This is a genomic window from Saccharopolyspora sp. NPDC049357 (assembly GCF_040677225.1).
In the GTDB taxonomy this organism is placed as follows: Bacteria; Actinomycetota; Actinomycetes; order Mycobacteriales; family Pseudonocardiaceae; genus Saccharopolyspora.
In genome coordinates this window covers 115204-172209 of the sequence record NZ_JBFAQJ010000003.1, presented here as the reverse complement: position 1 = coordinate 172209, position 57006 = coordinate 115204, and the positions used below count along the sequence as shown (strand labels likewise).

The following is a 57006-nucleotide window of genomic DNA, read 5'->3' as shown; positions in this document are numbered from 1 at the left end:
GCCGGGCGAGGAACTCCCGGATCTTCGGGGTGTCGTCGCCCAGACCGGCCGCCGCGCACAGCTCCGCGCGGCGCTGGTGGCTGATCGCGTAGTCCTCGGCGATGTCCTGCGCGCTCACCCCGAGAGAGGCCAGCAGGACCAGGGTGATCAGCCCGGTGCGGTCCCGGCCGCCGCCGCAGTGCACCAGCACGCCACCGAGTTCGGCGTGGACCACCGCTCCAACGACCTCAGCCACGAGTAGCGGGTACCGGTCCAGGAACGGCTCGTAGTACAGGGGAGTGCACGAGAAGGCCCCTTCCCACCGGTCCCAGAACTCGGTGTCGGACGAGTCGTCCAGCGCGATCCGAACGGTGGTCAGGCCGGCCGGGCGCGGTGCGCGGTCGGTCTCGTCCTCGTCCAGGCCGGTCAGGTCGATGATCGTGCGCACGCCGTGCTGCCACAGATCTTCCCAGCCCGCTTCCGTCAACGCGGCGGGGTGCTCGGCGCGCACCACCGCTCCCCAGCGGATCCGCCCGCCCTCGGCGGGCAGGCCTCCCAGATCACGAGCGTTGAGAAGACCGTTGAAGTCCAGAACCCGTCGTCCGCTCATGCTTCAGGGGACGTGCGGACCCACCGCGGGGTTGAGGCGAAGGGCTCAGCTGTCGTACTTGGTGGTGCAGGGCGCCAGACCTTCTTGCACGCCGACGCGGAACGCCTCCACCCTGGCGAAACCGACCGGGACCTGGTCGCCGTTGGCGTTCGCCGCGATCAGGCTCTCCTCGCCGAGCAACGCGGACACGCCCTCGTCGATGTCGTCGGGCACGATCCGCAGCTTGCCCACGGGATTGCGCTGCCCGATCGGGTCTTCCACCAGCAGCCCGCTCCACGCACCGACCATGCACGCGGTCCGCAGCCCAGCGGCCTCGTCGTCGAGGGAGTAACCCGCGGCCTTCTGCACCGACAGCGCGTATCGGGAAGCGATCTGCGCGTAGGCGGCGAAATCGCCGTAGCCCGCGGATTGGCTCGCCTTGCTCGGCGGTGTGGCGATCTCGCGCAGCTCCGGAACGTTCAGCGAGATCGTGTTGGTCTCGGTGCAGAACGAAGCGGGCGAGGTCGGCTGCCGACCGGAGCAGGTCCTGGGCTCGGCGATGATCCTCGGCGGCTCGGCGCCGGTGTCCCGGAACACCGAGTGCAGGCTCTCCTCCACAGCCTTCAGGCTCTTGTCGTCGATGGGGAGCTCGGTCTCCTGCTGGGTGGGCTTCCAGTTCTGGAACAGCGTCGTGCGCTTCTTGACCTCGTCGTTGGTCATCTCCGCGCAGCGCTGGGGACCGTCGCTGAAGCCGAACTGGAAGGCGCTGACCCGGTCGAAGGCCGTGCCGTGCGCGTTGCTGCCGGTGAAGTCGGAGGTTCCCGGGGAGTCGCGGATGAAGTTGAGCACGCCCATGACCTCGTTGAGGCCCGAACCCGTGGAAACCTGGAAGTACTGCGAAGACCCCTCGGCGACGTGCCGGAAGTAGGCGCCGGTGAAGCAGTCGGCCTGCTGTTCGAGCACGATCACGGGATCGTTCTGCGCGACGGTGCCCGCCCGGTGCTGCACGGCGTGCCCCATCTCGTGGGCCAGCACGGTCACGACCGCCAGCGGCCCGAAGCTGTTGTTGAGCTCCGGCAGCAGCGTCCCGCGGTCCCAGGCGACGAGGTCCTCGGACGGGCAGTAGAAGGCGTTGACCATGCCCGCCGTGTTCTGCTTGCACAGCTGGCCGCCCGGAGCCCCCGAGTCGTAGGAGATCAGCCGCTTGACGGGCTCGAACTTCTTGCCGTCGAACGCCTGCGGGAAGGCTTCCGCCCAGTAGGCGTCGACGTCGGCGACGGCGTTGCGGGCGAGCTTGTCCATCTCGCCGTTGTCGGTGCCCTCAACCGGAAGCGGAGCCTGCGGAGCGCCGTCCTTCGGCCCGCTCGGGCCGTCGGCGGCGGGAAGCCCCGCCACGCTGGTGGTGGAATAGCCCCCCAACGTCGTGGGAACGCCGCTGATGACCTGTGCGCATCCGCTGACCAGGGACGCGCAGGCGATTACCGAGACCACGGCGCCGAGGATCCGTCCTCGCCGCCGGTTTGCCGTCGCCACCACTACACGCGCCCCATCTCGCTGCCGGTACCGAACTCGTTCGCCGTGGGCCGGTCGCGCGGCCCGGTCTTCGCGCAGCAGCCTATCGGGTGACCGATCTTCGTCACGGCCGATCTGGTCGGAGGCCGCTCGCGGGTGACAGGAAGGTTCCCATGCTCACTTCACGCACCCACCCCAGCCGGAGCGGACCCCGTCGTCGAAGGCCGCGATCCGATCGAAACCGCTCAGCGGTGGGCCGTCGCCGCCGCGGGACACCGCCTCGGATTCGAGGACGACCTGCACCGCCTCGTCCAGGTCGCCCGGTGACAGGCGCGGCTGCGCCGCGGTGAACGCGCCGGTCAGGCAGACGATGTTGGCGCCGCTCGCTCGGTGGCCGAGTTCGGTCAGGGCCGCCAGGGCGTAGCGGGAGGCCAGCAGCGTGGTGACCGCCTGGTCACCGATGTCGTCGTGGGTGCGGCGCAGCGCCGCCGGATCGGCGGTGACCGTCGGGGGTGACGGGCAGAAACCGACCGGCCCGCCGGCACCGGCGCAGCCGGTGGCACGCGCCGGAGGGACCCACCGCCCGCCCAGGTCTGCGACCGCGGTCCCGAAGTGCTCGGCGATCGGGGCCGTGTCCAGGACCGATTCCAAGGGAGCGCTCGGGTCGTCCTCGACCGGCTCGGCGACGTCGCTCTCGGTCACCTGGGTGCAACCGCGGGGGCCTCCGGTGAAGCCGTGCTGGAAGGCCGTCACCCGGTCGAAGGCGGTGCCGTGGCCGGAGGTGCCGATCGGATCGCGGAAGACGGTGATGGCGCGCAGGGCGTCGTCGAGCCGGCCCGGGTCGGTGCGCAGGTGCGGGGCGCGACCGTCGGAGACCCATCGCAGGAAGGATCCGGCGTAGCAGTCGGCCATCGATTCCAGCCGCAGCGGTTCTCCCTCGGCGAGCCCGGCTCGCTGCTGCACCGCGTGCCCGATCTCGTGGGCCAGCACCACCGCCACCGCGGTGTCCCCGTAGTGCTCGCGCAGCACCGGCAGCAGCGCGGCGCGGTCCCAGGCGATGGCGTCCACGGATTGGCAGTAGTACGCGTTGCCCTCGACCTCCCGCGGCTCGGAGGCGCAGGGCGGGGCGGTGCCGGTGCCGCCGGTGTCGACCGAGAAGAACCCTCCGTCGAGGTCCCTCCAGGGTGAGCCGAAGGTGTCGGGGTAGGCGTGCGCCCAGTAGCGCTGAACGTCGGTCACGACGGTGGCCGCCAAGCGGTCTGTCTCTCCGCGGTCCGTGCCGTGCACGAACGCCGGATCGACCGTGGGTTCCGACACATTCGGCGGTGGTTCGACGGGCGTCGTGCAGGCGCTGACGATCAGCCAGATGGTCATCGCGACAAGTCCGAATGCACGCACGCGCCCCAGCTTCCCACCCACCTCGGGGTTGGTGCGGGCGTCGGGTGCACATCGCACACGAGCGCGTCGAGCGAGATATGGTCCGCTCCCGTGAGAGCCGTCCACCGCTTTACCGTCCGGGCCCATCTGCCCGAACCGCTCAGCCCGCTGGGCAAGTTGGCGACGAACCTTCGCTGGGCGTGGCATCCGCCCACGCAGGACCTGTTCTCAGCGGTCGACCCGCAGGTGTGGGCGGCGGTGGGGGCCGATCCGCTGCGCCTGCTGTCGGAGGTCCCGGCTGAGCGGCTGCGGCAGTTGGCGGCCGACGAGGACTTCTTGGCGCGCACCCGCGCGGTGGGCGACGATCTTCGCCGCTACCTCACAGTGCCTCGCTGGTACCAGCAGCGTCAGGACGAGGGCGCGGGACTTCCCGCGTCGATCGCCTACTTCTCCATGGAGTTCGGCCTCACCGAGGCGCTGCCGAACTACTCGGGTGGGCTCGGCGTGCTCGCGGGCGACCACCTCAAGTCGGCCTCCGACCTGGGGGTCCCCCTGATCGGGGTCGGTCTGCTCTACCGCTCCGGCTACTTCCGGCAGGGGCTGTCGTCGGAGGGCTGGCAGGTCGAGCACTACCCGGTGATCGATCCGCGCGGGTTGCCGCTGGAGGTGCTCACCGACGAGGACGACCGCCCGGTGGTGGTCAAGGTCGCCATGCCCGCAGCCCGCACGTTGCACGCCAGGGTGTGGAAGGCGCAGGTCGGACGGGTTCCGCTGCTGCTGCTGGACAGCGATCTGCCGGACAACGACGACGAGCTCCGCGGCACCACCGACCGGCTCTACGGCGGCGACGCCGAGCACAAGATCCGTCAGCAGATCCTCGCCGGTGTCGGCGGGGTGCGGGCCGTGCGCGCCTACTGCCGGCTCACCGGGCATCCGCAGCCCGAGGTCTTCCACACCAACGAGGGTCACGCCGGTTTCCTGGGGCTGGAGCGCATCAGGGAGCTGCAGACCGACCCGGGGTTGGACTTCGACCAGGCGACGGCCGCTGTTCGGGCCGGGACGGTGTTCACCACGCACACCCCGGTCCCGGCCGGTATCGACCGGTTCCCGGTGGACCTGGTGCGGCACTACTTCGACGACGGGTCCCAGCAGCCGCTGCTGCCGGGGGTCCCCGCGGATCGCGTGCTGGCGCTGGGCGCCGAGGACAACCCGGGCATGTTCAACATGGCGCACATGGGGCTGCGGCTGGCGCAGCGCGCGAACGGGGTCTCGGAGCTGCACGGCGAAGTGATCCGCAAGATGTTCCGCAACCTCTGGCCGGGGTTCGGGGTCGAGGAGGTCCCGATCCGCTCGGTCACCAACGGGGTGCACGGGCCGACCTGGTCCGCCCGTGAACTGGGCAAGCTGCTCGGCGAATCCGAGATGGACAGCGGTGCCGGGTTGCGCGGCATGGAGCCGGTGAGCGATTCGCTGCTGTGGGAGCTTCGGTGCTCGCTGCGCCAGCGGCTGATCGACGAGGTGCGGCGCAGGTTGCGCGTCGCCTGGCAGCAGCGTGGTGCTTCGGACCTGGAACTGGGCTGGTGCGACTCGGTTTTCGACCCCGAGGTGCTCACCATCGGTTTTGCGCGAAGGGTTCCCACCTACAAGCGGGCGACGCTGATGCTGCGCGACACCGACCGGTTGCGGGAGCTGCTGCTGGATTCCGAACGCCCGGTGCAGATCGTGGTGGCGGGGAAGTCCCATCCGGCGGACGAGGGCGGCAAGGCGATGATCCAGCGGATCGTGCGCTTCGCCGACGGCGCCGACGTGCGGCACCGCATCGTGTTCCTGCCGGACTACGACATGTCGCTGGCCCGCTACCTGGTGTCGGGCTGCGATGTGTGGCTGAACAACCCGGTGCGACCGTTGGAGGCGTGCGGGACGTCGGGGATGAAGGCCGCGCTCAACGGCGTGCTGAACCTCTCGGTGCGCGACGGCTGGTGGGACGAGATGTACGACGGCCGCAACGGGTGGGCGATTCCCACGGCCGACGGCGTCAGCGACCCCAACCGGCGGGACGATCTGGAAGCCGCGGCGTTGTACGAGCTGATGTCCGAGCACGTGGCGCCGATGTACTACGAGCGCAACAGCGACGGCGTGCCGGGCAAGTGGATGTCGATGGTGCGCCACACCTTGGCGACCCTGGGGCCGCGGGTGCAGGCGTCGCGCATGATCCGCGAGTACGTCGACGGGCACTACACGCCCGCCGCGCAGTCGATGCGCGCGATGTTCGACGACGACTTCCGCGGTGCGCGGGAGCTGGCCGACTACCGGAGCCGGTTGCAGGCGGCGTGGAACCGGGTTCGGGTCGGTGACACCGAGATGTCGGTGGATCACGGGACGCCGCTGCTCGGCGGGCAGGTCACGGTGCGCGCCAGGGTGGACCTGGCCGGCCTCGATCCGTCCGATGTGGACGTCGAGGTCGTGGTGGGCCGGGTCGACGACAACGACGTGCTGCACGACTTCGTCACCGCGTCGATGAAGCCCATCGGGGATGACCGGTACGCGGCCGCGGTGACGCTGCCGCACGCGGGCCCGGCCGGCTACAACGTTCGGGTCCTGCCCCGGCACTCGTTGCTGTCGGAGCCGGCGGAACTCGGCAAGGTCGTTCTCGCGGGTTAGCGGTAGCGGATCCGGCGCACTCCGATCCCGCCGAGCGCCAGGAAGATCAGGGCGGTGACGCACACGCCCGGCCAGCCGTGGAGGCCGTAGGTGAGGCTGCCCGCGGCCGAGCCGATCGCGCCGGCGAGGAACGTCGAGAGCATGAAGATGGTGTTCAGGCGTCCACCGGCGGCGGGGTCGACCGACAGCGCGGCGTTCTGGTTGGCGGCTTGGCCGACCTGCAGGCCGATCGGCACGGCCGCGGTGCCGATGAGCAGGGCGATCAGCGAATTCGTGCCGAGGATCAGCACGAGGGCGGCGAAGGCGAGCACGGTCAGTCCGAGCGCGCCGACCAGCCGAGGACCGCGGCGGTCGACCATCTTCCCGGCCACCGGCGCCAAAGCGGCGCTGAGCAGTCCGAGCAGGCCGACGAGTCCCGCTTCGGCGACGGTGAAGCCGTGCGGTGGTGCGGTGAGCACCAGGGCGAGAGTGGTCCAGACGGCGTTGAACGCGGCGAAGCTTCCCGCCTGGCGGAGGCAGGCTCGGCGCAGGCCCGGCTCGCGGCGCAGGTAGCCGGGCAGGGAGCGCAGCAGCGCCCAGTAGCTCACCGAGTTCCGCGCGCCGTCGCTGGGCAGCACGTGAACCGTCCACAGGCCCACGACCAGCGTGAGCACGGCTGCCGCGGCGAAGACCCAGCGCCAGCCGAGCAGTCCGGCGAGCTGGCCGGACACGACTCGGGCGCCCATGATCCCGGTGATCAACCCGGCCTGCACCCAGGACATGGCGGTGCCGCGCTGCGCCGGGTCGGCCAGTTGCACGACCAGCGGGATGAGGATCTGCGGCACGACGGTGGTGACCGCGGCCAGTCCGGTCAGGGCCGCGAGGACCGGCAACGACGGTGCGAGGGAACTTCCCACGAGCAGGAGCGCGGTGAGGACGCTGAGCGCGCCGACCATCGTGCGCCGATCCCTGCTGTCGCCGAGGGGGATGACGAACAGCAGGCCTGCGGAGTAGCCGAGCATCCCGGCGGTCACCACGATGCCCGCGGTCTGCGGCGAGGTGCCGAAGGTGTCGGCGACGGGGCCGATGATCGGCTGCGCGAGGTAGATGTTGGCGACGGTGACGCCGGCGCACAGCGCGGCGGCGAACAGCAGTGCACGGCTCAGGCGGCCGGTGTCGGGGGCGACGGCGGTCATCCACTCTCCGCAGGCAAAACGATGTAACCAACTGGTTGGTTACAGTTTCTCCACGGCCGGAACTCGTGTCAACTGACTGGTTGGTCACAGCGGTACAGTGCGGCTGTGTCCCGCAACGCCGAAGCCACCAAGGCCCGGATCTTCCAGGCCGCGACGACCGAGTTCGCCGAACACGGCATCGCCGGCGCCCGCGTCGACCGCATCGCCAAGCAAGCCCAGGCCAACAAGCAGCTGATCTACGCCTACTTCGGCAACAAGGACGCCCTGTTCACCGCCGTCCTGGAAGCGGCCATGGCCGAACTCGCGGCAGAGGTGCCCATCGACGGCGAAGACCTCCCCGGCTACGTCGAACGGCTAGCCGCCTACCACTCGGCCAACCCGCACGTCCTGCGGCTGCTCATGTGGGAATCGCTGGAACGCGGCGACAGCGGCGTCGCCGCCGAATCCGAACGCGCCGAGCACTACCGCGACAAGGTCGACGCGGTCCGCCGGGCCCAGGACAACGGCAAGGTCACCGGAGCGATCGAACCGGGCATGCTCGTCCTGCTGGCCCTCGGCACGATCAGCTGGCCCCTGGCCGTTCCCCAGCTGCGCCGCCTGATCCTCGGCGAGACCAAGGTCGAAGACCTGCGCTCCGCTTCCCGCGAAGCCGTCCGCCGCCTCACCGACCCCGCCTGAACCGATCGGCGCAGGGGAACCTTTCGCGCACTCCGGTGACAGAAGGGTTCCCATCCTCACAACGCCCCATCGCCTGCACGCCGGTCCGCTTTCGATGCGGCAGGGTGGAGGGCATGAGTGAAACCATGCGTGCCATCACCCAGGACGTGTACGGCGGTCCGGAGGTGCTGCGCGAGGCACAGCTGGACAAGCCCGAGCCTGGGCCGAGCGAGGTCCTGATCCGCGTGCGCGCCGCCGGGGTCAACCCCACCGACTGGAAGCACCGCGGAGGCCAGGGATTCCTCGGTGAGCCTCCGCGCATCCTCGGCTGGGACGTCTCCGGCGTCGTCGAGGCCATCGGGACCGGCGTGACCCTGCACAAGCCGGGCGACGAGGTCTTCGGCATGCTGCCCTACCCGTTCGGGCTCGGTTCTCACGCCGAGTACGTGACCGGCCCGGCACGGGCCTTCGTCCCCAAGCCCGCCGAGGTGGACCACGTGCAGGCGGGAGCCATTCCGCTCGCCGCGCTGACCGCGTGGCAGGCGCTGAACGACACCGCGGATCTGCAGGCCGGCCAGCGAATCCTGATCCACGCGGCCGCAGGCGGCGTCGGGCACCTCGCCGTGCAGATCGCCAAGGCCAAGGGAGCTCACGTCATCGCCACCGCGAGCAAGAGCAAGCACGAGTTCCTGACCGGGCTGGGCGTCGACGAGCTCATCGACTACACCTCGGCCGACTTCGCCGAGGTCGTCAGCGATGTCGACGTCGTCCTCGACCCGATCGCCGCCGACTACCGCAGCCGCTCGCTGCGCGTGCTGCGCAAGGGCGGGATCCTCGTCTCGATCCTGCCGTACGACCGGGACGAACTCGTCGCGGAAGCCGATGAGCTGGGCGTGCGCGCCGAACTGATGCTCGTCGAAGCCGACCAGGCCGGAATGCGGGCCGTCCGCGAACTGGTCGAGGCGGGCAAGCTGCGCGCCGAGATCGCCGGGACGTTCCCGCTGGCCGATGCGGCCAAGGCCCACGCCCAAGGCGAGACCGGGCGCACCCAGGGCAAGCTCGTGCTGACCATCGACTGAAGCAGCGCGCGACACAGCAGCAGGGGAACCTCTCCGCCACTTCGGGTGGCAGGAAGGTTCCCCTGCTCCTAGTTCACGGACAGGCGCTGGCGGGTTTCGGTGACCCGCGGAGACCACGGCGCCAGTTCCTCCGCGCGTGCCAAGGCCGTTCGGGCCGACGCGTTGTCGTGGAGGGCCATGTGCGCGCGGGCGAGGGTGGCGAAGTCGTCTGCGCGCGAGAGCGGTGAGTGGTTGTAGTCCGCGCCGCTGGTCGCCAACCGGACGGCGTTGTCGGCGTCGCCCTCGATCAGGGCCAGCAGCCCGTTGGTGCCGTTGAGCTCGAACTCGGGATAGCCCAGCTGCACCGCGTCCTGAAGGGCCTTCTTCGCCGTCGGGAGCAAGCTGTCGGCGGGCATCTGCCCGGACTCGACCGCCTTGAAACCCAGTCCCGCCAGGCCCGCCAGCAGGTACGCCATCTTGCGCGGTGGAACGTCGTTGTCGGACAGGAACTTCAACAGCAGCAGCACGCCCGGCGCGTAGAGCCCGCGCGATTCCAGCACTGCGATCTGGCACGACACCGTCGCGTTGATGCCGGGAAAGCGCTCCGCGAGTTCGTCGGCGCGGGCCTGCGCCGCGTCGAGGTCGCCGACGCGCAGCGCCTCGTAGGCGCGCGCCGCCAACGGGGCGGCGAGGAAGTCGGAGCGTTCCGGCTCGCCCATCCGCGGAAGCGAGAACAGCAGCCAGCCGGTCGAAGTCGTCAGCGGCACGCGCTTGGGCCACAGCTTGACGAGCATGAACGCGCTCATCGCCAGCGCGAGACCGCGCCCGAACGCCCCCGGCACCCACAGCCACGCCGCAACCACCGAGGCCGAGCCGACCAGCGCCGAAACCAGGCCGGCCAGCCAGCAGCGCAGGATCACCGGCGAACGCCACGGCCCGATCTGCGCCCGCAACGTCACCGGCAAGGCGCGGAACGTGAAGGTCACGCTGCCGCGCTTGAAGGACGCGACCTCGCGCATCGCACCGAACACGACCTGCCGAACGCGCAGCCCGAAGATCACCGACCCGAGCAGCAGCCCGACCTGCGTCGCAACCGGCAGCAGGATCGCTCCCGCCACGCCGCCGGACCAACCGGCCACGACACCCGCGAAACCGGTGCGGAGGACCAGTTCGACCGTTGCTAGGACAACCGCGCCCACCACGGTGACCAGCACCCATGGGCGGAACAAGAGGCTCTGCGTTCGCACAAGGCCCGGAGCCTACGGGACCAGCACCCGCCGAGGAGGCGCTTTGCCCGCCCTCGCCGCCGTGCGGGGTGGTGACGTGAGCAAGGGAACCTTCCTGCCACGTGCCGTGCAGGCGATGACAGGAAGGTTCCCTTGCTCAGATCAGGCGACGGAGGCGGTGGTGGGAAGGCCCGCTTCCTTCCACGCTCGGAATCCGCCTGCCAGATCGGTGGCCTTGGTGAGGCCGAGCTCCTGGGCTTGGGCGGCGGCGAGGCTGGAGGCGTAGCCCTCGTTGCAGACGAGGACGATCGGGCGTTCCGGGTGCAGGCCGTCGAGGCGGTGGCTGCCGGCCGGGTCGAGGCGCCATTCCAGGACGATTCGTTCCACGGTGAGGGCACCGGGGATCTCACCGTGGGTGAGGCGGTCGGATCCCGGCCGGATGTCGATGATCAGTCCACCGGTTCGCTGGAGGTCGAAAGCTTCCTGCGGGGTGACCCTGGCGAGTTTCTCCCGGGATTCGGCCAGCAGGTGTTCGATCCCGTAGGGGCCGTGGCCGATCAGTTCTTCGCGGGGCTCGGGGATGTGCGGCATTACGCGGCCTCGCTTCGTTGCGGAGGGACAGCGGGGATCTCGGCCAGGTCGGCGTAGTAGCGGACCGGCAGCAGCGGCGGCGAGTAGGCGTGCACGCTGGCGGAGTTGACGGAGCTGACGTTGGTGACCTGGTGCGCGCGACCGGCGCCGAACCCGATGCCGTCACCGAGGTCGTGGTGCTTGGTGCGGACCGGGCCGTCCGCGTAGCGGTAGTCCTCGCGCAGCCCTCCGAACAGGACTGAGAACGATCCCGAGGCGCCGCCGTGGTCGTGGGCCGGTGTGCCCTGGCCGGGTGCCCAGGACAGCAGCCAGAGTTCGACGCCCGCGGTCAGGCCGAGCTTGGCCCACCACCGCTGCTGCTCGTCGATGCGCACGATGTTCATCAGCTGCGTGGTCAGCTCGCTGGTCACCAGGCCGGTGAGCTCGCGGAGTTCGCGCGGGGTCCAGTTGAGGTGGTCGGGTCGGATCAGGTCATGCAGCAGCGGCAGGTCGAAAGCGGGATGCACCTCTGCTTCGCCGAGCGCGGGCACGGGTGCGGTCGGGGTGTATTCGGATTGCGGGGACGTCGGCCGTTCCGGCTGCGTGATGCTCATGGGGTGTCTCCAGGTGTCTTGCGGTGTGCACCGGCACGACACGGCGCACCCCTGCTGCGAGAGGTGCTGGGGTGGCTGGATGATTCGTCGTGCCGCGATGAAGTCGCGTGAAGCGGGAGGTCTCTCGGACCGCTTTCAGCGACAGGCGGAGGCGACGACCCGGAACAGGTCGATCACGCGATCGCGGGTGAGCAACGAATCGGACACGCCACAGATCGTGGCACCGGATCGTCGCCGGTGCCAGTGGTTGAGCCGGGTTCCCGGTATGTGGACCGGCGCGCGGCGTGGCGACGTTCACCGAACGCGCGGGAGTGGCATCCCGCCCGCAGGGGGTACGGCGACGGCGGGAACAATGGGCTCAGAGGGGACCGGCCGGAGCCTGTGGCGGTCCCGGACGGAGACGAACGCCGAGTGCGCGCCCGGGGCGCCGCCGCGGTCAGTCACGGCTGGGAGGTAGACGTGGACGACCTGGTCATCCAGATGGATGGCGTCGGTGTCCGGCGAGGCAAGACGACGCTGTTGGCCGACGTGAACTGGTCTGTGGAGCTCGACGAGCGCTGGGTCGTGCTGGGACCCAACGGCGCGGGCAAGACCACGCTGCTGAAGATGGCCAGCACGGAGATGCACCCGAGCACCGGCACCGTCGACGTCCTCGGCGAGCGGCTCGGCAAGACCAACGTTTTCGACATCCGCCCGTTGATCGGGCTGTGCTCGGGTGCGCTGGTCAACCGCGTCCCCGGCGAGGAGTTAGTCCGCGACGTCGTGGTCAGCGCCGGGTATTCGGTGTTCGGCCGCTGGCGCGAGGAGTACGACGCGCTGGACACCGATCGCGCCGTTGAGCTGCTCGAACTGCTCGGTGTCGCGCACCTCGCCGACCGCGAGTTCGGGACGCTGTCCGAGGGCGAGCGCAAGCGGGTCATGATCTCCCGCGCGCTGATGACCGATCCCGAGCTGCTGCTGTTCGACGAGCCCGCAGCAGGGCTCGACCTCGGTGGCCGCGAGGACCTCGTCGCCCGCCTGTCGACCCTCGCCATGGACCCGGACGCACCCGCATCGGTGCTGGTCACGCACCACGTCGAAGAGATTCCTCCGGGCTTCACCCACTGCCTGCTCCTGCGCGACGGCGGCATCGTCGCCCAGGGGCTGCTCGACGACGTGCTCACCGAGGACAACCTCTCGAAGACCTTCGACCAGAACCTCGAACTGCAGCGAGCGGGTGACCGGTACTTCGCTCGTCGCCGGGCCTGAACCGAGCCCAGGCGCAGGAGGTGCCGTTCCGCATCACCGGCGAGGCCTTCGGCGATGTTGAGATCGGTGACACAGCAGATGTGGCGCGGGGCGCGATAGCCTCGCCTGCGTCACGAGCGGTGGTTCGACGAGGAGGTTGCTGCGTGGGCGAGTTCGTCAGGCTTGAGGTCGAAGGCGCGATCGGCACGATCCGGCTGGATCGACCGAAGATGAACGCGCTGAACAGGCAGATCGAGACCGAGCTGCGGGAAGTGGCGATCGAGGCCGCTGAGCGCGACGACATCCGCGCGGTGATCGTCTACGGCGGTGAGAAGGTCTTCGCGGCAGGCGCGGACATCAAGGAGATGGCCGACATGTCCTACGCGGACATGGCCGCCAAGGAGCAGCGCGGACTGTCGGATGCGATGAGCCAGGTCGCGGCCATCCCGAAGCCCACGGTCGCGGCGCTGACCGGTTACGCCCTCGGTGGCGGTTTCGAGCTGGCGCTGTCGTGCGACCGCCGGGTCGCGGCGGACGACATCAAGGTCGGCCAGCCGGAGATCCTGCTCGGCGTCATCCCCGGTGCCGGTGGCACGCAGCGGCTGGCGCGGCTGATCGGCCCGAGCAAGGCCAAGGACATCATCTACAGCGGCCGGTTCGTCGAGGCCGACGAGGCGCTCGCGCTGGGCATGGTCGACGAGATCGTGCCGTCCGCCGACGTCTACGCGACGGCGAAGCGCTGGGCGGAGCAGTTCACCGGTGGCGCGGCGCGGGCCCTGGCGGCGGCGAAGGCCGCGATCGACGGCGGCCTGGACGTCGACCTGGACAACGGTCTGAAGCTCGAAACTCACCTGTTCGCGGGGACGTTCGCGACCGAGGACCAGAAGATCGGCATGAAGTCGTTCATCGAGAACGGCCCCGGCAAGGCGAAGTTCACCGGGCGCTGACCCGGCACTCATCAGCGGAAGCAGTCGTGACGAGCACACCCCGCCTCTCGGTCCCCGGTTCGTGCCGGCCGTTCGCGGTCGGCACGTTCTAGGGGGCGAGGGTGGGGTACTCGTTCGACGTCGAGGACGTCCTGTTCCTGCGCTCGACCGCGGGCCGTGAGGCTGTCGCCGAGCTCTCCGGCCTGCCGCTGACCGGCACATCGCGGCTGACCGACGTCTCCGCGGCACGTCGGCAGGTCGGTGACCGGTTCGCCGCCGCCGCGCTGGAAACCGCGGTGTTGCGGCGCAAAGCCGAGTCCAAGCTGGATGACAGCGGTGGCTGGCTGTTCACCGATTCCGCGTTGCAGCAGGCCACCGCGAGCGTCGTCGCCCGGCACCGCGCGCAGCGCCTGGCGGGTCGCGACGTGCACGACGTGACCTGCTCGATCGGTGCCGACCTGACCGCCGTGGCCGCTGTCGCCAACCGCAGCGTGGGCTCCGACCTGGACCGGGTCCGGCTGCTCATGGCTCAGCACAACCTGGCCGCCGCCGGTCGCGAGGCGCTGCTGGTGGAGGCCGACGCGCTGCACCCCGTCACCCGGGATGCCGTCGTGGTCGCCGATCCCGCGCGCCGGGACGAAGGCGGCAGGCGCCGCTGGAACCCCGCCGACCTGGTGCCGCCGCTGGACGAGCTCATGGCCGTCCACGCCGGGCGCGACCTGGTCGTCAAGTGCGCCCCCGGCCTGGACTTCGACGCGGTCCCCGACGAGGTCGAAGCCGAGGTGGTGTCGCTGGGCGGGCAGGTTCGGGAGGCCGCGCTGTGGTTCGGCTCGCTGGCCGATCCGACGGCGCGGCGCCGCGCCACCGTGCTGCGGACCGATGGCGGTGCCTGGAGCATCACCGATGCCGAGCCCGACGACTGCCCGGCCGAGGACGTGCACGAGTGGATCGTCGATCCGGATGGGGCCGTGGTGCGCGCAGGGCTGGTGCGCCACTACGCCGCGCGTCACGGACTCGTCCAGCTCGACCCGCGCATCGCTTACCTCACCGGTGATGTGCCGCCGCCCGGCGTGCGGGCCTTCCGGGTGCTCGAACACGGCCGGTTCAACGAGAAGGCGCTGCGCATGCTGCTGCGCAGGCACGACGTCGGCCGGCTGGAAATCCTGGTGCGCGGTGTCGACGTGGACCCGGACGCGCTGCGGCGCCGGCTCAAACCCAAGGGGACGCAGGAAGCCAGCGTCGTGATCACCAGGGTCGGGGACCAGGCGATGGCCTACCTGTGCCGGGCCGAGCGCACCTGAGCACCTCCGCCCACGTGACCGGCGTCACGGAATGGGGCGTCTGCTGTGAGCGCGGCGGAATTGGGAGGCAGTGCGGCAGGGGCCTTCTCTATGCTTGTGCGGAGTATGGGTACGTCGTCTGTGAAATCTCCGCTCGTTGATCTGCGGGAACGTTTGCCCGAGCTGATGCTGCAAGACCAGCGTCGGCTGCGTCGACGCATCGAAGGCGCCCGCAAGATCCGCGACCCCGAGGCGTTGCGGTCGGTCACCGCGGAGATCACCGGTGATGTCGAGACCGCCGAGCTGCGGGTGCAGCGCCGCCGCGACGGCACCCCCAAGATCACCTATCCGGACAGCCTCCCGGTCAGTCAGCGGCGGGACGATCTGCTCGCCGCTATCCGGGACAACCAGGTCGTCATCGTCGCAGGTGAGACCGGGTCGGGTAAGACCACGCAGCTGCCCAAGATGTGCATGGAGCTCGGGCGCGGCATCAAGGGCGTCATCGGCCACACCCAGCCGCGCAGGCTCGCGGCACGAACCGTGGCCGAGCGGGTCGCCGAGGAGCTGGGCACCGAGATCGGTGGTGCGATCGGCTACCAGGTGCGTTTCACCGAGCGCACCGGCGACGACACCCTGGTCAAGCTGATGACCGACGGCATCCTGCTCGCCGAGATCCAGCACGACCGGCTGCTGCGCCGTTACGACACGCTGATCATCGACGAGGCGCACGAGCGCAGCCTCAACATCGACTTCATCTTCGGTTACCTCAAGCAGCTGCTGCCGCGCCGCCCTGACCTGAAGGTGATCATCACCTCGGCGACGATCGACCCGGAGCGCTTCTCCCGGCACTTCGACGACGCGCCCGTCGTGGAGGTCTCCGGCCGGACCTACCCGGTCGAGGTGCGCTACCGGCCGCTGCTGGAGGACTCCGACGACGAGGAGGACCCGTCGACGGACGTCCGGGACCAGCCGCAGGCCATCTGCGACGCGGTCCGCGAGCTGTGCGCCGAAGGCCCCGGTGACATCCTCGTGTTCCTCAGCGGTGAGCGGGAGATCCGCGATGCCGCCGACGCGCTGGCGCAGCTCGCGCTCCGCGACACCGAGGTGGTGCCGCTGTTCGCGCGGTTGAGCGCCGCCGAGCAGCACCGGGTGTTCCAACGCCACTCCGGGCGCAGGATCGTTCTGTCCACCAACGTCGCGGAGACGTCGCTGACCGTTCCCGGCATCAAGTACGTCATCGACCCGGGCACGGCCCGCATCTCCCGCTACAGCTTCCGCACGAAGGTGCAGCGGCTGCCGATCGAACCGATCTCGCAGGCCTCGGCGAACCAGCGGAAGGGCCGGTGCGGCCGGGTTTCCGAGGGCATCTGCATCCGGCTGTACTCGGAGGAGGACTTCGAGTCCCGGCCGGAGTTCACCGACCCGGAGATCCTGCGCACCCACCTGGCCTCGGTGATCCTGCAGATGACCTCCTTGGGGCTCGGTGAGATCGAGTCCTTCCCGTTCCTGGAACCGCCGGACCGCAGGCAGATCACCGACGGCGTCAACCTGCTGCACGAACTCGGCGCGCTGGAGAGCACCAAGCCCGCCGACGAGCGCAGGCTCACGCGGATCGGCCGCAGCCTCGCCCAGTTGCCCATCGACCCGCGCTTGGCGCGGATGGTGCTGGAAGCCGAGCGCAACGGTTGCGTGCGCGAGGTGCTGGTGATCGTGGCGGCGCTGTCCATCCAGGACCCGCGCGAACGCCCGGCCGAACACCAGCAGGCCGCCGACCAGAAGCACGCGCGATTCGTCGAAAAGGAAGCCGAATCCGACTTCCTCTCCTACCTGCGCCTGTGGGAGCACCTGCGCTCCCAGCAGAAGGAGCTGTCCTCCAACCAGTTCCGCAAGCTCTGCCGCAACGACTTCCTCAACTACCTGCGCGTGCGCGAGTGGCAGGACCTGTTCGGTCAGCTGCGCCAGATGGTCAAGTCGATGGGGATGACGCTGGCGGATCAGCCCGCCGACGCCACCCGCGTCCACCAGTCGTTGCTGGCCGGTCTGCTCTCGCACATCGGCCTCAAGGACGTCGAGAAGCGCAACGGTGCGCAGCGTTCCGGCCCGCCCGGGCGAGGCGGCAACGAGTACCAGGGAGCCCGCAACACGCGTTTCGCGGTGTTCCCCGGTTCGTCGTTGTTCAAGAAGCCGCCGCGCTGGGTGATGGCCGCGGAGCTGGTCGAAACCTCCCGTTTGTGGGCGCGCATCGTCGCCCGCGTCGAGCCGGAGTGGATCGAGCAGCTGGCCGGGCACCTGGTCAAGCGCAACTACAGCGAACCGCACTGGGAGAAGGACCGAGCCGCTGTGGTCGCCACCGAGCGGGTCACGCTCTACGGTGTGCCGCTGGTGGTGGACCGCAAGGTCAACTACGGGCGCATCGACCCCGAGGTCAGCCGCGAGCTGTTCATCCGGCACGCGCTGGTCGAGGGGGATTGGGACACCCGGCACGGGTTCTTCCGCCAGAACCGGGCGCTGCTCGACGAGGTCGAGGGCCTCGAAGAACGCGCTCGCCGTCGCGACATCCTGGTCGACGACGAGACGCTGTTCGAGTTCTACGACCAGCGCATCGGCGACGAGGTGGTCTCCGGCAGGCACTTCGACACGTGGTGGAAGAAGACCCGCCGCGATCAGCCCGACCTGCTGAACTTCGAGAAGTCCATGCTGATCAACGAGCGCTCGGCGCAGGTCAGCGACCAGGACTACCCGGACCAGTGGCTCTACGGGGAGCACCGGCTGAACCTGACCTACCAGTTCGAGCCGGGTGCCGACGCGGACGGCGTCACCGTGCACATCCCGCTGCAGGTGCTCAACCAGATCGACGCAGAGGGCTTCGACTGGCAGATCCCGGGCCTGCGGGAAGAACTGGTGACGACGCTGCTCAAGTCGCTGCCGAAGCAGCTCCGGCGCAACTTCGTGCCTGCCCCGGACTTCGCCAAGGCCGTGCTCTCCCGAGTGGGGCCCGACGACGGGCCGCTGCTGGAGACGTTGCAGCGCAGCCTTCGCCAGCTGACCGGTGTGGAGGTGCCGCGTGCGGAGTGGGATCCGGAGCGGGTCCCCGAGCACCTGAAGATGACCTTCCGCGTGGTGGGCCGCCGCGGGCGCAAGCTCGCCGAGTCCAAGGACCTCGAATCGTTGAAGCTGCGGCTCAAACCCAAGGTGCGCGAGGAGATCTCGGCCGCGGCCGACGACATCGAGCAGGGCGGACTGCGTTCCTGGAGCTTCGGCGAGCTGCCGCGCACCTTCTCCCAGCTGCGTTCCGGGCACGCCGTGAAGGCCTACCCGGCGCTGGTGGACGAGGGCGAGAGCGTCGCGGTGCGGATGTTCGACACCGAGCAGGAGCAGCGGCGCGCGCTGTGGAACGGCACGCGCCGGTTGCTGCTGCTCAACGTGCCCTCGCCGGCCAAGTCCATCCAGCGCGGCATGAGCGCGACCAGCCGCCTGGTGCTGGGTGGGAGTCAGTACGGCGACCTCGGTTCGGTCCTCGACGACTGCGTGCGCTGCGCCGTGGACAAGCTGATGGCCGACAACGGCGGGCCCGTCTGGGACGGCGACGCCTTCACCTCGCTGGAGACGAAGGTCCGCGCCGGGCTGGGCGAGTACACCGTGGCGGTGCTGGCGGAGGTGGAGCGGGTCCTGGTCGCGGCCCAGCGGGTCGAGACGGTGCTCGCCGATCGTCCCAAGGGCATGTCGACGGAGTCGCTGGGCGACATCCGCCAGCAGCTGGAAGGTCTGCTGCACCCGGGATTCGTCACCGCCACGGGCTTCGACCGGCTCCGCGACCTGGTCCGCTACCTGGGTGCGATCGAGCAGCGGCTGGACAAGGCGCAGCACCAGCCGCAGCGTGATCGGGAGTGGATGCACCAGGTGGACGAGGTCAGGCAGCGCTATGGGGACCTGCTGGCCGCGGTGCCGCAGGGGCGGTCGCCCAGCGATGCGCTGCTCGACGTGGGCTGGATGATCGAGGAGCTGCGCGTGAGCCTGTTCGCGCAGTCCTTGGGGACTCCGCGACCAATTTCGGTCAAGCGCGTGCACCGCGCGATGGACAAGCTCCAGGACTGAGCGCCTGGCGTGGGCGCCGCTCGCGCGGCTGCGCGGATGGCGGTTCGCACTCATGATTCCCCCAGGAATGGTGCGGAATTCGTGCCCGCGTGCAGTTCTTTCGGGCAGGACAACAACGAGTATCCGGCATCGAACACGCGTTCGCACCGCTCAAAAGGGTGGAAGACGCAGGAAAAATCAGGAAGAACTGCGAGGTGCGGTCCCGTGAAAGGGATCCGCGGAAATGATCGGCCGATGCGATCGCTCGGCGAGTCCGGTCCCCGAGCCGGACTTCGCGGCGGGCGAGAACCGCTCAGAAGCTGGCGGGCGAGATCGCGATGCCGAGCGCTCCCGGACCCGTGTGGGCTCCTATGATCGCGCTCGTCTCCTCCAGGGTGACCCGGCGGACCTGCGGCAGCTGCGAGCACAGCGCGTCGAGGACCTGCTTGGCGCGATCGGCGGCCTCGAAGTGCTCCACGCCCACGTCGACCGGCCCCTGGCCCGCCCGCTCCACGGCGGTCGCGACGGCCTTGCGCAGCGCCCGCTCCGGACCGATGGCCTTGTGCAGCTGGTCGATCACGCCGTCCTTCATGATCAGCACCGGTTTGATCGACAGCGCTTCGCCGACCCACGCCTGAGCCCGGCCGATCCGGCCGCTGCGCTGCAGGTACTCCAGGGTGTCGACGTAGAGCAGCTGCGTGGTGCTGCGAAGGCGGTGGTCCAGGACGGTCATCACGCCGTGCGGTGTGGCACCTGCTGCGGCGGCCTCGGCGGCGGCGATCACCGGGAAGCCGAGGCTGAGTCCCGTCAGCCGCGCATCGACGACGTAGACCGGCACGCCGATCTCCGCCGCGGCGATTCGGGCGGACTGGCAGGTTTGGGACATTCCTTCGGAAATGTGGATCGAAATGATCGCCTCGACGCCGGAGGCCGCGGCGTCCGCGTAATTCCAGTAGAAGGCCGGCGGCGGGGGCGGGTTGGTGGCGACCGCGACCTTGTTCCGCATTGCCTCGGCCATCTGGGGATGCAGCACCCGGCGCTCGTCGTTCTGTTCATCACCGACGGTCAGCTCCAGCTGCACGATGGAGATTCCCAGCCGGTCGGCCACGTCGAGCGGAACGGAAGCCGTCGAATCGGTCACGATGGCGACGCGTCTTCTCATGGCCGCCAGGCTACTGATACGTAAGGTTCATTCACATACTTTCCGGATGACCCGTCCCCACTTTTGCTGCGGCGGATCATCTCCGCCGAGCGAAGGTGAGTACTGTCACGGGTGGGACCTGGTTGCACCCCGGCTACTGGCAAGTAACATCCTTGGTGGTTGGCATCACTGTGCTTTCCAGGTGAGGGCATGGCAAGGTCAACCTAACCCGGACGGAAGAAGCGCCGGGTCCACAAGCAGAGCCGCTGGAGGACCAGCGAGCGTCATTTGAGTCCGCAGGAGGTCGAAGAGGGCCCATGAACATCGTCGTCCTGGTTAAGCAGGTGCCCGACACGTATTCCGAACGGAAGCTGTCTGCTGCGGATCACACGTTGGACCGCGAGTCGGCGGATGCGGTGTTGGATGAGATCAACGAGCGCGCCGTGGAGGAGGCGCTGTTGATCAAGGAGGCTCAGGGCGGCGAAGTGACCGTCGTGTGCATGGGCCCGGATCGCGCCACGGATGCCATCCGCAAGGCGCTGTCGATGGGTGCGGACAAGGCGGTGCACCTGTCCGACGAGGCGTTGCACGGCACCGACGCGCCGGCCACCGCCAAGGCGCTGGCGAAGGTCATCGGCACCGTTGAGGGTGTCGAGTTGGTCATCGCGGGCAACGAGGCGACCGACGGTCGCTCCGGCGCCGTGCCGGCCATGATCGCCGAGGTGCTGGGCTGGCCGCAGCTGACCTTCGCTCGCAAGGTCGAGACCGACGGTTCGTCGGTGAAGGTCGAGCGCGAGACCGACGCGGGCATCCTGACCGTCGAGTCCGGCCTGCCGGCCGTCGTGTCGGTCACCGAGAAGATCAACGAGCCGCGGTACCCGTCGTTCAAGGGCATCATGGCCGCGAAGAAGAAGCCGGTGAGCGCGTTGTCGCTGGCCGACGCGGGGATCGACGCCTCCGAGGTGGGCCTGGCCAACGCCGGCTCCCAGGTCGTCGAGTCCGCTCCGAAGCCGCCGAAGTCCGGCGGTGTGAAGGTCACCGACGAGGGCGAAGGCGGCGTTGGAGTCGCCGAGTTCCTGGCCGGCGAGAAGCTGCTCTGAGTCGTTCACGGTTTTCGAGGAGGCATTGATTCATGGCTGAGGTTCTGGTCCTCGTCGATCACGTGGACGGCGAGGTCAAGAAGGTCACGTACGAGCTGCTGACCGCGGCCCGTCGCATCGGTGAGCCGTCGGCGGTCGTCGTCGGCGAGCCGGGCACGGCGGGCAAGCTGTCCGAGGCGCTGGGCTCCTACGGTGCGGCGAAGGTCTACGCGGCCGAGTCCGCCGAGGCCGCCGACGTCCTGGTGACGCCGCAGGTCGACGTGCTGGCCGCGCTGGCGGGTTCGGCGAACCCGGCGGCCGTGCTGGTCCCCGCGTCGGTCGACGGCAAGGAGATCGCCGGTCGTCTGGCGATCCGCCTGGAGGCCGGTCTGCTGTCGGAGGTCGTGGACATCGACGGTGAGGGCGTGGCGTCGCACTCGCTGTTCGGTGGCACCTACGACGCCAAGGCGAAGGTCACCAAGGGCACCCCGGTGGTCACCGTTCTGCCCGGCTCCATCGAGGCCGAGCAGGCCTCCGGTGCCGCCGCGGTCGAGCAGGTCGAGGTTCCGGCCGCGTCCGGCGCCAAGATCACCGGCCGGCAGCCGGCCGAGGCCGGCGACCGCCCGGAGCTCACCGAGGCCAGCATCGTGGTATCCGGTGGTCGCGGTGTCGGTTCGGCCGAGTCGTTCGAGGTCGTGGAGAAGCTGGCCGACACCCTCGGTGCCGCTGTCGGTGCTTCGCGTGCCGCGGTGGACTCGGGTTACTACCCGCACCAGTTCCAGGTCGGTCAGACCGGTAAGACGGTCTCGCCGCAGCTCTACGTCGCGCTGGGCATTTCCGGCGCGATCCAGCACCGGGCGGGCATGCAGACGTCCAAGACGATCGTCGCGGTGAACAAGGACCCGGAGGCGCCGATCTTCGAGATCGCCGACTACGGCGTCGTGGGTGACCTGTTCAAGGTCGCCCCGCAGCTCACCGAAGAGGTCACCAAGCGCAAGGGCTGACCCTGACGCGAAGAAGGCGGGCCGTGCTCACACCGAGCACGGCCCGCCTTTTCGTCTTCAACGCGCCTCGTCGCGCCCCTTGCAAGCGAGCTTGTCCGCGCGTTCGTTCTCCGGGTGACCGGCGTGGCCCTTGACCCACTCCCACTGCACCTCGCCGTGACGGGAGCATTCGGCGTCCAGCCGCTGCCACAGATCGGCGTTCTTGACCGGTTTCTTCGCCGAGGTCATCCAGCCGTTGCGCTTCCAACCGCGCATCCACTCGGTGATGCCCTTGAGCACGTAGGTGCTGTCGGTGTAGACGCGCACCACCGGGATCGGCCGGGTGAGAGCGGCCAGCCCCTCGATCACGGCCGTCAACTCCATCTTGTTGTTGGTCGTGGTCGGATCCTTGCCGTAGAGCTCCCGCTCATGGTCGCCATAGCGCAGCACCACGCCCCAGCCGCCCGGGCCGGGATTTCCGCTGCATGCGCCATCGGTGTAGAGGTCGACGCGCTCGATCTGCATGCGCTGAATCTAGCCGCCACCGGCCGGGTGACCGGGCAGCGGCGTGCGCGGAAGGTTCCCACGCTCACACCCTGAGGCTCCGGGCGGATGAGAGGAAGGTTCCCTTGCTCGCTTCGGGAGGTGGCTTCGGGCGTGGCAGGAAGGTTCCCCTGCTCGTTTCGGCAGCGGTGTGCGCGGTGGCTGACAGGAAGGTTCCCCTGCTCGCTGGAAAGGTCGGTGCTCGGTCGAGGGGAGTGGCAAGCTCGGGGCCGTGCGAATCCTCTTCACCGCGGGGCCCGCGTACGGGTTGACGCTGCCGGTCGTGCCGTTGGTGTGGGCTGCCCGTGCCGCAGGTCACGAGGTGCTGTTCGCCAGCGCTTCCGAGATGGTCGAGGTCGGTTCTCGTGCGGGACTGCCGATGGTCGACGTGTTCCCCGAGCGCGAGCGGTGGGATGTGGTGATGGGAGCCGTCCTGTCACCGGGTGGCGCCTCAGCGGAGCAGGTCGCCGCCGTGCCGGAGTGGATGGCCGAGACCTACGAGGAGGTCGCGCGAACCGATCGGGGTCCGTTCGGCCTGTTCACGCTGGCGATGACCGAGGGAACCATCGACGCGGGACGGGCTTTCGGGGCCGACCTCGTCGTGCACACCACCGACCACCCGGCCGGCGGGCTGGCTGCCGCTGCGCTGGGTGTTCCGGCGTTGGAGGTGGGAAACCGGGTGTCGTGGTCCAGTCGCGACGCGGAGAGCCCGTTCCGCCCCAACGAGGACGTGGATCGGCTGCTGCGCGACCGGCTGGGCATATCGGACATCGGCCCGAAGGTGATCGCACGAATCGACCCGCGACCGCCGAGCATGGGTGGACTGACCGGGGAGGAGCCGGATGCCTTCGACGCGGTGCCGTGGTGGCCCATGCGGTTCGTTCCCTTCAACGGTGGTTGCGCGGTCCCGCAGTGGGCTCTCGCGCGAGCGGAACGTCCCCGCGTCGGGGTCACGCTCGGCACGGTGGTGCCCTTGATCTCCGGCACGAGCAGCGCGGAGGTCGTCCTCGACGCACTCGGCGGCATGGACGTCGAAGTGGTGCTCGCCGGTGAGATCAAGGTCGAGTCGTTGCCGGGCAACGTGCGTACGTCCCGTTATCTGCCGTTGTCGGCGTTCCTGCCGACGACCTCGCTGCTGGTGCACCACGGCGGGTCCGGGACGACCGCCGCGCCGCTGCACTACGGGGTGCCGCAGTTGGTGCTGCCGTCGTTCGCCGACAACCCGTTGTCCGCGCAGCGGGTGGTGGAGCGAGGGGTCGGGCTCTCCCAGGACCCGGCGACGATCACCGTCGACGGGGTGCGCGATGTGGTGCGCAGGTTGCTGGGCGAGCCGGAGTTCGCCGTCAACGCGCGGGCCGTCGCGGACGAGATGGCGGGTCAGGCAAGCCCCTCTGACGTGCTGCAACGGGCGGTATCGAAGGCCCGGACGGAGTAGTACGCACCTGGCATTCACCGAAAGTTCCGGCTCCGTGTCATCCGCTGGTGTGTTGGGCGTTCGCTGCGCGGCGATACACCTGGGACATGTCCGAGATGCAGCTGCTGGCCAGCGCCGCACCGAACGCGGCGGCCGACGCCCACTACTCGCTGCTCGTCGCCCGTGATTCCGACGAGGTCCACGCCGCACAACGCCTGCGCTACAAGGTGTTCGCGGAGGAGATGGGAGCCACGGTCAAGGGCGGGGAGCACGGCGTCGACCAGGACTCCTTCGACGACCACTGCGACCACCTGATCGTGCGGGAAGACCGCAGCGGCGAGGTGGTCGGCACCTACCGGATGCTGCCGCCCGACCGCGCCTCGTCCGCCGGAATGCTCTACTCGGAAACCGAATTCGACCTCTCCGCTCTGGAGTCGCTGCGCCCGTCGCTGGTGGAGACCGGCCGCTCGTGCGTGCACCCCGACCACCGCAACGGTGCCGTGGTGAGCCTGGTGTGGGCGGGAATCGCCCGGTACATGCTGCTGCACGGGCACACCATGCTCGCCGGCTGCGCCTCGGTGCCGCTGGACGACGGTGGGGTGCAGGCCGCGCACGTGTGGCGAACCGTGTCGCAGAAGCACTACGCGCCGGAGGAGCGCCGGGTCCACCCGCACCAGCCGTGGGAGGCCGGTGAGCTCAACGAGCGCTCGACGATTCCGCCTCTGCTGCGCGGGTACCTGCGGCTGGGTGCGGAGGTCTGCGGCAAGCCCGCGCACGACCCGGAATTCGGGGTGGCGGACTTCTTCGTGCTGGTCGACCTGGAACGCGCCGATCAGAGATACATGCGGTACTTCCTCGGAGAATCGGCATGAACCACTCGTGGATGCCGGAGTCGCCGTGCGGGCCGGACTGCCTGCCGCCGCGCGACCCCGGCACCGAGGTCGGCCGGCTGCGGCTGGCCATGCGCATCGGGATCACCGTCGGGCTGCTGCTGATCGGCAGCGCGATGGTGCTCGGGCTCCCTTCGCCGCTGCGGCGGAGGGCGGTGCCGAAGTGGTTCCGGATGTTGTTGCGGGCGTTGGGCATCCGGTTGGAGGTCGACGGGACGCTGACGCCCGGTGGCGGGCTGATCGTGTGCAACCACGTCTCGTGGTTGGACGTCGTGGCCCTTCAGGTGCTCACGCCGATGAAGATGCTGGCCAAGGTCGAGGTCCGATCGTGGCCGTTGCTGGGTTCGCTGGCGGGGCGGGTCGGGACCGTCTACATCGACCGCGACCGGCTGTCGGCGTTGCCCGGGGCGGTGGCGACGATCGCTGACGAGCTCCGGACGGGTTCGGTGATCGGAACGTTCCCCGAAGGCACCACGTGGTGCGGCTCTGCGAGTGGTCCGTTCCGTCCCGCCGTGTTCCAGGCGGCGTTGGACGCGGGCGCCCGGATGCAGCCGGTGGCGGTGCGCTTCCGCGACGGACGCGGGCGGCTGACCACCGGGGCGGCGTTCCTGGGCGATGCGAGCTTGGCGGATTCGGTGTTGTCGGTGGCCCGCATGCGCGGTCTCGTGGTGGAGGTCGTGGTGCTGCCGGAGCTGACCGGCACCGACCGCAAGACGCTGGCCCGGGAGGCGCAGGCCGCGATCACGGGAGCCACCGGCGCATGCGTGGGCCACGACGAGCCGGCGGAGGCCATCGCCGCCTGATCTTCCCCAGGCGCCACAACCCGCGTTCGGACGCCGAGGAACCGGTCGACTGCGCCGGGTGGGTGGAAGGACTGGACCTCCACCGGGGTGGAGGTTGCAGGCTGGCGTGGTGGGCATCGTCGACGAAGGCAGTGACCGTTCCGACAGCGCGCTGTGGCATCCGCAGCGCCGCGCCTTCACGGCGGGGCTGATCCTGGTCATCACGCTCGTGGCGTTCGAGGCGATGGGTTTGGGCACCGCACTGCCCACGATCGTGGCCGATTTCCACGCGTCGCAGTGGTATTCGTGGCCCTTCACCGTGTTCCTGGCCGCCAGCACCGTGGGAACCGTGATCGGCGGGCGGCTGTCCGACCTCCGCGGTCCAGCGTTGCCGCTGCTGGTGGCGCTGCCGTTGTTCGCGCTGGGACTGGTGATCGCCGCTGTCGCGCCGGGCATGGCGGTTCTGCTGCTGGCGCGGGTCGTGCAGGGCCTCAGCGGCGGTGTGCTCATCGTCTCCCTCTACGTGATGATCGCCCGCGTCTATCCGGAGCGGCACCGGCCGGCCGCGTTCGGTGCGCTGTCGGCGGCGTGGGTGGTGCCTGCGCTGATCGGTCCCCTGATCGCCGGGTTGCTCACCGAGCACGCGAGCTGGCGGTGGGTGTTCGGCGGCCTTGCTCCGCTGGTCTGCCTCGGTGCTGCGCTGTTGGTTCCCACGCTGCGCCGCTTCGGTGCGCCCGGTGCCGATCGCGCTGGGGCCCGGCCGGGGCTGCCGGTGGCCGCGGCGGGTGCGGCGGCCGGTGTCGTGGCGCTGAACTGGGCCGCGCAGCAGGTCTCCTTCCTGTCACTCGTGGTCGCGGTGGCGGGGCTGGTCGTGCTGGTCCCTTCATTGCTCCACCTGCTGCCGCGAGGGACGCTTCGCGCTCGTCCCGGGCTGCCGGTGATGGTGCTCTCGCGCGGTCTGCTGGCGGGGCTGTTCTTCGCGGCGCAGGCCTTCGTTCCGCTGAGCCTGGCGGTGGTGCACGGTTTCTCCCCGTCGGCGGCCGGGGTCCCGCTGACGGTGGGGTCGGTGGGCTGGTCGGTGGGCGCTTTCTGGCAGAGCAGGCAGCGCCGGCTGGGCAGGGAGCAGATCGTCGCGGCCGGGTTCGTGCTGGTGGGGGTCGGCGTGTTCGCGCTGGTGTGGGCTCTGCCGGTGTGGGGTGTGCCGTGGCTGGTGTTCGGGGGCTGGTTCGTCGCGGGGATGGGCATGGGAGTTTCCGTCGCGACGACGGCGGTCGCCGTTCTGTCGCTGTCGCCGGAGGCCGACCGCGGGTTCAACTCCTCGGCGCTGCAGATCTCCGACATGCTCGGGCAGGCGCTGCTGGTCGGGGCCGGTGGTGTGGTGGTCAGCGCGTTGGCCGGCGACGGGGCGCCGACCCGGGGTGTGCTGCCGCTGGATCTGCTGGTGCTGGTGGCGGTGGTGTCCGCTGCTGTGATGCTGCTCCGGGCAGGGCGGGCCAAACCGGTCTGACCTGCGCGTTCCGTCGGACCGCAGGGGAGGCGGCGGTCGGCTTGCATTACCCTGGATGAGCGATGACTTACCTCGACCACGCCGCTACGACTCCGATGCGGCCCGCAGCGGTGTCCGCGATGAGCGAGGCGTTGACCCGGATCGGCAACGCCTCGTCCCTGCACACCTCGGGTCGGAGGGCGCGGCGGCAGGTCGAGGAGTCCCGCGAGGACATCGCCGACGCCCTGGGCGCCCGGCCTTCGGAGGTGCTGTTCACCGCTGGCGGGACGGAGAGCGACAACCTCGCGGTCAAGGGAATCTTCTGGGCGCGCCGCGCCGCCGAGCCGGCTCGTCGGCGCATCCTGGCCTCCACGGTGGAGCACCACGCGGTGCTTGACGCGGTGGAGTGGCTGGCCGAGCACGAGGGCGCCGAGGTCACGTGGCTGGAGGCCGACGCTGCGGGCCGGATCACGCCGGAGGTCTTCGAAGAGGCTCTGACCAGCGCGGATGACGTGGCGCTGGCGACGGTGATGTGGGCGAACAACGAGGTCGGCACCGTCAACCGGATCACCGAGCTCTCCGCGATCGCCGATCGGCACGGGATTCCCCTGCACACCGACGCGGTCCAGGCGGTCGAGACGCTGCCGGTGGATTTCGCGGCGTCCGGTGCGGCGGCGCTGACCATGACCGGCCACAAGGTCGGTGGTCCTTACGGCGCCGGTGTCCTGCTGCTGTCGCGCGACGTCAAGTGCACGCCGGTGCTGCACGGTGGTGGCCAGGAGCGCGAGGTGCGTTCCGGGACCCTCGACACCCCTGGTGTGCTGGGGCTGGCCGCGGCGGTGCGCGAGGCCGTTGAGTCGCGTGAGTCCCACGCGGCGCAGTTGGCGAAGTTGCGCGACGAGATGATCGACGGGGTGCGCGCGGCGGTGCCGGACGTGGTGCTCAACGGCGATCTCGGTGACGAGGTCATCGCCGGTGGGCCGTCCCGGCTGCCGGGCAACGCGCACTTCACCTTCCCCGGCTGCGAGGGCGACAGCCTGCTGATGCTGCTGGACGCCAAGGGGATCGAATGTTCCACCGGGTCGGCCTGCACCGCGGGGGTTTCCGAGCCGAGCCACGTGCTGCTGGCGATGGGCGCCGATCCGAAGGCCGCGCGCGGGTCGCTGCGCTTCTCCCTGGGGCACAGCTCGACCGCGGCCGATGTCAAGGCACTCACCGATGTCATCGGACCGGTGGTGCAACGAGCGCGTAGCGCCGGGTTGGCCGGGTTGCGCCGATCTTCGGCGGCTTCGGCCGCCACGGAGGTGTGAGTCGTGCGAGTGCTGGCAGCCATGAGCGGTGGAGTGGACTCCGCGGTCGCGGCGGCGCGGGCGGTCGCCGCAGGTCACGACGTGGTCGGAGTGCACCTGGCGCTGTCGGCGAAGCCGGGGACGCTGCGCACCGGCGCGCGGGGCTGCTGCACCGTCGAGGATTCCCGCGATGCGCGCCGCGCCGCGGACCTGCTGGGCATCCCGTTCTACGTGTGGGACTTCGCCGAGCGCTTCACCGAGGAGGTCATCGAGACCTTCGTCGGTGAGTACGCCGCCGGCCGCACCCCGAACCCGTGCCTGACCTGCAACGAGAAGATCAAGTTCGAGGCGTTGCTGGAGAAGGCGATGGCGTTGGGCTTCGACGCGGTGTGCACCGGCCACTACGCTCGTCTGTCCATGGTGGACGGTGTTCCGGAGCTGCGGCGCAGCCGTGACGAGGGCAAGGACCAGTCCTACGTGCTCGCGTCGCTGACCTCCGAGCAGCTGCGGCACTCGATGTTCCCGCTGGGCGGTTCGCTGAAGTCCGAGGTCCGCGAGGAGGCCGCTGAGCAGGACCTGGCGGTCGCCAAGAAGCCCGACAGCCACGACATCTGCTTCATCCCGGACGGCGACACCAAGAGCTTCCTGGAGAACAAGCTCGGCCAGGCCCCGGGGCAGCTCGTCGACGAGGAGACCGGTGCGGTCCTCGGCGAGCACACCGGCGTGCACGGTTTCACGATCGGCCAGCGCAAGGGGCTGGGCATCGACGCTCCTGCCGCGGACGGCAAGCCGCGCTACGTCCTTTCCCTCGAACCTGTTTCGGGCACGGTGAAGGTCGGGTCCCGTGAGCGTCTCGCGGTCACCGAGATCGACGCGAAGCGCCCGATCTGGCCGTCCGAGCAGCCCCTCGACGGCCCGACCGAGTGCGTCATCCAGGTCCGCGCCCACGGCGGCACGGCCGACGCGGTCGCCGAGTTCGACGGCGAGAACTTCAAGATCCAGTTGCGCCAGGCCCTCCAGGGCGTCGCTCCAGGACAGGCGGTCGTCCTCTACCGCCCGGACGAAGCCGGAGACCTCGTGCTGGGCAGCGGAATCATCTCCGCCACCCGCTGAATCATCCGGCGAGCAGGTCGGCGATTGCCTCCGGGCGCTCGTCGATGAGCAGGTGGCCGCTGCGGGGGAACACGGTCAGCTCTTGACCGAGAACGTCCCGGACCCGGTCGGCCAGGGCTCGCGGCGGGTAGTACCTGTCGTGCTCGCCCGCCACGATGACGCGATCGACGGTTCTGGTCGGTGGTGGCGCCGCGTCCGGGTCGAGGCTGGTCCGCACGTGCCGGGCGACCAGAGTCATCCAGTCGACGAGTTCGGCTCGCGGCGCGTTGCCCGGTGCGTGCATGGTGGCGAGCAACCGCTCACTGGTTCCCGGACTGCGGCGCAGCATCCACGAGATCGCGGGGAAGAGGATGCCGGGTCCGAGCCGCGCCCGGACCAGGCCACCCGGTGAGAGCAGAACCTGCTGCGAAACCCGCGGCGAGTCACAGGTCAGAACCACCGCGGCCCCCAACGAGTGCCCGATCAGCCTGACCTGCTCACCGTCGATGTGATCGAGCACGTCGCCCAGCCACCGCCGGTACCAGGACGCGCGCTGCGCGGCAGGCGGCCGGTTCTCCCCGCTGAGGCCGGGCTGGCCGGGGACGTCGGCCATCACCAGGCGGAATCGTTCGGAGAGAGCGGTCGCGAACGGCAAGCAGCCCGCCGCGTTGAAGTTGGTTCCCGGAACGAACACCGCGGTCCGGTCACCGGTTCCCGCCAGAACGAGGTGCGTGCTGTGGCCCGCAGCGGTGATCTTCCTCCGCTCGTGCTCGACCGGCCACGCGTCGAGCCGGTCGAGGCACCAGCCTTCGATGGCTTCCCGGTCTCGGACACTCCGGTAGATGCTCCGCATTCGCCGCGCTCCGTCGTCGATCGCTGGGCCAGCACCTGGCTCATGGGAAGCATGGCACCTCTCACCGACGTGACGGGCGAAGGGCCGCCTCCGTCACTGACTAGCTGCGCTGCTTCCAGCGGCTAGGGATCGGTTTCCGCTGAGATGCCCGGGTGCTCATCGCCCGCGATCGTCGTCTGGATGCTGGTGAGCAGGAGGGTGAGCCGCGACAGAGTGGTTGCGGCTTCGGCGATTCGCGCCGCGTCGAGGCGGTCGGCGCCGGCGTCGAAGGCGAGGTCGTCGAGGAGCCACTGCGCTTGGCGGAGGCGCACGGCGAGGACCGTGGACTGCGCGGTCATCGCGCGGGAATCCCGGCCAGGCGAAGGGCTTCCCGGTAGCAGGTCGGGCAGGTGTCCCAGAACCAGCCGAACTCGCCGTTCTCGGCGACGAGCTCCTGCCCGCACAAGGTCGTGACCTCGGTGCCGGTCGGGTAGGAGCGCCCGTGCGGGTGCTCGTCCAGACTCGCGTGCCGCCGCCCATCGCACGGCACCCAGTGGAACGGATACATCGGACTCCCTGGCGCTGAAGTAGTGAACTGGTTCCGAGAACCATGCTGTCGAAGTCGAGACAGCGCCGCAATCACCTGGTAGAGCGTTCTCACCTGCGGTTTTGGCGCGATATGATCGGTTCATGGCCCGAACCACCAAGGTGAATCCGCGCGCTCGTGCCTTGGGCGCTGAGCTGCGGCAACTGCGAGAAGAAGCCGGCTTCGGTGTTCGGGAGTTGGGACGCGTCCTGGGCGTGGGGCACACCACGATCTGGCGATACGAGTCCGGCCTCAAGCCTCCGACACCGGAAGAAGCCGCCAGCGTTCTCACCGCGCTCGGCGTCAAGGGCGAGGACAAGGAACGGGTGATCGGCGGGGCTCGTGCTGTCCGAGACCCGAACTGGTTGACGTCGGGTTTTCCCGGCGTGAAGGGCGAGCTCGCGGTCATGGCGGATTTCGAGCGGACCGCGATCGCCATCACCGAGGTCCAGATGCACGTCGTGCCCGGACTGTTCCAGACACGCGACTACATGAGCTCCATCATGGGGCCGTTGCCCAGAGCGACCCGTGAAGCGCGAGTCGCGTTTCGCCTCAGCCGCAGGGAGATTCTGGACGCGTTGAATCCGCCTGAGTACGCCATCGTGCTCGGCGAAGCGGCCCTCCGCGAGGTCTTCGGCGGACCTGAAGTGATGGGTGAGCAGCTGCGCTACCTGATGAAGGTCGCCGAACGCCCCAAGGTGACGGTCCAGGTTCTGCCGTTCGGTGCGACGGACTGGCATCCGGCTCATGCGGGATCGTTCATGTTGTTCGAGTTCGGTGATCAGGATCCGATCGTGCACCTGGAGCACTACCGGACAGCCGCCTTCCTGCGTAACGTCAAGGACGTTCGCGACTACCAGGAGGCCGCGATCGACCTGCGACGACGAGCGATGAGTCCAGCGGAGTCACGTGATTTCATGAGCAGTCGTCTGCAAGCGATCGAAAGTGAGTTGCTCTGATGGTGTTACGTGAACCCACGGGCTGGCGGAAGTCGTCTCGATCTCATCAGGAGACAGCGTGCGTCGAGGTCGGCTCCGTGGGTTCCGGTGCTGCTGTGCGGGATTCGAAGAACCTCGACGCCGGGTACTTCACGACGACCTCCCGGCAGTGGCGATTGTTCGTCGACGCACTGAAGTCCGGCAGGTTCGAGCGTTGAGCGTCCGTGGGGTGCTGGGCGGTCTTGGTCTGAACCGACCGGGCACAACCGACATAGATCATGGGCGGTTCGGACCAAATCCCGTGGTGACCGCCCTGAACATCGATGGGTCGGGTTCTCGCGCCTAGTGCTCCCCGGTTTGTCGGGTTAGTGTCTGGCTCCACACGACGGAGTGGGAGGTCCGATGGTGGAGCTTCGGGGGAGCGCGGTCGCCGACGTGGTGCGTCGCAGTGCGGCGCGCGTGGGCGATCGGGAGGCGCTGCGGTTCGTCGACTCCGCAGGTCATGAGCGGGTCTGGAGCTACGCCGAGCTCGACACCGCAGTCACCCGTGCGGCCGGGTTCCTGCTGGCTTCCGGGGCGGTCAAGGGTGATCGGATCGCCGCCTACGGCAAGAACTCCGACGCTTACCTGATCGGGTTCCTGGCCTGCGCCAGGGCGGGTTTGGTGCACGTGCCGATCAACTACAACCTGACCGGAGGGGAACTCTCCTACCTCCTCTCGCAGTCGGGCAGCGGTATCGCGCTGGTCGATCCCGCGTTGGCGGACAACGTCGATGCGGTGCGGTCGGAAACTTCCCTGCAGCAGGTCATCGCGTTGCGCGACGAGAAGGACTCCTTGCTGTCGCGCAGCGTCGAAGGCGAGGTTCCGGTCCTCGACGCGTCCGTCGCCGACGACGATCTCGTGCAGCTGCTCTACACCTCCGGCACCACGTCGCTGCCCAAGGGCGCGATGATGACGCACCGCGCGCTGCTGCACGAGTACGTCTCCTGCCTGCAGGCGCTGGACTTCGGCGAGAACGACCTGCCGCTGCACGTGATGCCGCTGTACCACTCGGCGCAGATGCACGTGTTCCTGCTGCCGCACCTGATGATCGGCGCGAGCAACCTCCTCGTCGAAGTGCCCGACCCGGCCGACATCCTGCGGCGCATCGAGAGCGAGCGGATCACGTCCTTCTTCGCCGCCCCCACGGTGTGGGTCGCGCTGGCCAACCACGCCGACTTCGCCACGCGCGACCTCAAGGCGCTGCGCAAGGCCTACTACGGCGCCTCGATCATGCCCGGACCGGTGCTGCAGCGACTCCGCGATCAGTTGCCCGAACTGGGTTTCTACAACTGCTTCGGGCAGTCCGAGATCGCCCCGCTGGCCACCGTGCTGCGGCCGGAGGAGCACGAGGAGCGGCCGGACTCGGCCGGTCGGCCGGTGCTGTTCGTCGAAGCCAAGGTCGTCGACGACCAGGGGGAAGAGGTCCCGCCGGGAGAGCTCGGCGAGATCGTCTACCGCTCCCCGCAGTTGTGCACCGGGTACTGGGACAAGCCGGAGGAAACCGACGAGGCCTTCCGCGGCGGCTGGTTCCACTCCGGTGACCTGGTGCGCCGCGATGAGGCCGGCTACTGCTTCGTCGTCGACCGGATCAAGGACGTGATCAACACAGGTGGTGTGCTGGTCGCCTCCCGCGAGGTGGAGGACGCCCTCTACGCGCACCCGGCCGTGGCGGAGGTCGCCGTCATCGCGGTCCCGGACCCGAAGTGGATCGAGCGGATCGCGGCCGTCGTCGTCACCAAGGACGAGGTCACCGAGCAGGAACTCATCGACCACGCCCGCAACACCCTCGCCGGCTTCAAGGTGCCCAAGCAGATCCGCTTCGTCGACGACCTCCCCCGCAACAGCTCGGGAAAGCTCCTCAAGAGGGTCCTCCGCGACGAACTCGCCTGAACCCGAAACGCCGACCCCGCCCGCCCGGGATGTGGCGGTGGTCCGGTCGATAATGGGTGGGTGACTGAATCTGCTTGGGGTCCGGGTGTGGCTACTGCCGTCGGGTCTTTGCCGGGGACCGACCCGGCGGAGGCCGCGCGGACGGTGGTCGGGGAGTTGCCGGAGTTGATGCCGGTGCCCGAGCTGCCCGCTCGCGGGGTCGGGGCCGACATCCTCGGGCGGACGGCCGGGCTGCTGGTCGACCTGGCGGTCGAGGTCGTGCCGTCCGGTTATCGCGTGGCCGGAACGCCCGGGATGGATCACCGGCGGGCCGTGGACCTGCTGCGCTGGGACCTCGACGCTCTGGAGCAGGCCGTCGCCGAAGCCGGTGCGCCTCGGGTCGTGAAGGTGCAGGCGGCCGGGCCGTGGACGCTCACCGCCGGGATCGAGCTGATGCGCGGGCACCGGGTGCTCACCGACCGCGGCGCGCTGCGGGACTTCGCCGAATCGCTCACCGAAGGGCTGATCGCGCACGCCGAGCAGGTCACCGCGCGCACCGGCTCGCGGGTCGTGGTGCAGCTGGACGAGCCGTCGCTGCCCGCCGTGCTGAGGGGCTCGCTGCCCACCCCGTCGGGCTACGGCAACGTGGCGGCAGTGCCCGAGCCCGACGTCCAGCGGCTGCTCGGCGAGGTGATCGAAAAGCTCGGCGCGGCAACGGGATCACCCGTCGTCGTGCACTGCTGCGCGAAGCGCCCGCCCGTCGAGCTGCTGCGACGCGCCGGGGCCGGTGCGATCTCGCTGGACGCCTCCGGGCTCGGAGACGTCAGCGGCCAGTTCGCCGACGAGCTCGGGGAGGCGTGGGAAGAGGGGACCGCCCTGTTCCTCGGCCTGACCCCCAGCGTCGAACCCGCGGGTCAGGTCGAGCTGCGCGGCATCGCCCAGCCCGCGTTCGACCTGGCGGCCAGGCTCGGGTTCGGCAAGAAGACCCTCGCCGAACGAGCCGTGCCGACCCCCACCTGCGGTCTCGCCGGAGCAACACCGGCCTGGTCGCGCCGAGCACTGTCGCTGACCAAGGACCTCGCCACACTCTTCGCCGACGAAGCCGAATCCTGATTCGACCTCGTCTCGTGGCGTCGGATCGGCGTGCCGTTCACGGATTTCCACCCCCATGGTGTCCATTGTGGAATGCGGCTGGTTCGCGTCCGTTTGGGCCGGTCGGTGTGGTCTCGTTGTCCGAATGTTTTGCGAAAATGGCCGTGGTCTCACCTTTGCGCTGGTAGGAAGAGCCCTGTGGGCAGTCATTGCGTCAGCGAGCTTGACCGCGTCGCCTGGATCGAGCGCAGCACGATCCGGGACGCGGCGTGCCTGACCATGGTCCGCGACAGCGACCTCGGTCGGGTGGCCGAGTCGTTCGGGGCCGTCACGTCGCACGGGCGGTCGTTGGACATAGACGAGTTCTGCGAGGAGGCGTACGCCTACCAGGAGAAGCACCCGATGATCGGGCTGCGCTCCGTCGGGGACTGGACCCTCGTCGTCGAGGACAGCGGTGGCCAGGGCGTTCGCCCCGAAGTGCTGCGCCGGGCCGCGCGTCCCGAAGCCGTCTCCTGCTACTGGGACGAGGACGTGCGCACGCGGTTCGTGCACGCCGTCGACGGCGTGATCCAGACGTCCTTCGAAGCCGTGCTCCCCGAATACCGCGAAGGGGCCTGCCCGGACGCCCTGGAGGAGCACCGCGAACAACTCCCCTGGTCGCAGGCGGCCCCGGTGCCGCTGATGCTGGCGTTGACCGGCCGGGTCACGGGCGAGGTTCCCACCGAGGGATGGCTCGGCGGGGAGTTCCGCACCTATCCGGTCGCACCGTGGCCGGACGACCTCGTCTCGATGCCGCTGGGCGATCTCGACGGCTATCCGGCGGAGATGCTGACCGCGTTGCGTGCCGCGGGTGAGCACGATCAGCGGCGGGTGCTGCGATCTCTCGCCCGCTACGTCGCCACCACCGCCGACTGCATGGACCTGCCCGTCGTGCAGCGCATCCTCGCCGGGGTCCGCCCGGCGTGCGCCGAAGTCGACCAGACCCTGCGCGAACTGGTGTGGAGCGGGATCTGGGAGCGGCCCGCGCTGGTCAGCCGCAACCGGCTGCACGCGATGCAGGTGCTGCGGCAGGTCATGCACGAGGACTCCCGCAGCGCCCTGTCCGGCGTGCTCACCGGCGTCACCGATGTGCGCGGGGCCGAACCGGCGGCGATCACCGCCATCGTCCGCGACGAGCTGCCGGGCTGAAATTCCTCGTCCGGCCACGGCGGGCTCCGGCGAACGGCACAATAGTTCCCATGTTCAGGTTCCTGCGCCGCCGTGACGCCGAAGTGCCCGCCGAACCGGTCGACGTCCCCGCCGAGGCCGCGGAGCGCGCGACGACGTTCTGGCAGTGGTGGGACGACAACCTCCCCGAGATCGCCTCGGCGCTCGGCGACAGCGAGCCGCACCGCATCGAGAACCTGGTCGCCGAGGCCGTCGCCGGCGTCCACCCGGACCTGACCTTCAGCATCGAGCACGGCGAGGACGCCGCGTACGCGCTGGTCATCAGCAGCCAGGCCGACCCGGAGCTGCGGCCCTACACCGACGCGTGGATGGCCGCCGCGCCTGCTGCGGACACGCTGTGGGAGTACCACGACTCGGTCCCCGCCGTGCCCGACCCCACGGAGGTCACGGTGAACCTGCGCGGCGAGAAGTACCCGCTCGACCAGGTCCGGATCGCAGCGCAGGTCGACGAGGACGAAGGACTGGTCGACGTCGCCGTGTACCACCCGGGCTTCCACGCGCTCGACGACAACGCGCGCCGAGCCCTGACCTTCCTGCCGCTGGACGCCACCCTCGGTGAACGGCTCGCCGCCGACCGGCTGGGGCGCGTCGAAACCGCCGAGGCCGAACCCGAAGGCACCATCGGACTGCTCGAACTGCGCGAGCTCGTGCGCGAGTTGGACCGCAACGCGCAGTGAGCCGCTGCGTGCCCGTGTCGGGGTGGCTCGTTAGTCTCGGGGCGTGACCAGCAAGGACGTTCACGAGCTCAATCCCAGCGAGGACGCCGAGGGCGTGCCCGCCGACCCCGCCGCCGCGAGCGCGGCCGAAGGCGTCGAGGACGTGCCGCCCGACGTGCGCGAACAGTACGCGGAGCTCGCCGAGGAGGTGCGCGGCCACCAGTTCCGCTACTACGTGCTGGATTCGCCCACGATCTCCGACGGCGAGTTCGACGAGCTGTTCACCCGGCTCCAGCGGATGGAGTCCGAGCATCCCGCGCTGCAGGCTCCCGACTCGCCCACGCAGGTGGTCGGTGGCACCTTCTCCACCGCGTTCACACCGGTCGCGCACCTGGAGCGCATGCTCAGCCTCGACAACGCCTTCGACTCCGAGGAGCTGGCGGCGTGGGTCGAGCGCGTGGAGCGCGAGGTCGGCGGCGGCGCCCACTACCTCTGCGAGCTGAAGATCGACGGCCTCGCGGTCAACCTGCTCTACCGCGACGGCCACCTGGAGCGGGCGCTGACCCGCGGTGACGGCCGCACCGGCGAGGACGTCACGCTCAACGTGCGCACCATGGGTGACGTGCCCGAGCAGCTCACCGGCACCGACGAGTACCCGGTTCCGGCCCTGGTGGAGGTGCGCGGCGAGATCTTCTTCCGCGTCGACGAGTTCGCCGAGCTCAACGCCAAGCTGGTCGACGCGGGCAAGGAACCGTTCGCCAACCCGCGCAACGCCGCCGCCGGATCGCTGCGCCAGAAGGACCCCCGGGTGAGCCGTTCCCGCCCGCTGCGGCTGATCTGCCACGGCCTGGGCAGGCGGGAGGGTTTCGAGCCGGAACGCCAGTCGGAGTCCTACGCGGCGCTCAAGGCGTGGGGCCTGCCGGTGTCCCGGCACACCGTCGTGCTGTCCACCGTGGATGAAGTCCTCGGCCACATCCAGCACTGGGGCAAGAACCGCGACTCCGCCGAGCACGAGATCGACGGCGTGGTCATCAAGGTCGACGAGGTCCCGCTGCAGCGCAGGCTCGGCGCCACCTCGCGCGCGCCGCGCTGGGCGATCGCCTACAAGTACCCGCCGGAGCAGGCCACCACCAAGCTGCTGAACATCGAGGTCAACGTGGGCCGCACCGGCAGGGTCACGCCGTTCGCGGTGATGGAGCCGGTCAAGGTCGCCGGTTCGACGGTGTCGATGGCGACTCTGCACAACGCCGACGAGGTGCGCCGCAAGGGCGTGTTCATCGGTGACCGCGTGGTCATCCGCAAGGCCGGTGACGTCATCCCCGAGGTCCTCGGCCCGGTCGCCGACGTGCGCACCGGTGACGAGCGCGAGTTCGTCATGCCGGAGGCCTGCCCGGAGTGCGGGGCGCGGCTGGCGCAGCAGAAGGAGGGCGACGTCGACCTGCGCTGCCCGAACGCCCAGGGCTGCCCGGGTCAGCAGCGGGAGCGGTTGTTCTACCTCGCCAGCCGCAAGGTCCTCGACATCGACGCGCTGGGTTACGAGGGCGCCTCCGCGCTGCTCAACGCGGGTGTGCTCGGCGACGAGGGCGACCTGTTCGACCTCGACGAGGCGAAGCTGCTCAAAACGCCGCTGTACACGACGAAGGAGGGCAACCTCTCCGCCAACGGCGCCAAGCTGCTGGCGAACCTGGAGGAGGCCAAGCAGAAGCCGCTGTGGCGGGTCCTGGTGGGGCTGTCGATCCGGCACGTCGGACCGACCGCGGGCCAGGCGTTGGCGCGGGAGTTCGTGACGCTGGAGCGGATCGAGCAGGCTTCCGAGGAGGAGCTGGCCAACACCGACGGCGTCGGGCCCACGATCGCCACGGCCGTGCGCGAGTGGTTCGCCGTGGAGTGGCACCGCGAGATCGTGCGCAAGTGGCGCGAAGCCGGTGTGCGGATGGCCGACGAGCGCGACGAGTCGATCCCCCGGACGCTGGAAGGCATGTCGATCGTGGTCACCGGGACGTTGCAGCAGTACTCCCGGGACGAGGCCAAGGAGTCGATCATGGCCCGCGGCGGCCGGGCGGCCGGTTCGGTGTCGAAGAAGACGGCGTTCGTGGTCGTCGGTGATTCCCCTGGCTCGAAGTACGACAAGGCCATGCAGCTGAAGGTCCCGGTGCTCGACGAGGACGGTTTCACAGTGCTCCTCCAGCAGGGCCCGGAAGCGGCCACCGAGCGGGCGCTGCCCCCGGAGGAGTGAGAAATCCGCTGGCGCGGGGTGGCAGGATCGCGGCCATGGCAACGATTCGGGCCGCCCTGCCGGCGGAGTACGAGGTCGTGGGGGAGATCGCGGCGAAGGCGTACGCCGATGCGGGCAACCTCCCGGCCGATGGTTCGTACGTGTCCGTGCTGCGCGACGCCGCCGACCGCGCTGCCGAAGCCGAGCTGCTCATCGCCCTCGACGGTGACCGGCCGGTCGGCACGGTGACCGTGATCCGCCCCGGCGACAGCTACGCGGAGATCGCGCGTGCGGGCGAGCTCGAGTTCAGGATGCTCGCGGTCGCTCCCGACGCCGGTGGTCAGGGCGTGGGCCGCCAGCTCGTCGAGGCTGTCGTGGAGCGCGCCCTGGCCGAAGGTTTCGGGCGTGTGGTGCTGTGCGTCTCGGAGACTGCGGAGACACCGCGACGCCTCTACGAGCGGATGGGGTTCCAGCGCCTGCCGGACCGCGACTGGAGCCCCAACGGTGACTTCCGCCTGCTCGGTTTCTGCCTCGACCTCGGGGCCTGAGCCGCGCCGGTCACCGGTGAGCGCGCCCGCGCTCGATGATCGGCAGTGGGCGGTTTTGGTCCGAATCGCCCGTGATCATCATGCCTTTTGCCGGGTCGGTTCGGACCACAACCGTCGGCTGGTGGGCGCAGCGCCTCAGCCGTCGAGGACGACCGAGACGATGCCCGCGAGGTGGGCGAGGCGTGCGAGTTCCGCCGCGCGGAACATCGGGCCGCCGGGGCGCCCGGCCAGCAGGACGCGGTCGGGCTTGCCGATGGGGGTGGCGGCCAGCTCGGTGCCCAGCTCCTGCCAGGTCTCCGGCACCCACGTCTCGTCGCCGTCGAGGATCGTGGCGCGCGGCAGCGGCAGCCACGGGAGCTCCAGGTAGCCCTCCTGCGGGGCGGAGGTGCTGGCGGCCAGTTGCTCGGCGCCGCCGGAGCGGTGCCCGAACACGATCGCCCAACCCGATCGGATGATCTTCGGGACGCCTTCGGCGAAGATCTGCAGGCCGCGTGCCGGCTCGGCCGCGATCTCCTCGACCAGCTCCAGCTCGCGGTGGGTGTCCAGCACGCCCGCGTAGGGGCGGACCGCGTCGACCTCGACGCCGTCGATGGACTCCGCTGCGGTGATCAGCACGTCCGGTGGGCGCCCGGAGGGCAGCTCCACCACGAGGTCGTCGATGGCCACGCCGCCGATGCGTTCGACGACGTCGACGCTGAGGATGTCGGCACCGATCTCGCCGAGCGCGCTCGCCACCGACCCGAGGTTGCCGGGTCGATCCGGTATCTGCACCCGGATGAGGAAGGACACCGGACTCAACGCCTCCAGTTTCATGCACGACACCTCGCCGGCCGCGCGTTTTTCCTTCGCCTGCTCGTCCGCTTGCGCGGCCACTCGTGCGAGGAACAACCGCGAGGAAATTGTGTCAGACGCGGCGTAGTCATCTTGCTACAGCACTCCACGGAGTAGAACGACCAGGCCATTCGCGAAAGTTCCCGGGCGCGCCTCGCCAGGCACGACCCCTGCCAGGTCTGGCAGCGTGGTCGCCATAGACTGGGATGTACTCGTAAACCGGACATGACCAGGGAGCCTTCGCAGTGTCCAAGATCTCCCGCGACGAGGTCGCACACCTCGCCGGCCTGGCGCGGCTGGCCGTCACCGAGGCCGAGCTCGACACCTTCGCAGGCCAGCTCGACCAGATCCTCGATGCGGTGGCGAAGGTGGGGCAGGTCGCTGCGGACGACATCCCACCCACGTCGCACGCCGTGCCGGTGACCAACGTCTTCCGCGAGGACGAGGTCCGCCCGGGCCTGACGCGCGAGCAGGCGCTCGCAGCGGCGCCCGCGGCCGAAGAGGACCGCTTCCGCGTTCCGCGCATTCTGACTGAGGAGGCCTGATGAGCCACGATTCCCCTTCCGCTTATCGAGGCCGACCGGGCGCGGGTGTCCCGCAGAACACTGAGGAGGCCTGATGAGCCTGACCGGGCTGACCGCGTCCGAGCTCGCCGCCAAGCTGGCGGCAGGGGAGGTCACGTCGGTCGAGGTGACCCAGGCGCACCTGGACCGCATCGCCGCCGTGGACCCGCTGGTGCACGCGTTCCTGCACGTCGACGCCGAGGGCGCGCTCGCCGCGGCCCGCAAGGCCGACGAGGACAGGGCCGCCGGCAAGGCGGCCTCGCCGCTGGCCGGTGTTCCGCTGGCGCTCAAGGACGTGCTGACCACCACCGACATGCCCACCACCGTCGGGTCGAAGATGCTCGAGGGCTGGATGGCGCCCTACGACGCCACGGTGACGCGCAGGCTGCGCGAGGCCGGTGTGGTCGTGCTGGGCAAGACCAACATGGACGAGTTCGCGATGGGCTCCTCCACCGAGAACTCCGCCTACGGCCCGACCCGCAACCCGTGGGACACCGACCGCATCCCGGGCGGCTCCGGCGGCGGCTCCTCGGCGGCGCTGGCCGCGTTCGAGGCGCCGCTGGCCATCGGCACCGACACCGGCGGTTCCATCCGCCAGCCGGGAGCGGTGACCGGCACCGTCGGTGTGAAGCCCACCTACGGCGGCGTGTCCCGCTACGGCCTGGTGGCGTTCTCCTCGTCCCTGGACCAGCCGGGCCCGTGCGCGCGCACCGTGCTGGACGCGGCCCTGCTGCACGAGGTCATCGCCGGGCACGACCCGATGGACTCCACCTCGATCGACCAGCCGGTCCCGCAGGTCGTCGAGGCCGCCAAGCAGGGCGCGAACGGCGACCTGACCGGTGTGAAGGTCGGCGTGGTCCGCGAGTTCTCCGGTGAGGGCTACCAGCCGGGCGTGCAGCGCGCCTTCGACGCCGCGGTCGCGCAGCTGTCGAAGCTGGGCGCCGAGGTCGTCGAGGTCTCGTGCCCGCACTTCGACTACGCGCTGGGCGCCTACTACCTGATCGCGCCGAGCGAGTGCTCGTCGAACCTGGCCCGCTTCGACTCGATGCGCTACGGCCTGCGCGTCGGAGACAACGGTGAGAACAGCGCCGAGCAGGTCATGTCGATGACCCGCGAGGCCGGTTTCGGCCCGGAGGTCAAGCGGCGCATCATGCTCGGCACCTACGCGCTGTCCTCGGGCTACTACGACGCCTACTACGGCCAGGCGCAGAAGGTGCGGACGCTGATCACCCGCGACTTCGACGCCGCGTTCGAGCAGGTCGACGTGCTGGTCTCGCCGACCACCCCGACCACGGCGTTCAAGATCGGGGAGCGGGTCGACGACCCGATGGCGATGTACCTCGCCGACCTGTGCACGATCCCGTCCAACCTGGCGGGCAACGCCGCCATGAGCATCCCGTGCGGACTGTCCGATGAGGACGGCCTTCCGGTGGGTCTGCAGATCATGGCTCCGGCCATGGCCGACGACCGGCTCTACCGGGTCGGCGCGGCCTACGAGGTCGCCAGGGACGCCGAGCAGGGCGGTCCGCTGATCAACCGTGCCCCGAAGCTGGAGGCGGCGGTATGAGCCGCTCCCACGCCACCGATGCAGGAGGTCGCAAAGTGAACCCGAAGTTGAAGGCAGCGTTCCAGCTCGCTTCCGTGCTCTCGGCGGCTTTCGGGCTGAAGGCGAGCTACAAGGCCGCCCGCGAGAAGAACGACAAGCTCGAACTGGCCGACGTCGTCATCACCACGCTCGGCCTGATCACCGGTACCGCGCTGGCGGTGCGCGCACTGCGCAAGGGGAGTGACGAGGAGTGACCGCCGTCGCCGAGATCATGGACTACGACGAGGTGCTGGCCCGGTTCGACCCGGTGCTGGGCCTCGAGGTCCACGTCGAGCTCTCCACCAAGACCAAGATGTTCTGCGGCTGCGCCAACGCGTTCGGCGCCGAGCCCAACACCCAGGTCTGCCCGGTGTGCCTGGGCCTGCCGGGCGCGCTGCCCGCGGTCAACGGCAAGGCCGTCGAGGCCGCGATCCGGATCGGTCTGGCGCTGAACTGCCAGGTCGCGGAGTGGTGCCGGTTCGCCCGGAAGAACTACTTCTACCCGGACATGCCGAAGAACTTCCAGACCTCGCAGTACGACGAGCCGATCGTCTTCGACGGTCACCTCGACGTGGTGCTCGACGACGGTGAGACGTTCCGCGTCGACATCGAGCGGGCGCACATGGAGGAGGACACCGGCAAGTCGCTGCACATGGGTGGTGCCACCGGTCGCATCCACGGCGCCGACTACTCGCTGCTGGACTACAACCGGGCAGGCGTGCCGCTGATCGAGATCGTCACCAAGCCGATCACCGGTGCCGGTGAGCGCGCCCCGGAGGTCGCCCGCGCCTACGTGACCGCGCTGCGCGACCTGCTGCGCGCGCTGAACGTCTCCGACGTGCGGATGGACCAGGGTTCGCTGCGCTGCGACGCGAACGTGTCGCTGATGCCCAAGGGCGCCGAGGAGTTCGGCACGCGCACCGAGACCAAGAACGTCAACTCGCTGCGCAGCGTCGAGCGCGCCGTGCGCTTCGAGATGCAGCGGCACGCGGCGGTGCTGACCTCCGGCGGGTCGATCCTGCAGGAGACCAGGCACTTCGACGAGTCCACCGGTTCGACCTCGGCGGGTCGCCCGAAGGAGACCTCGGAGGACTACCGGTACTTCCCGGAGCCCGACCTGGTGCCGATCGCGCCTTCGCGCGAGTGGGTCGAGGAGCTGTCCAAGACCCTGCCGGAGCTCCCGTGGGAGCGCCGTCGCCGCGCCAAGGAGGAGTGGGGCCTGTCCGACGAGGAGCTCCGCGACCTCGTCAACGCCGGTGCCCTGGAGCTCATCGCCGAGACGGTCGAGGCCGGTGCGGCTCCGGGCGACGCCCGTTCCTGGTGGGTCGCCTACCTGTCGCAGCAGGCCAACACCCGCGGCGTCGAGCTGGCTGACCTGGAGATCACGCCGAAGCAGGTCGCGCGGGTCGCGGCGCTGGTCGGCGAGGGCAAGCTGACCAACAAGCTGGCCCGCCAGGTCGTCGACGGAGTGCTCGACGGCGAGGGCGAGCCGGACGAGGTCGTCGCGGCTCGCGGCCTGGAGGTCGTCTCCGACGACTCCGAGCTGCAGAAGGCGGTCGACGAGGCCCTGGCGGCGCAGCCGGACATCGCGGAGAAGATCCGCGGCGGCAAGGTCCAGGCGGCCGGAGCGGTGGTCGGTTCGGTCATGAAGGCCACCAAGGGCCAGGCCGACGCCAAGCGGGTCCGCGAACTCGTCCTCAAGGCCTGCGGCCAGTAACCACGCATCACGAGGAACGCCCCCGACCGCCCCACCGGTCGGGGGCGTTCCTCGTTTGCGCGGACGGAGGCGATGTAGTGGTCCGGGCGGATCAGGAACGTGGTTCCCGCGTCGTCGGCGTCAGGTTCACGGCTCCTAGTCCTTGCCCGCCGTGCCGCCGGTCGGGGGCTCCAGGCGCAGGACCCGGTCGTCGCTGGGAACGGGACGGCCGCCGTCGCGGTTGGTGGTGCCCAGCCACACCATGCCGTCCGGGGCCAGCGCCGCCGTGGCGAAGCGGCCGTAGCGGTTCTCCAGGACCTTGGTGGGTTGGCCGGTGAAGCTGCCGTCCGGCGCCGGTTGCAGCGTGTAGAGCGCTGAGGCGTCGCGCAGCGCCACGATCACGGTGGACGGGTCCGCCGCGCATCCCGACACCCCGGGCCGATCCGGCCAGGTCCAGGCCGGATTGCCCAGCGGCTCACCGAACTTCACCTGGTAGAGGGAGTCCCTGCCGCTGTTGCGGTCGGTCACCCAGAACACGCTCAGCGCGGCCGTGCCGCAGATGCCGGTGGGCTCGTTCAGCCCGGAGGTCACCACCGGCGATTCGCGCTGCGGGTTCCCCTCGGCGGGTTTGCCGAAACCGTCGATGCGCAGCAGCTTCCCGGACAGCGTCGAGGGATTGGCGGAGTCGGCCGGGTCGCCGGCGTTGCCGGTGGCCACCAGCAACGCGCCCTTGCCGTCGTCGAGCAGCGCGCCCGAGTTGCCGGTGGGGCCCTTGGGGATCCCGGTCAGCACCGGCTTCGGGCTGTCGCCGCTGGCGATCCGCACGACCCGGTTGTCGGTGCCGGTGGTGACGTAGGCGTAGAAGAGCTCGTCCTCGTGGTACGTGGGCGACAGGGCCAGGCCCGTGAGCCCGCCGCCGCTGCTCGCGTCGACGGGAATTTGCGCCAGCTCAACGGGTTTCGCGCCCTTCTTCACGCGCAGCACGCGACCCGTGGAGCGCTCGCCGACCAGCGCGCTCTGCCCGTCCGGCAGCACCGCGATCGCACCGACCGGGTCCAGGCACGTCGTGATCACCGCCGGGTCGGGGTCCTCGCAGCCGACCGGTTGCGCGGGCGGCTGCGGTTTCGCCTCGCCCGGCGCCTCCGACGGTGGGGCTTCGCTCTCGAACGAGGGTTGCGGCCCGGCCTGCGGCGCCAGCGAGGGCTGCTCGGCGAACGGCCGGTTGTGCTCGTCGGGGAACTCGGCGCATCCGCTCAGCACGATTCCGAGCACCGCGAAGGCGCCCACCAGCGCACGAGTCCGACCCATCACGCCTCCGACCCTATCCGCAGCCGGGTGAACGCGTGGTGAGCCACCGCGATCAGCCGTTCCCGCTGGGTCGGGCGGGGCGGCGGGGTCAGAACGGGGGGTGGAGGGCGCGGCGGCGCGGTCGTCGGCTTTCCGGGAGCGGGAGGCGGATCCGGCGGACCAGCGGGGGTGGCGGGTCGATGCCGCGGCGGGCGCATTCGACGGCCTCGACCCGGCGCAGCAGCAGCGCCAACTCCTCCCGGACGGTGTCCGGGGCTTCCAGCGGGATGAAGTGGGACGCGTCGAGCAACCGCACCCTGGCCTGCGGGAGGGAACCGACCTGCCGGGCCGTGGTCAGCGGTTCGCCGAGGGGATCGTTGCGCCCGGCCAGCAGCGTGACCGGGCAGCTGATGCGCGGCAGGCCGTCGCGGACCGACGCGCTCCAGGCCAGCGCGAGTTCGACGTGCCTGCGCCAGTCGTGCTGCACCAGGTTGCGCAGGGCGGCCGTGATACCGGGGAGGTCGCCGTCGTCGGGCAGCAGGCCGACCTGGCGCAGCAGGCGGGCGGGCCAGTCCCCGACCGGCAGCTGGGCGGTGATGGACTCCAGCAGGTCACCGGTCAGGCGCAGCGAGGCAGAGCCGCCCGCGGCCAGCAGCCTGCGCATCGCGTCGGGCACGCCGACGCTGGACAGCAGCATCTCCGCGCCCGCCGTGGGCGGTCCTGCCAGCAGCAGGAGCCCGCGCACCCGGTCGGGGTGGCGGGCGGCGAGCTCCACGGCCAGGGAAGTGCCACCCGACCAGGCGAGGACGACGCAGTCGGGCGTGTCGGCGTCGTCGAGGACCGCGAGGGCGTCGGCCACGTGCTCACGGGTAGTGCCGGAGGAAATGCGCTCCGGTGACCAATTCAGCACCTGGGCCGCGCAATCGAGAGGAAGCAATTCCTGCGCCGAAACGAGTTCGGGAAGCATAAGCACCGCTCTCGGTGCGAACGAAGACGGCGGCCAGTCCTCACCGACGTCCAGGAAATGCGCACCACCTGCGAAGACATCGGATTTGGGCGACCTCGGCCCGCGGAATTCTGGCTCCTCCATCGGGACATTTTCCACCCCGGACGAGTCCTGTGGTATCGAACCTGTCACGTGTGGGGAAGGTTTTATCGCAAAGGGTCGCACTTTCAGGTGAAGATGCCCTAGCCTCCTGCGGCGTGAGCATCCAAGACGATCGCCCCGGCGGTGCGGGCGGCTCCCCCGACGATCGCAGCTACGGCGCGCACGCTCAGCGGCCCCGCGGCGCGAGGGTTTCGGCCAAGAGCACGCAGAGCCTCGGCGCACGCCAGCACAACTACTACGACGAAGACGACGGCTACAGCGACGGTGAAGCGACCTCGCTGGTGAGCGGCGTCGGCGAAGACTCCGGCTACGCCGAGGAACTCGGCAAGAAGCGCAAGCCCTTCGCCTGGAACGCGGGAACCGACCTCGGCCTGCTGATCCTGCGCCTGGCGCTGGGAGGGGTCTTCCTCCTGCACGGTTCGCAGAAGCTGTTCGGCACGTTCGGCGGCCCTGGCCCGGAGGGCTTCGCGGAGGTGCTGTCCGGCATGGGCTTCCAGCAGAGCGCCGCGCTCTCGCTGGTCACCGGGGGTACCGAGCTCGGTGCGGGTGCGCTGCTGGTCCTGGGCCTGTTCACGCCGGCCGCCGCGGCCGGCGTGGTGGGTCTGATGGCCAGCGCGGTGTTCGTCAAGCTGGGCGCCGGTTTCTTCAACGCCGATGGCGGGTTCGAGATGGATGCCATCCTCGGTGCCCTCGGTCTCGGCGTGATGTTCACCGGTCCCGGCCGGGTGGCCTTGGACTACGGGCGAGTGTGGTTCCGCCGTCCGTTGGGATTCGGCTTCTTCGGCCTGATCGTCGCGGCTGGCGCGGCCGCGGCGATTCTGATCCTCTTCCACCGCCCCTGAGACGAGCACCGACGAAATCGGGCCCCGGATCCAACCAAGGATCCGGGGCCCGATTTCACTTCCTCACAGTGCGACGTGGTCGTTTTGCTTGCCGGTGCGGGTGGCGGAACCTGAGCGGCTCCGTGGACTGCGGGTGCCACTCCTGATGTATGTCCAATACACGGCGGAGTGGCCGTCCTCGCCACGAAGCCGCTCAGAACCCGCGGCGGTGCCGGCTGCTCGGGTGGGGCAAGGAGAAAGTGGCTTCGCCACTTGGCTCACGCAACGACCCGGATCACTTGTTCACGTCGCGGACTGCGCCGTAGGAGGCTGAGGTGGCGAGTTTGGCGTAGGCGCGGAGGGCTGTGGTGACCTTGCGCTCGCGGTCGACCGGGTGCCAGGGGTTCTCGCTGGCCTCCATCTTGGCGCGGCGCTCGGCCAGGACCTGCTCGTCGACCAGCAGTTCCAGCTTGCGCTCGTGGACGTCGATGAGGATCTGGTCGCCGTTCTCCACCAGGCCGATGAGCCCGCCGCCCGCGGCCTCCGGCGAGATGTGCCCGACCGACAGCCCGGACGAACCACCGGAGAACCGGCCGTCGGTGATCAGCGCGCACTTCTTGCCCAGGCCGGAGCCCTTCAGGAACGCGGTCGGGTGCAGCATCTCCTGCATGCCGGGGCCGCCTGCGGGGCCCTCGTAGCGGATCACCAGCACCTCACCGGGCTGGATCTCCTTGTTCAGGATCGCCGACACCGCCTGCTCCTGGCTCTCCAGCACCCGCGCCGGACCCTGGAAGTGCCAGAGCTCCTCCTCGACGCCGGCCGCCTTGATGACCGCGCCGTCCTCGGCGAGGTTGCCCTTGAGCACGGCCAGACCGCCGTCGACGGTGTAGGCGTGCTCGACGTCGCGGATGCAGCCGTTGGCGGCGTCGGTGTCCAGCGACGACCAGCGGTTGTCGGTGGAGAACGCCTTCGTGGTGCGCACCCCGCCGGGCGCGGCGTGGAAGATCTCCAGGGCCTTCTCCGACGGCGATTCGCCGCGGACGTCCCACTCGGACAGCCACGCGGTCAGGCTCTCGCTGTGCACGGAGGCGACGTCGCGGTGCAGCAGACCGGCGCGGTCGAGCTCACCCATGATCGCGCTGATGCCGCCGGCCCGGTGCACGTCCTCCATGTGGTAGTCGGAGTTCGGCGCGACCTTCGACAGGCACGGCACCTTGCGGCTGATCTCGGCGATGTCGTCGAGCGTGAAGTCGATCTCGCCCTCCTGCGCGGCGGCGAGGGTGTGCAGCACCGTGTTGGTGGAACCGCCCATCGCCATGTCCAGCGCCATCGCGTTCTCGAAGGCCTGCTTGTTGGCGATCGAGCGCGGCAGGACGGTCTCGTCGTCGGACTGGTAGTAGCGCTTGGCGATGTTGACGACCGTGCGGCCGGCCTCCTGGAAGAGCTCGCGGCGCGCGGCGTGGGTGGCCAGCGTCGAGCCGTTGCCCGGCAGCGCCAGTCCCAGCGCCTCGGTCAGGCAGTTCATCGAGTTCGCGGTGAACATGCCCGAGCACGAACCGCAGGTCGGGCACGCGGAGCGCTCGACCTCGGAGAGGCCCTCGTCGTCGATCGCCGAGTTCGCCGAGGCCGAGATGGTGGTGATCAGGTCGGTCGGCGCGTGCGCGACGCCCTCGACCACGACGGCCTTGCCGGCCTCCATCGGGCCACCGGAGACGAACACCGCGGGGATGTTCAGCCGCATCGCGGCGTTGAGCATGCCCGGGGTGATCTTGTCGCAGTTGGAGATGCACACCAGCGCGTCGGCCTGGTGCGCGTTGACCATGTACTCCACCGAGTCGGCGATGATCTCCCGCGAGGGCAGCGAGTAGAGCATGCCGCTGTGGCCCATGGCGATTCCGTCGTCGACGGCGATGGTGTGGAACTCGCGCGGCACGCCGCCCGCCTCGCGGACCGTCTCGGCCACGACGTCACCGAGGTCGCGCAGGTGCACGTGACCGGGCACGAACTGGGTGTAGGAGTTGGCGATCGCGACGATCGGCTTGCCGAAGTCGTCGTCGGTCATGCCGGTGGCGCGCCACAGCGAACGGGCGCCGGCGGCATTCCGGCCGTGAGTCGTGGTTCGGGAACGCAGCTGAGGCATTGGGGAGACCTTCTTCGATTCCAGGCTCTGTGCGGTGGGGCCGGGTGCGGAGCCAGCGAGCTTCAACGCGAACGGCCCATCCCGCTGGCGTCGCCTTGTGGGCGCTAAGCGTGGCGGTGACCTTGACCCTACTCCTGCGAACACCGTGGTCGAGCACGGATGTCGGCCAGATTACGGGTCGGGACCCGCGGTGTCAGTCCTCGTCGGTGGACCGCGCGGTGGGGTCCGGGAGGTGTCCGCGGCTGACCAGGGAGATGGCCGGGAGGTCGCGCGGGCGCACGGTGGGCAACGTGACCTCGGCGCCGTCGGTGGTGCTGGCGCGGACCTTGGACTGCTTGGTGATGGCCAGGCCCTTCAGCGACTCCCAGCGCAGGGTGCGGCCGCCGACGAGGGTGCGGGTCTTGATCCGCTCGGCGTCGACGCTGGTGCCCGGCCGCAGCACGGCCCACAGGAGTGCGAGCGGGATCAGGAAGACCAGCGGACCCACCGGGCCGGAGGTGGTGGCCAGCGGTACCGCGCAGGCGGCGACCGCGAGCACGGCCAGCAGCGACACGCGGGGGACCCGGAAGTTCAGCGACTCCGGGATCTCGGTGCTCCGCGGCTCCGCGGCGGGCGCGGATTCGGTGCTCTGCGGTTCGGCGGCGTCGTCCTGGGGTGTCTCGCTCACCCCTCGATGCTCTCACCTGGCGGGCCTCGCCCGATCGGGGCCCGAGCCTCCCATCGGCTGGGAGTTCCGGAGCGGCGTGTATCACACCTGGCGCGAATCTCGTCGTGACGGCATCGCTGAACTGGGAAAAGCGCGAAGCCTCGGATCGTGGCAACCTGGACGGGCGCCCAGCATGCGAGACGATCATCCCGGATCGTTTGACGTGGCGCGACCGGTCCCATTAACGTCCTGGCCATGCTGCGACTGCACGACATTCTCGTACTTCCCTGGCGCGTCGACGCCTAAGGAAGTTCGCAGCGTCGACGCGCCAACCCTCGTGGGGCCTATTTGTGGCCTGCGGGGGTTTTTTCGTGTCCGGTCCCACTCCCAACCACCGAGGTTGACCCGATGACCAGCGCCAATACCAGGCAGAATCCGGTCCCGGCGCCCCCGCCAGGACGCCGACCCAAGCCCGCGCCGCCCAGCGGTGCTCCGGTGAAGATGACGGGTGCGCAGGCACTCGTCCGCTCGCTGGAGTCCGTGGGTTGCGAGGTCGTCTTCGGGATTCCGGGTGGCACCATCCTCCCGTCCTACGACCCCTTGCTCGACTCCGAGAAGGTCCGGCACGTGCTGGTCCGCCACGAGCAGGGCGGCGGGCACGCGGCGACCGGATACGCGCAGGCCACCGGCAAGGTCGGTGTGTGCATGGCCACCTCCGGCCCGGGTGCGACGAACCTGGTCACCCCGCTCGCCGACGCGCACATGGACTCCGTCCCGGTCGTGGCGATCACCGGTCAGCAGTCCACCGGCCTGATCGGCACCGACGCCTTCCAGGAAGCCGACATCTGCGGCATCACGCTGCCGATCACCAAGCACAACTTCCTGGTCACCGACGCCGAGGACATCCCGCGGATCATCGCCGAGGCGTTCTACATCGCCGCCAGCGGCCGTCCGGGTCCGGTGCTGGTCGACATCCCCAAGGACGTCCAGCAGGCCACCATGTCCTTCTCCTGGCCGCCGGAGATGAAGCTGCCGGGTTACCGGCCGACCAGCAAGCCGCACGGCAAGCAGGTCCGCGAGGCCGCGAAGCTCATGGTCGAGGCCAAGCAGCCGGTCCTCTACGTCGGTGGCGGTGTCATCAAGGCGGAGGCGCACGCCGAGCTGCGGCAGCTGGCCGAGCGCACGGGCATCCCGGTGGTCACCACGCTGATGGCGCGCGGCGCGTTCCCGGACTCGCACCCGCAGCACCTCGGCATGCCCGGCATGCACGGCACGGTCGCCGCGGTCGCCGCGATGCAGCGCTCCGACCTGCTGATCGCCCTGGGCACCCGGTTCGACGACCGGGTCACCGGCCAGCTCTCGTCGTTCGCGCCCGACGCCAAGGTCGTGCACGCCGACATCGACCCGGCCGAGATCTCCAAGAACCGCCACGCCGACGTCCCGATCGTCGGTGACTGCAAGGACGTCATCGCCGAGCTCACCGAGGCGTTCGGGACCGCCGAGGCCGAGGACGGCACCGCCGACCTGACGGCGTGGTGGGCGATGCTGGACGACATCCGCGGCCGGTTCCCGCTCGGGTACGCCGAGCCCAGCGACGGCAGCCTGTCGCCGGAGTACGTCATCGAGCGGCTGGGCAAGATCGCCGGCACCGACGCGGTCTACGCGGCGGGCGTGGGTCAGCACCAGATGTGGGCCGCGCAGTTCATCGGCTACGACAACCCGCGTTCCTGGCTGAACTCCGGTGGTCTGGGGACCATGGGCTACGCGGTTCCCGCGGCCATGGGCGCCAAGGCCGGCGTGCCGGACAAGGTCGTGTGGGCCATCGACGGCGACGGCTGCTTCCAGATGACCAACCAGGAGCTCGCGACCTGCGCGATCGAGGACATCCCCATCAAGGTGGCCATCATCAACAACGGCAACCTGGGTATGGTCCGGCAGTGGCAGAACCTGTTTTACGCCGAGCGTTACTCACACAGCGACCTCGGCACCCACAAGCACCGCATCCCGGACTTCAAGCTGCTCGCCGACGCCTACGGGTGCGCCGGCCTGCGGTGTGAGTCCAAAGAGGACGTCGACAGCGTCATCCAGCGGGCTATGGAGATCAACGACCGACCGGTCGTGATCGACTTCGTGGTGGGCAAGGACGCCCAGGTGTGGCCGATGGTGGCGGCAGGCACCGGCAACGACGAGATCATGGCGGCACGCGGCATCCGCCCGTTGTTCGAGGAGGACGAGGCGTGACTAGGCATACCTTGAGCGTTCTGGTGGAGAACGTTCCCGGTGTTCTCGCTCGGGTTTCCGGGCTGTTCTCCCGCCGCAGCTTCAACATCGAGTCGCTCGCGGTCGGCCCGACCGAGCACCCGGAGATCTCCCGGATGACGATCGTGGTCGCCGTCAGCGACCAGCCCCTGGAGCAGGTCACCAAGCAGCTCAACAAGCTGGTGAACGTGATCAAGATCGTGGAGCTGGAGGACGACGCCGCTGTGCAGCGCGAGCTGCTGCTGGTCAAGGTCCGCGCCGACTCCTCGGTGCGCAGCCAGGTCCTGGAGACCGTGCAGCTGTTCCGCGCCAAGGTGGTGGACGTCTCGCCGGAGGCGCTGACCATCGAGGCCACCGGCCCCGCCGATAAGCTCGACGCGTTGCTGCGAATGCTGGAACCCTACGGCGTCCGCGAGATGGTGCAGTCGGGAACGATCGCGATCGGGCGTGGCCCCCGCTCCATCACGGCCACCGCAGTGCGCTGACAACCGGCTACCCCGCCACAGGGCCCACCAGGCTCACGAGCTAGCGGTTGCCAGCCACGGCCGACAACCGATGAAGTCCCGAAAGGAAACGCTGAATCACCATGGCAGTTGAAATCTTCTACGACGCGGACGCGGACCTCGGCATCGTGCAGGGCCGCAAGGTCGCCGTCATCGGCTACGGCAGCCAGGGCCACGCACACGCGCTGAGCCTGCGGGACTCGGGCGTGGACGTGCGCATCGGCCTGCCGGAGGGTTCCAAGTCCCGCGCCAAGGCCGAGGAGGAGGGCCTGAAGGTCCTCACCCCGTCCGAGGCGTCGGCCGAGGCCGACCTGATCATGATCCTGGCGCCCGACACCAAGCAGCGCGAGATCTACGCCAACGACGTCGCCCCGAACCTCAAGCAGGGTGACGCGCTGTTCTTCGGTCACGGCTTCAACATCCGCTACGGCCTGATCCAGCCGCCGGCCGACGTCGACGTCGCGATGGTCGCCCCGAAGGGCCCGGGTCACCTGGTCCGCCGCCAGTTCGTCGACGGCAAGGGCGTGCCGTGCCTGATCGCCGTCGAGCAGGACGCCTCGGGCAACGCCCAGGCCCTGGCGCTGTCCTACGCCGCCGCCATCGGCGGTGCCCGCGCCGGCGTCATCAAGACCACCTTCAAGGAGGAGACCGAGACCGACCTGTTCGGTGAGCAGGCCGTCCTCTGCGGTGGTGCCTCCGCGCTGGTGCAGAACGGTTTCGAGGTGCTGGTCGAGGCCGGTTACCAGCCGGAGATCGCCTACTTCGAGGTCCTGCACGAGCTCAAGCTGATCGTGGACCTGATGTGGGAGGGCGGCATCGCCGGTCAGCGCTACTCCTGCTCGGACACCGCCGAGTACGGCGACCTCACCCGCGGCCCGCGTGTCATCGACTCGCACGTCAAGGACTCGATGCGCAAGGTGCTCGGTGAGATCCAGGACGGCACCTTCGCCAAGGAGTGGGTGGCCGAGGACGAGTCGGGCCGCCCGAACTTCACCAAGCTCCAGGCCCAGGGCAACGCCCACCAGATCGAAGAGGTCGGCAAGAAGCTGCGCTCGCTGATGTCCTGGACCAACAAGTGAGCTGATTCGCGAGCTCTCCGGAGCCCTCTGCAGCGTTGACCCGCCTGGCCCGGTGAAACCTCTCGAACGAGGTTTCACCGGGCCTCGCGTGTTCCGGCGGTGGTGGGTAGGTTTCCGCCGGGCGGGTCTCCCACAACGGGATATCGCTATGAGTGAGGGATACGGTACGCATCGTGAGTGCAGAGAACGAGATCGTCGACGACAAAGCGCATGTCCGCGACAAATTGGACTTCTCAGTCGCGGAGTGGATCACGAGCACGGATGATCCGGACGAACCGGGCGTCGAGATCGCGTTCGTCGACGGTTATGTGGGGATGCGGAACGGGGCGGATCCGGAGGGCCCCGTTCTCGTTTTCACCCCCGAGGAATGGGACGCGTTCGTCGCGGGCGCCAAGGACGGCGAATTCGACGAACCGTGAAGCGCGGCCGCCGGTTCGGGCCTGATGTCGTCGGCGTGGGCCCGTTCGGGTGCCGATCTCTCCCGCACTCTGGAACGAATGCCTCTTGCACGGGGCGTGATCTGCGATAATGCTGAAAGAGCGGGTCTTGTGGACGTGTTCGATCCAGCGGTGATCCGAGCTACACCCTTGTGAATGCTTTCTCAATCTCCCGTTAAACTTCCCCCGTCCGGGCACATCGTCGTGCCGATCGTGATCTTCCAGCTTGGAGTTCGCCCGTGACCAACGCAAGCCGTCCTGTCGTTCTTCTCGCCGAGAAGTTGGCCCCGTCCGTGATCGACGCCCTCGGCGAAGAGGTCGAGATCCGCAACGTGGACGGCACCGACCGTCCGGCGCTGCTCGACGCTGTCGCCGACGCCGATGCGCTGCTGGTCCGTTCCGCAACCAAGGTCGATGCCGAAGTCCTGTCGGCGGCCAAGACCCTCAAGGTCGTCGCCCGCGCAGGCGTCGGCCTCGACAACGTCGAGGTGCCCGCCGCCACCGAGCGCGGCGTGATGGTGGTCAACGCCCCCACCTCCAACATCGTCTCCGCCGCCGAGCACGCCATGGCGCTGCTGCTGTCGGTGGTCCGCAACGTGCCGCAGGCCGACGCGAGCCTGAAGGGCGGCGCCTGGAAGCGCAGCTCCTACGGCGGCGTCGAGCTCAACGGCAAGACCGTCGGTGTCGTCGGCCTGGGCAAGATCGGGCAGCTGTTCGCCGCCCGCGTCGCCGCCTTCGGCACCAAGCTCATCGCCTACGACCCCTACGTGTCGCCGGCCCGCGCCGCCCAGCTGGGCATCGAGCTGGTCTCGCTGGAGGAGCTGCTCAGCCGCGCCGACGCGCTGTCGATCCACCTCCCGAAGACCGCCGAGACCCTGGGCCTGATCGGTGCCGAGGAGCTCAAGAAGGCCAAGCCGAACCTGATCATCATCAACGCCGCTCGCGGTGGCCTGGTCGACGAGGACGCGCTGGCCGACGCGCTGCGCAACGGCACCATCGCCGGCGCGGGCATCGACGTGTTCAAGTCCGAGCCGATCACCGACAGCCCGCTGTTCGCCCTGGACAACGTCGTGGTGACCCCGCACCTGGGTGCCTCCACCACTGAGGCGCAGGACCGCGCGGGCACCGACGTGGCCAAGTCGGTCCGGCTGGCGCTGCGCGGCGACTTCGTCCCGGACGCGGTCAACGTCCAGGGCGGTGCGGTCGGCGAGGAGGTCCGCCCGTACCTGTCGCTGACCCAGAAGCTGGGCCAGCTGCTGGCCGCGCTGCAGGGCGGCACCCCGAGCTCGGTGACCATCGAGGCCCGCGGCGAGCTGGCCGACGAGGACGTCTCGGTGCTGCAGCTGGCGGCGCTGCGCGGCGTGTTCGCCGGTGCGGTCGAGAGCCAGGTGACCTTCGTCAACGCCCCGCAGCTGGCCGAGGAGCTGGGTGTCCAGGTCGAGGTCAAGACGACCTCGGAGAGCCCGAACCACCGCAGCGTCGTGTCGCTGCGCGCGCACATGGCCGACGGCAGCACCTCGGTGGTCTCCGGTGCGCTGTCGGGCCCGAACCAGGTGGAGAAGCTGGTCGAGGTCAACGGTCGGCACTTCGACCTGCGGGCCGAGGGCAACGTGCTGCTGCTGGAGTACCCGGACCGCCCGGGCGTGATGGGCAAGGTCGGCACGCTGCTGGGCGAGGTCGGCGTGAACATCGAGGCCGCGACGGTCAGCCAGACCACCGAGCGCTCCGAGGCGATCATGCTGCTGCGCGTGGACCGTCCGGTCGAGCAGGGCGTGCTGGAGCCGATCGGCGCTGCCGTGGGTGCGCGCATCGTGCGCACCGTCAGCTTTGAGTGAGCCCGCAACGAGGTGTCGCTGAGTAGGTGCTCAACGACGGGTTCGCACGCTGAATAGCTCGAAAGCGTGAGAAGGGGTCGTTCCATTCCGTGGGACGGCCCCTCGCGCGTACCTGGACCGAAACAGTGTGTCACCCGAATGGGTGTCCCACAGTTCGGGACTTATCATCCACTTGGTGGGCCCGGCGTGCCGCTCTGCGCGGCCATGCCGGTAGCCTTCGGCTCAACAGTTCGAGCCCCGCAGTTCGGGGTGGTTCTCGGGAGGTGTGTAGATGCGGCTCGCTGTGATCCCCGGCGACGGGATCGGGCCGGAGGTCGTTGCCGAGGCACTCAAGGTGCTCGGCGAGGTGGTGCCGGATACCGAGATCACCCGTTACGACCTCGGAGCCGCTCGCTGGCACGCGACGGGGGAGCTGCTCCCCGAGTCCGTGCTCGGTGAGCTCCGCCAGCACGACGCGATCCTGCTCGGCGCGGTCGGCGACCCATCGGTGCCCAGCGGCATCCTGGAGCGCGGTCTGCTGCTGCGGCTGCGCTTCGAACTCGACCACCACGTGAACCTGCGCCCCGCGCGGCTGTACCCGGGCGTGA

Annotated in this window: 51 protein-coding genes (2 of these 51 cut by a window edge); 34 read left to right on the top strand and 17 right to left on the bottom strand. The window is 69.7% G+C overall.

What is annotated here, in order from left to right; genetic code table 11:
- The 3 genes from AB0J91_RS03990 to AB0J91_RS03980 all read right to left on the bottom strand — a co-directional run.
- A protein-coding gene (locus tag AB0J91_RS03990; RefSeq protein WP_363863961.1) for a tyrosine-protein phosphatase crosses the window boundary here: on the bottom strand, positions 1–589 show its 5' portion. It extends 131 nt beyond the left edge of the window; only the first 589 of its 720 coding nucleotides appear in the window; its start codon is at positions 587–589; its stop codon lies beyond the left edge, outside the window.
- Between the two features lie 45 nt (positions 590–634).
- Positions 635–2059, bottom strand: coding sequence for a neutral zinc metallopeptidase (locus AB0J91_RS03985; RefSeq protein ID WP_363863959.1), 1425 nt, complete (start codon positions 2057–2059; stop codon positions 635–637).
- Positions 2060–2257: 198 nt separating this feature from the next.
- Positions 2258–3454 (bottom strand): peptidase, encoded by a 1197-nt coding sequence (locus AB0J91_RS03980; protein WP_363863957.1) that lies wholly within the window; start codon positions 3452–3454, stop codon positions 2258–2260.
- A gap of 114 nt (positions 3455–3568) precedes the next feature.
- On the opposite strand from AB0J91_RS03980, the gene glgP reads away from it, so the two are divergent.
- Positions 3569–6118, top strand: coding sequence for an alpha-glucan family phosphorylase (gene glgP / locus AB0J91_RS03975; RefSeq protein ID WP_363794145.1), 2550 nt, complete (start codon positions 3569–3571; stop codon positions 6116–6118).
- Here the strand turns inward: glgP and AB0J91_RS03970 are convergent.
- Positions 6115–7293 (bottom strand): MFS transporter, encoded by a 1179-nt coding sequence (locus tag AB0J91_RS03970; RefSeq protein WP_363863955.1) that lies wholly within the window; start codon positions 7291–7293, stop codon positions 6115–6117. The genes glgP and AB0J91_RS03970 overlap by 4 nt on opposite strands.
- A gap of 105 nt (positions 7294–7398) precedes the next feature.
- Here AB0J91_RS03970 and AB0J91_RS03965 point away from each other — a divergent pair, with 105 nt between their 5' ends.
- Positions 7399–7971, top strand: a complete 573-nt coding sequence (locus AB0J91_RS03965; protein WP_363794149.1) for a TetR family transcriptional regulator — start codon at positions 7399–7401, stop codon at positions 7969–7971.
- 113 nt (positions 7972–8084) lie between these two features.
- Positions 8085–9029, top strand: a complete 945-nt coding sequence (locus tag AB0J91_RS03960) for an NADP-dependent oxidoreductase (protein ID WP_363863953.1) — start codon at positions 8085–8087, stop codon at positions 9027–9029.
- A gap of 68 nt (positions 9030–9097) precedes the next feature.
- Here AB0J91_RS03960 and AB0J91_RS03955 read toward each other — a convergent pair whose 3' ends face one another.
- From AB0J91_RS03955 to AB0J91_RS03945, 3 genes are all read right to left on the bottom strand, one after another.
- A complete protein-coding gene (locus tag AB0J91_RS03955; RefSeq protein WP_363863951.1) occupies positions 9098–10255 on the bottom strand; it encodes a hypothetical protein in 1158 nt (385 codons plus the stop codon).
- A gap of 141 nt (positions 10256–10396) precedes the next feature.
- Positions 10397–10825, bottom strand: a complete 429-nt coding sequence (locus AB0J91_RS03950; RefSeq protein WP_363863950.1) for a rhodanese-like domain-containing protein — start codon at positions 10823–10825, stop codon at positions 10397–10399.
- Positions 10825–11418, bottom strand: a complete 594-nt coding sequence (locus AB0J91_RS03945; protein ID WP_363863948.1) for a cysteine dioxygenase family protein — start codon at positions 11416–11418, stop codon at positions 10825–10827. The genes AB0J91_RS03950 and AB0J91_RS03945 overlap by 1 nt, the downstream gene beginning before the upstream one ends.
- 480 nt (positions 11419–11898) lie before the next feature.
- On the opposite strand from AB0J91_RS03945, the gene AB0J91_RS03940 reads away from it, so the two are divergent.
- From AB0J91_RS03940 to hrpA, 4 genes are all read left to right on the top strand, one after another.
- Entirely contained in the window at positions 11899–12666 is a 768-nt protein-coding gene (locus AB0J91_RS03940) for an ABC transporter ATP-binding protein (protein WP_363794177.1), read from the top strand.
- Positions 12667–12809: 143 nt separating this feature from the next.
- On the top strand, positions 12810–13592 hold the full coding sequence (locus AB0J91_RS03935) for an enoyl-CoA hydratase-related protein (protein WP_363794159.1): 783 nt from the start codon (positions 12810–12812) through the stop codon (positions 13590–13592).
- 101 nt (positions 13593–13693) lie between these two features.
- Positions 13694–14872: a class I SAM-dependent methyltransferase gene (locus AB0J91_RS03930; protein ID WP_363863946.1), complete on the top strand. Its 1179-nt coding sequence runs from the start codon at positions 13694–13696 to the stop codon at positions 14870–14872.
- Positions 14873–14977: 105 nt separating this feature from the next.
- Positions 14978–18946, top strand: coding sequence for an ATP-dependent RNA helicase HrpA (gene hrpA / locus AB0J91_RS03925; protein ID WP_363863944.1), 3969 nt, complete (start codon positions 14978–14980; stop codon positions 18944–18946).
- Positions 18947–19238: 292 nt separating this feature from the next.
- Here hrpA and AB0J91_RS03920 read toward each other — a convergent pair whose 3' ends face one another.
- Complete coding sequence (locus AB0J91_RS03920; protein WP_363863942.1) at positions 19239–20087, bottom strand: DegV family protein; 849 nt, start codon at positions 20085–20087, stop codon at positions 19239–19241.
- Positions 20088–20383: 296 nt separating this feature from the next.
- Here AB0J91_RS03920 and AB0J91_RS03915 point away from each other — a divergent pair, with 296 nt between their 5' ends.
- Together AB0J91_RS03915 and AB0J91_RS03910 are read left to right on the top strand one after the other, a co-directional pair.
- Positions 20384–21166: an electron transfer flavoprotein subunit beta/FixA family protein gene (locus tag AB0J91_RS03915; protein WP_363863940.1), complete on the top strand. Its 783-nt coding sequence runs from the start codon at positions 20384–20386 to the stop codon at positions 21164–21166.
- A gap of 32 nt (positions 21167–21198) precedes the next feature.
- Complete coding sequence (locus AB0J91_RS03910; protein ID WP_363863938.1) at positions 21199–22149, top strand: electron transfer flavoprotein subunit alpha/FixB family protein; 951 nt, start codon at positions 21199–21201, stop codon at positions 22147–22149.
- Between the two features lie 57 nt (positions 22150–22206).
- Here AB0J91_RS03910 and rnhA read toward each other — a convergent pair whose 3' ends face one another.
- A complete protein-coding gene (gene rnhA, locus AB0J91_RS03905) occupies positions 22207–22653 on the bottom strand; it encodes a ribonuclease HI (RefSeq protein WP_363863936.1) in 447 nt (148 codons plus the stop codon).
- A 250-nt stretch (positions 22654–22903) separates the two neighbouring features.
- Here rnhA and AB0J91_RS03900 point away from each other — a divergent pair, with 250 nt between their 5' ends.
- The 6 genes from AB0J91_RS03900 to mnmA all read left to right on the top strand — a co-directional run bounded on the left by AB0J91_RS03900 (position 22904) and on the right by mnmA (position 29645).
- Positions 22904–24106, top strand: coding sequence for a glycosyltransferase (locus AB0J91_RS03900; RefSeq protein WP_363863935.1), 1203 nt, complete (start codon positions 22904–22906; stop codon positions 24104–24106).
- 86 nt (positions 24107–24192) lie between these two features.
- Positions 24193–24957 carry a GNAT family N-acyltransferase gene (locus tag AB0J91_RS03895; RefSeq protein ID WP_363863933.1) on the top strand — a complete coding sequence of 255 codons (765 nt, stop codon included), beginning with the start codon at positions 24193–24195 and terminating at the stop codon, positions 24955–24957.
- On the top strand, positions 24954–25778 hold the full coding sequence (locus AB0J91_RS03890; protein WP_363863931.1) for a lysophospholipid acyltransferase family protein: 825 nt from the start codon (positions 24954–24956) through the stop codon (positions 25776–25778). Before AB0J91_RS03895 ends, AB0J91_RS03890 begins: the two co-directional genes overlap by 4 nt.
- A 109-nt stretch (positions 25779–25887) precedes the next feature.
- Entirely contained in the window at positions 25888–27264 is a 1377-nt protein-coding gene (locus AB0J91_RS03885) for an MFS transporter (protein WP_363863929.1), read from the top strand.
- A 62-nt stretch (positions 27265–27326) separates the two neighbouring features.
- Positions 27327–28553, top strand: coding sequence for a cysteine desulfurase family protein (locus AB0J91_RS03880; protein ID WP_363863927.1), 1227 nt, complete (start codon positions 27327–27329; stop codon positions 28551–28553).
- Between the two features lie 3 nt (positions 28554–28556).
- On the top strand, positions 28557–29645 hold the full coding sequence (gene mnmA / locus AB0J91_RS03875; RefSeq protein WP_363788915.1) for a tRNA 2-thiouridine(34) synthase MnmA: 1089 nt from the start codon (positions 28557–28559) through the stop codon (positions 29643–29645).
- Position 29646: 1 nt separating this feature from the next.
- Here mnmA and AB0J91_RS03870 read toward each other — a convergent pair whose 3' ends face one another.
- The 3 genes from AB0J91_RS03870 to AB0J91_RS03860 all read right to left on the bottom strand — a co-directional run bounded on the left by AB0J91_RS03870 (position 29647) and on the right by AB0J91_RS03860 (position 31024).
- Positions 29647–30477 (bottom strand): alpha/beta hydrolase, encoded by an 831-nt coding sequence (locus AB0J91_RS03870; RefSeq protein WP_363863925.1) that lies wholly within the window; start codon positions 30475–30477, stop codon positions 29647–29649.
- 122 nt (positions 30478–30599) lie between these two features.
- A complete protein-coding gene (locus tag AB0J91_RS03865) occupies positions 30600–30815 on the bottom strand; it encodes a hypothetical protein (RefSeq protein WP_363788917.1) in 216 nt (71 codons plus the stop codon).
- Positions 30812–31024 carry a zinc finger protein gene (locus AB0J91_RS03860; protein WP_363863923.1) on the bottom strand — a complete coding sequence of 71 codons (213 nt, stop codon included), beginning with the start codon at positions 31022–31024 and terminating at the stop codon, positions 30812–30814. The genes AB0J91_RS03865 and AB0J91_RS03860 overlap by 4 nt, the downstream gene beginning before the upstream one ends.
- Positions 31025–31146: 122 nt before the next feature.
- Here AB0J91_RS03860 and AB0J91_RS03855 point away from each other — a divergent pair, with 122 nt between their 5' ends.
- The 8 genes from AB0J91_RS03855 (at position 31147) to AB0J91_RS03820 (ending at position 39629) form a co-directional block, all read left to right on the top strand.
- Positions 31147–32001, top strand: coding sequence for a helix-turn-helix transcriptional regulator (locus AB0J91_RS03855; protein WP_363863921.1), 855 nt, complete (start codon positions 31147–31149; stop codon positions 31999–32001).
- Positions 32001–32198: a DUF397 domain-containing protein gene (locus AB0J91_RS03850; protein ID WP_363863919.1), complete on the top strand. Its 198-nt coding sequence runs from the start codon at positions 32001–32003 to the stop codon at positions 32196–32198. The genes AB0J91_RS03855 and AB0J91_RS03850 overlap by 1 nt, the downstream gene beginning before the upstream one ends.
- A gap of 184 nt (positions 32199–32382) precedes the next feature.
- Positions 32383–33912 (top strand): fatty acyl-CoA synthetase, encoded by a 1530-nt coding sequence (locus AB0J91_RS03845; protein ID WP_363863917.1) that lies wholly within the window; start codon positions 32383–32385, stop codon positions 33910–33912.
- Between the two features lie 60 nt (positions 33913–33972).
- The gene (locus AB0J91_RS03840; RefSeq protein ID WP_363863915.1) at positions 33973–35004 is read left to right on the top strand and encodes a methionine synthase; all 1032 of its coding nucleotides are present in this window, start codon (positions 33973–33975) and stop codon (positions 35002–35004) included.
- A gap of 177 nt (positions 35005–35181) precedes the next feature.
- Positions 35182–36171, top strand: coding sequence for a DUF6461 domain-containing protein (locus AB0J91_RS03835; RefSeq protein WP_363863913.1), 990 nt, complete (start codon positions 35182–35184; stop codon positions 36169–36171).
- A gap of 50 nt (positions 36172–36221) precedes the next feature.
- Positions 36222–36887, top strand: coding sequence for a hypothetical protein (locus AB0J91_RS03830; RefSeq protein ID WP_363863911.1), 666 nt, complete (start codon positions 36222–36224; stop codon positions 36885–36887).
- Between the two features lie 43 nt (positions 36888–36930).
- Positions 36931–39102, top strand: a complete 2172-nt coding sequence (ligA, locus tag AB0J91_RS03825; protein ID WP_363863910.1) for an NAD-dependent DNA ligase LigA — start codon at positions 36931–36933, stop codon at positions 39100–39102.
- Between the two features lie 35 nt (positions 39103–39137).
- The gene (locus AB0J91_RS03820) at positions 39138–39629 is read left to right on the top strand and encodes a GNAT family N-acetyltransferase (RefSeq protein ID WP_363863908.1); all 492 of its coding nucleotides are present in this window, start codon (positions 39138–39140) and stop codon (positions 39627–39629) included.
- A gap of 135 nt (positions 39630–39764) precedes the next feature.
- Here AB0J91_RS03820 and AB0J91_RS03815 read toward each other — a convergent pair whose 3' ends face one another.
- A complete protein-coding gene (locus AB0J91_RS03815) occupies positions 39765–40418 on the bottom strand; it encodes an amino acid-binding protein (RefSeq protein ID WP_165943697.1) in 654 nt (217 codons plus the stop codon).
- 287 nt (positions 40419–40705) lie between these two features.
- Between AB0J91_RS03815 and gatC the strand changes: the two genes are divergently transcribed.
- From gatC to gatB, 4 genes are all read left to right on the top strand, one after another.
- On the top strand, positions 40706–41005 hold the full coding sequence (gatC, locus tag AB0J91_RS03810; protein WP_093413507.1) for an Asp-tRNA(Asn)/Glu-tRNA(Gln) amidotransferase subunit GatC: 300 nt from the start codon (positions 40706–40708) through the stop codon (positions 41003–41005).
- 73 nt (positions 41006–41078) lie between these two features.
- Positions 41079–42590: an Asp-tRNA(Asn)/Glu-tRNA(Gln) amidotransferase subunit GatA gene (gatA, locus tag AB0J91_RS03805; RefSeq protein ID WP_363863906.1), complete on the top strand. Its 1512-nt coding sequence runs from the start codon at positions 41079–41081 to the stop codon at positions 42588–42590.
- Positions 42591–42625: 35 nt separating this feature from the next.
- Positions 42626–42823, top strand: a complete 198-nt coding sequence (locus AB0J91_RS03800) for a hypothetical protein (protein WP_363788928.1) — start codon at positions 42626–42628, stop codon at positions 42821–42823.
- Positions 42820–44325, top strand: a complete 1506-nt coding sequence (gene gatB / locus AB0J91_RS03795) for an Asp-tRNA(Asn)/Glu-tRNA(Gln) amidotransferase subunit GatB (RefSeq protein WP_363863904.1) — start codon at positions 42820–42822, stop codon at positions 44323–44325. The genes AB0J91_RS03800 and gatB overlap by 4 nt, the downstream gene beginning before the upstream one ends.
- Positions 44326–44460: 135 nt before the next feature.
- On the opposite strand, the gene AB0J91_RS03790 is transcribed toward gatB, so the two are convergent.
- Together AB0J91_RS03790 and AB0J91_RS03785 are read right to left on the bottom strand one after the other, a co-directional pair.
- A complete protein-coding gene (locus AB0J91_RS03790) occupies positions 44461–45612 on the bottom strand; it encodes a PQQ-dependent sugar dehydrogenase (protein WP_363863902.1) in 1152 nt (383 codons plus the stop codon).
- A gap of 88 nt (positions 45613–45700) precedes the next feature.
- The gene (locus AB0J91_RS03785; RefSeq protein WP_363864117.1) at positions 45701–46558 is read right to left on the bottom strand and encodes an alpha/beta hydrolase; all 858 of its coding nucleotides are present in this window, start codon (positions 46556–46558) and stop codon (positions 45701–45703) included.
- 236 nt (positions 46559–46794) lie between these two features.
- Here AB0J91_RS03785 and AB0J91_RS03780 point away from each other — a divergent pair, with 236 nt between their 5' ends.
- The gene (locus tag AB0J91_RS03780; protein ID WP_363863900.1) at positions 46795–47541 is read left to right on the top strand and encodes a DoxX family protein; all 747 of its coding nucleotides are present in this window, start codon (positions 46795–46797) and stop codon (positions 47539–47541) included.
- Positions 47542–47815: 274 nt separating this feature from the next.
- Here the strand turns inward: AB0J91_RS03780 and ilvD are convergent, their stop codons facing one another.
- Both ilvD and AB0J91_RS03770 read right to left on the bottom strand, forming a co-directional pair.
- Positions 47816–49660 carry a dihydroxy-acid dehydratase gene (ilvD, locus tag AB0J91_RS03775; RefSeq protein WP_363863899.1) on the bottom strand — a complete coding sequence of 615 codons (1845 nt, stop codon included), beginning with the start codon at positions 49658–49660 and terminating at the stop codon, positions 47816–47818.
- Positions 49661–49853: 193 nt separating this feature from the next.
- Positions 49854–50327: a PH domain-containing protein gene (locus AB0J91_RS03770; protein WP_363863897.1), complete on the bottom strand. Its 474-nt coding sequence runs from the start codon at positions 50325–50327 to the stop codon at positions 49854–49856.
- 387 nt (positions 50328–50714) lie between these two features.
- On the opposite strand from AB0J91_RS03770, the gene AB0J91_RS03765 reads away from it, so the two are divergent.
- The 6 genes from AB0J91_RS03765 to AB0J91_RS03740 all read left to right on the top strand — a co-directional run.
- Positions 50715–52547: an acetolactate synthase large subunit gene (locus tag AB0J91_RS03765; protein WP_363863895.1), complete on the top strand. Its 1833-nt coding sequence runs from the start codon at positions 50715–50717 to the stop codon at positions 52545–52547.
- A complete protein-coding gene (gene ilvN / locus AB0J91_RS03760) occupies positions 52544–53050 on the top strand; it encodes an acetolactate synthase small subunit (protein ID WP_145737715.1) in 507 nt (168 codons plus the stop codon). Before AB0J91_RS03765 ends, ilvN begins: the two co-directional genes overlap by 4 nt.
- 101 nt (positions 53051–53151) lie before the next feature.
- Positions 53152–54147 (top strand): ketol-acid reductoisomerase, encoded by a 996-nt coding sequence (gene ilvC / locus AB0J91_RS03755; protein ID WP_363788936.1) that lies wholly within the window; start codon positions 53152–53154, stop codon positions 54145–54147.
- A 173-nt stretch (positions 54148–54320) separates the two neighbouring features.
- A complete protein-coding gene (locus AB0J91_RS03750) occupies positions 54321–54566 on the top strand; it encodes a DUF397 domain-containing protein (protein ID WP_132627456.1) in 246 nt (81 codons plus the stop codon).
- Positions 54567–54823: 257 nt separating this feature from the next.
- Positions 54824–56419: a phosphoglycerate dehydrogenase gene (gene serA / locus AB0J91_RS03745; protein WP_363863893.1), complete on the top strand. Its 1596-nt coding sequence runs from the start codon at positions 54824–54826 to the stop codon at positions 56417–56419.
- A gap of 271 nt (positions 56420–56690) precedes the next feature.
- Positions 56691–57006, top strand: the 5' portion of a protein-coding gene (locus AB0J91_RS03740; protein WP_363863891.1) for a 3-isopropylmalate dehydrogenase. Its footprint extends 728 nt past the window's final position; only the first 316 of its 1044 coding nucleotides appear in the window; it begins with the start codon at positions 56691–56693; the stop codon falls past the right edge of the window.

Excerpts from the sequence above, each read along its gene's own strand:
- AB0J91_RS03980 (WP_363863957.1), bottom strand. The coding sequence starts at position 3,454 with ATGACCATCTGGCTGATCGTCAGCGCCTGCACGACGCCCGTCGAACCA.
- AB0J91_RS03970 (WP_363863955.1), bottom strand. The coding sequence starts at position 7,293 with ATGACCGCCGTCGCCCCCGACACCGGCCGCCTGAGCCGTGCACTGCTG.
- AB0J91_RS03960 (WP_363863953.1), top strand. The coding sequence starts at position 8,085 with ATGAGTGAAACCATGCGTGCCATCACCCAGGACGTGTACGGCGGTCCG.
- AB0J91_RS03950 (WP_363863950.1), bottom strand. The coding sequence starts at position 10,825 with ATGCCGCACATCCCCGAGCCCCGCGAAGAACTGATCGGCCACGGCCCC.
- AB0J91_RS03945 (WP_363863948.1), bottom strand. The coding sequence starts at position 11,418 with ATGAGCATCACGCAGCCGGAACGGCCGACGTCCCCGCAATCCGAATAC.
- AB0J91_RS03940 (WP_363794177.1), top strand. The coding sequence starts at position 11,899 with ATGGATGGCGTCGGTGTCCGGCGAGGCAAGACGACGCTGTTGGCCGAC.
- hrpA (WP_363863944.1), top strand. The coding sequence starts at position 14,978 with ATGGGTACGTCGTCTGTGAAATCTCCGCTCGTTGATCTGCGGGAACGT.
- AB0J91_RS03920 (WP_363863942.1), bottom strand. The coding sequence starts at position 20,087 with ATGAGAAGACGCGTCGCCATCGTGACCGATTCGACGGCTTCCGTTCCG.
- AB0J91_RS03915 (WP_363863940.1), top strand. The coding sequence starts at position 20,384 with ATGAACATCGTCGTCCTGGTTAAGCAGGTGCCCGACACGTATTCCGAA.
- AB0J91_RS03910 (WP_363863938.1), top strand. The coding sequence starts at position 21,199 with ATGGCTGAGGTTCTGGTCCTCGTCGATCACGTGGACGGCGAGGTCAAG.
- rnhA (WP_363863936.1), bottom strand. The coding sequence starts at position 22,653 with ATGCAGATCGAGCGCGTCGACCTCTACACCGATGGCGCATGCAGCGGA.
- AB0J91_RS03895 (WP_363863933.1), top strand. The coding sequence starts at position 24,193 with ATGTCCGAGATGCAGCTGCTGGCCAGCGCCGCACCGAACGCGGCGGCC.
- AB0J91_RS03890 (WP_363863931.1), top strand. The coding sequence starts at position 24,954 with ATGAACCACTCGTGGATGCCGGAGTCGCCGTGCGGGCCGGACTGCCTG.
- AB0J91_RS03880 (WP_363863927.1), top strand. The coding sequence starts at position 27,327 with ATGACTTACCTCGACCACGCCGCTACGACTCCGATGCGGCCCGCAGCG.
- AB0J91_RS03870 (WP_363863925.1), bottom strand. The coding sequence starts at position 30,477 with ATGCGGAGCATCTACCGGAGTGTCCGAGACCGGGAAGCCATCGAAGGC.
- AB0J91_RS03865 (WP_363788917.1), bottom strand. The coding sequence starts at position 30,815 with ATGACCGCGCAGTCCACGGTCCTCGCCGTGCGCCTCCGCCAAGCGCAG.
- AB0J91_RS03860 (WP_363863923.1), bottom strand. The coding sequence starts at position 31,024 with ATGTATCCGTTCCACTGGGTGCCGTGCGATGGGCGGCGGCACGCGAGT.
- AB0J91_RS03855 (WP_363863921.1), top strand. The coding sequence starts at position 31,147 with ATGGCCCGAACCACCAAGGTGAATCCGCGCGCTCGTGCCTTGGGCGCT.
- AB0J91_RS03850 (WP_363863919.1), top strand. The coding sequence starts at position 32,001 with ATGGTGTTACGTGAACCCACGGGCTGGCGGAAGTCGTCTCGATCTCAT.
- AB0J91_RS03845 (WP_363863917.1), top strand. The coding sequence starts at position 32,383 with ATGGTGGAGCTTCGGGGGAGCGCGGTCGCCGACGTGGTGCGTCGCAGT.
- AB0J91_RS03830 (WP_363863911.1), top strand. The coding sequence starts at position 36,222 with ATGTTCAGGTTCCTGCGCCGCCGTGACGCCGAAGTGCCCGCCGAACCG.
- AB0J91_RS03820 (WP_363863908.1), top strand. The coding sequence starts at position 39,138 with ATGGCAACGATTCGGGCCGCCCTGCCGGCGGAGTACGAGGTCGTGGGG.
- gatA (WP_363863906.1), top strand. The coding sequence starts at position 41,079 with ATGAGCCTGACCGGGCTGACCGCGTCCGAGCTCGCCGCCAAGCTGGCG.
- AB0J91_RS03790 (WP_363863902.1), bottom strand. The coding sequence starts at position 45,612 with ATGGGTCGGACTCGTGCGCTGGTGGGCGCCTTCGCGGTGCTCGGAATC.
- AB0J91_RS03785 (WP_363864117.1), bottom strand. The coding sequence starts at position 46,558 with ATGCTTCCCGAACTCGTTTCGGCGCAGGAATTGCTTCCTCTCGATTGC.
- ilvD (WP_363863899.1), bottom strand. The coding sequence starts at position 49,660 with ATGCCTCAGCTGCGTTCCCGAACCACGACTCACGGCCGGAATGCCGCC.
- AB0J91_RS03765 (WP_363863895.1), top strand. The coding sequence starts at position 50,715 with ATGACCAGCGCCAATACCAGGCAGAATCCGGTCCCGGCGCCCCCGCCA.
- ilvC (WP_363788936.1), top strand. The coding sequence starts at position 53,152 with ATGGCAGTTGAAATCTTCTACGACGCGGACGCGGACCTCGGCATCGTG.